The sequence below is a fragment of the Imbroritus primus genome (assembly GCF_964332355.1).
Taxonomy (GTDB): Bacteria; Pseudomonadota; Gammaproteobacteria; order Burkholderiales; family Burkholderiaceae; genus Imbroritus; species Imbroritus primus.
The window spans coordinates 2,274,784-2,331,974 of sequence record NZ_OZ201293.1 but is presented as its reverse complement, the minus strand read 5'-3'; the positions used below and the strand labels follow the sequence as shown (position 1 = coordinate 2,331,974).

The 57,191-nt window shown below is 65.3% G+C and carries 49 protein-coding genes (2 of these 49 only partly in view); 30 read left to right on the top strand and 19 right to left on the bottom strand.

Annotated features, from left to right (window positions below):
• From ACQ3C8_RS10635 to ACQ3C8_RS10610, 6 genes are all read left to right on the top strand, one after another.
• Nucleotides 1-301 carry the 3' portion of a FecCD family ABC transporter permease gene (locus ACQ3C8_RS10635; protein WP_428851549.1) on the top strand. The gene continues 695 nt to the left of window position 1, outside the view, so the window shows 301 of its 996 coding nt (coding positions 696-996); the start codon falls outside the window, past its left edge; its stop codon occupies nt 299-301.
• Nucleotides 298-1,119 (top strand): ABC transporter ATP-binding protein, encoded by an 822-nt coding sequence (locus tag ACQ3C8_RS10630; RefSeq protein ID WP_428851548.1) that lies wholly within the window; start codon nt 298-300, stop codon nt 1,117-1,119. The genes ACQ3C8_RS10635 and ACQ3C8_RS10630 overlap by 4 nt, the downstream gene beginning before the upstream one ends.
• Nucleotides 1,120-1,230: 111 nt before the next feature.
• A complete protein-coding gene (gene cobO, locus ACQ3C8_RS10625) occupies nt 1,231-1,848 on the top strand; it encodes a cob(I)yrinic acid a,c-diamide adenosyltransferase (RefSeq protein WP_428851547.1) in 618 nt (205 codons plus the stop codon).
• Entirely contained in the window at nt 1,845-3,005 is a 1,161-nt protein-coding gene (cobT, locus tag ACQ3C8_RS10620) for a nicotinate-nucleotide--dimethylbenzimidazole phosphoribosyltransferase (protein WP_428851546.1), read from the top strand. Before cobO ends, cobT begins: the two co-directional genes overlap by 4 nt.
• Nucleotides 3,002-3,784 carry an adenosylcobinamide-GDP ribazoletransferase gene (locus ACQ3C8_RS10615; RefSeq protein WP_428851545.1) on the top strand — a complete coding sequence of 261 codons (783 nt, stop codon included), beginning with the start codon at nt 3,002-3,004 and terminating at the stop codon, nt 3,782-3,784. Before cobT ends, ACQ3C8_RS10615 begins: the two co-directional genes overlap by 4 nt.
• Nucleotides 3,769-4,356: a histidine phosphatase family protein gene (locus ACQ3C8_RS10610; RefSeq protein WP_428851544.1), complete on the top strand. Its 588-nt coding sequence runs from the start codon at nt 3,769-3,771 to the stop codon at nt 4,354-4,356. The genes ACQ3C8_RS10615 and ACQ3C8_RS10610 overlap by 16 nt, the downstream gene beginning before the upstream one ends.
• A gap of 25 nt (nt 4,357-4,381) precedes the next feature.
• Here ACQ3C8_RS10610 and ACQ3C8_RS10605 read toward each other — a convergent pair whose 3' ends face one another.
• The 4 genes from ACQ3C8_RS10605 to cobU are packed head-to-tail and all read right to left on the bottom strand — an operon-like array spanning nt 4,382 to nt 8,050.
• Nucleotides 4,382-5,320 (bottom strand): cobalamin-binding protein, encoded by a 939-nt coding sequence (locus tag ACQ3C8_RS10605; protein ID WP_428851543.1) that lies wholly within the window; start codon nt 5,318-5,320, stop codon nt 4,382-4,384.
• A gap of 19 nt (nt 5,321-5,339) precedes the next feature.
• Complete coding sequence (cobD, locus tag ACQ3C8_RS10600; RefSeq protein WP_428851542.1) at nt 5,340-6,536, bottom strand: threonine-phosphate decarboxylase CobD; 1,197 nt, start codon at nt 6,534-6,536, stop codon at nt 5,340-5,342.
• Entirely contained in the window at nt 6,533-7,477 is a 945-nt protein-coding gene (gene cbiB, locus ACQ3C8_RS10595; protein WP_428853063.1) for an adenosylcobinamide-phosphate synthase CbiB, read from the bottom strand. The genes cobD and cbiB overlap by 4 nt, the downstream gene beginning before the upstream one ends.
• A 15-nt stretch (nt 7,478-7,492) precedes the next feature.
• A complete protein-coding gene (gene cobU / locus ACQ3C8_RS10590; RefSeq protein ID WP_428851541.1) occupies nt 7,493-8,050 on the bottom strand; it encodes a bifunctional adenosylcobinamide kinase/adenosylcobinamide-phosphate guanylyltransferase in 558 nt (185 codons plus the stop codon).
• Nucleotides 8,051-8,298: 248 nt separating this feature from the next.
• Here cobU and ACQ3C8_RS10585 point away from each other — a divergent pair, with 248 nt between their 5' ends.
• Nucleotides 8,299-9,819 (top strand): cobyric acid synthase, encoded by a 1,521-nt coding sequence (locus tag ACQ3C8_RS10585; protein ID WP_428851540.1) that lies wholly within the window; start codon nt 8,299-8,301, stop codon nt 9,817-9,819.
• A gap of 57 nt (nt 9,820-9,876) precedes the next feature.
• A complete protein-coding gene (locus ACQ3C8_RS10580) occupies nt 9,877-10,548 on the top strand; it encodes a ParA family protein (RefSeq protein WP_009523163.1) in 672 nt (223 codons plus the stop codon).
• Between the two features lie 31 nt (nt 10,549-10,579).
• Here the strand turns inward: ACQ3C8_RS10580 and panC are convergent, their stop codons facing one another.
• From panC to ACQ3C8_RS10565, 3 genes are all read right to left on the bottom strand, one after another.
• Nucleotides 10,580-11,419, bottom strand: a complete 840-nt coding sequence (gene panC / locus ACQ3C8_RS10575) for a pantoate--beta-alanine ligase (protein ID WP_009523162.1) — start codon at nt 11,417-11,419, stop codon at nt 10,580-10,582.
• A gap of 83 nt (nt 11,420-11,502) precedes the next feature.
• Nucleotides 11,503-12,381, bottom strand: coding sequence for a segregation and condensation protein A (locus ACQ3C8_RS10570; RefSeq protein WP_009523161.1), 879 nt, complete (start codon nt 12,379-12,381; stop codon nt 11,503-11,505).
• 24 nt (nt 12,382-12,405) lie between these two features.
• Nucleotides 12,406-12,591 (bottom strand): DUF3460 family protein, encoded by a 186-nt coding sequence (locus ACQ3C8_RS10565; RefSeq protein WP_009523160.1) that lies wholly within the window; start codon nt 12,589-12,591, stop codon nt 12,406-12,408.
• Nucleotides 12,592-12,769: 178 nt separating this feature from the next.
• On the opposite strand from ACQ3C8_RS10565, the gene ACQ3C8_RS10560 reads away from it, so the two are divergent.
• Genes ACQ3C8_RS10560 through bamE form a run of 3 tightly spaced genes read left to right on the top strand, consistent with a single transcriptional unit; the run spans nt 12,770 to nt 19,156 of the window.
• The gene (locus ACQ3C8_RS10560; RefSeq protein WP_428851539.1) at nt 12,770-14,554 is read left to right on the top strand and encodes an autotransporter assembly complex protein TamA; all 1,785 of its coding nucleotides are present in this window, start codon (nt 12,770-12,772) and stop codon (nt 14,552-14,554) included.
• Entirely contained in the window at nt 14,554-18,579 is a 4,026-nt protein-coding gene (locus tag ACQ3C8_RS10555) for a translocation/assembly module TamB domain-containing protein (RefSeq protein ID WP_428851538.1), read from the top strand. The genes ACQ3C8_RS10560 and ACQ3C8_RS10555 overlap by 1 nt, the downstream gene beginning before the upstream one ends.
• A gap of 28 nt (nt 18,580-18,607) precedes the next feature.
• The gene (gene bamE, locus ACQ3C8_RS10550) at nt 18,608-19,156 is read left to right on the top strand and encodes an outer membrane protein assembly factor BamE domain-containing protein (RefSeq protein ID WP_037030425.1); all 549 of its coding nucleotides are present in this window, start codon (nt 18,608-18,610) and stop codon (nt 19,154-19,156) included.
• Between the two features lie 308 nt (nt 19,157-19,464).
• Here the strand turns inward: bamE and metG are convergent, their stop codons facing one another.
• The 3 genes from metG to ACQ3C8_RS10535 form a co-directional block, all read right to left on the bottom strand.
• Nucleotides 19,465-21,570 carry a methionine--tRNA ligase gene (gene metG, locus ACQ3C8_RS10545; RefSeq protein ID WP_428851537.1) on the bottom strand — a complete coding sequence of 702 codons (2,106 nt, stop codon included), beginning with the start codon at nt 21,568-21,570 and terminating at the stop codon, nt 19,465-19,467.
• Nucleotides 21,571-22,267: 697 nt separating this feature from the next.
• Nucleotides 22,268-22,702: a hypothetical protein gene (locus ACQ3C8_RS10540; protein WP_428851536.1), complete on the bottom strand. Its 435-nt coding sequence runs from the start codon at nt 22,700-22,702 to the stop codon at nt 22,268-22,270.
• 199 nt (nt 22,703-22,901) lie between these two features.
• Nucleotides 22,902-23,534, bottom strand: coding sequence for an OmpA family protein (locus ACQ3C8_RS10535; protein ID WP_428851535.1), 633 nt, complete (start codon nt 23,532-23,534; stop codon nt 22,902-22,904).
• A 319-nt stretch (nt 23,535-23,853) separates the two neighbouring features.
• On the opposite strand from ACQ3C8_RS10535, the gene apbC reads away from it, so the two are divergent.
• The 12 genes from apbC to ACQ3C8_RS10475 all read left to right on the top strand — a co-directional run bounded on the left by apbC (nt 23,854) and on the right by ACQ3C8_RS10475 (nt 36,014).
• On the top strand, nt 23,854-24,942 hold the full coding sequence (gene apbC, locus ACQ3C8_RS10530) for an iron-sulfur cluster carrier protein ApbC (RefSeq protein WP_428851534.1): 1,089 nt from the start codon (nt 23,854-23,856) through the stop codon (nt 24,940-24,942).
• Nucleotides 24,943-24,986: 44 nt separating this feature from the next.
• On the top strand, nt 24,987-25,466 hold the full coding sequence (locus ACQ3C8_RS10525; RefSeq protein ID WP_050981095.1) for a DUF3305 domain-containing protein: 480 nt from the start codon (nt 24,987-24,989) through the stop codon (nt 25,464-25,466).
• A 1-nt stretch (nt 25,467) separates the two neighbouring features.
• Nucleotides 25,468-26,166, top strand: coding sequence for a DUF3306 domain-containing protein (locus ACQ3C8_RS10520; RefSeq protein WP_428851533.1), 699 nt, complete (start codon nt 25,468-25,470; stop codon nt 26,164-26,166).
• 149 nt (nt 26,167-26,315) lie between these two features.
• The gene (locus tag ACQ3C8_RS10515; RefSeq protein ID WP_428851532.1) at nt 26,316-28,436 is read left to right on the top strand and encodes a 4Fe-4S binding protein; all 2,121 of its coding nucleotides are present in this window, start codon (nt 26,316-26,318) and stop codon (nt 28,434-28,436) included.
• 38 nt (nt 28,437-28,474) lie between these two features.
• Nucleotides 28,475-29,110: a TorD/DmsD family molecular chaperone gene (locus tag ACQ3C8_RS10510; RefSeq protein WP_009523149.1), complete on the top strand. Its 636-nt coding sequence runs from the start codon at nt 28,475-28,477 to the stop codon at nt 29,108-29,110.
• Between the two features lie 145 nt (nt 29,111-29,255).
• Nucleotides 29,256-29,465: a hypothetical protein gene (locus ACQ3C8_RS10505; protein ID WP_009523148.1), complete on the top strand. Its 210-nt coding sequence runs from the start codon at nt 29,256-29,258 to the stop codon at nt 29,463-29,465.
• Between the two features lie 50 nt (nt 29,466-29,515).
• Nucleotides 29,516-32,527: a formate dehydrogenase subunit alpha gene (locus tag ACQ3C8_RS10500; RefSeq protein ID WP_009523147.1), complete on the top strand. Its 3,012-nt coding sequence runs from the start codon at nt 29,516-29,518 to the stop codon at nt 32,525-32,527.
• Between the two features lie 19 nt (nt 32,528-32,546).
• A complete protein-coding gene (fdh3B, locus tag ACQ3C8_RS10495) occupies nt 32,547-33,206 on the top strand; it encodes a formate dehydrogenase FDH3 subunit beta (protein ID WP_428851531.1) in 660 nt (219 codons plus the stop codon).
• Nucleotides 33,203-33,436 (top strand): hypothetical protein, encoded by a 234-nt coding sequence (locus ACQ3C8_RS10490; RefSeq protein ID WP_009523145.1) that lies wholly within the window; start codon nt 33,203-33,205, stop codon nt 33,434-33,436. The genes fdh3B and ACQ3C8_RS10490 overlap by 4 nt, the downstream gene beginning before the upstream one ends.
• A 46-nt stretch (nt 33,437-33,482) precedes the next feature.
• Nucleotides 33,483-34,649, top strand: a complete 1,167-nt coding sequence (locus tag ACQ3C8_RS10485) for a formate dehydrogenase subunit gamma (protein ID WP_428851530.1) — start codon at nt 33,483-33,485, stop codon at nt 34,647-34,649.
• A gap of 50 nt (nt 34,650-34,699) precedes the next feature.
• Nucleotides 34,700-35,092, top strand: coding sequence for a hypothetical protein (locus ACQ3C8_RS10480; protein WP_428851529.1), 393 nt, complete (start codon nt 34,700-34,702; stop codon nt 35,090-35,092).
• Nucleotides 35,093-35,174: 82 nt separating this feature from the next.
• On the top strand, nt 35,175-36,014 hold the full coding sequence (locus ACQ3C8_RS10475; RefSeq protein ID WP_428851528.1) for a formate dehydrogenase accessory sulfurtransferase FdhD: 840 nt from the start codon (nt 35,175-35,177) through the stop codon (nt 36,012-36,014).
• A gap of 18 nt (nt 36,015-36,032) precedes the next feature.
• Here the strand turns inward: ACQ3C8_RS10475 and ACQ3C8_RS10470 are convergent, their stop codons facing one another.
• Nucleotides 36,033-36,980, bottom strand: coding sequence for a hypothetical protein (locus tag ACQ3C8_RS10470; RefSeq protein ID WP_428851527.1), 948 nt, complete (start codon nt 36,978-36,980; stop codon nt 36,033-36,035).
• A gap of 474 nt (nt 36,981-37,454) precedes the next feature.
• Between ACQ3C8_RS10470 and dcd the strand changes: the two genes are divergently transcribed.
• From dcd to ACQ3C8_RS10455, 3 genes are all read left to right on the top strand, one after another.
• On the top strand, nt 37,455-38,021 hold the full coding sequence (gene dcd / locus ACQ3C8_RS10465; RefSeq protein ID WP_009523136.1) for a dCTP deaminase: 567 nt from the start codon (nt 37,455-37,457) through the stop codon (nt 38,019-38,021).
• 174 nt (nt 38,022-38,195) lie between these two features.
• The gene (locus ACQ3C8_RS10460; protein WP_009523135.1) at nt 38,196-40,457 is read left to right on the top strand and encodes an arginine/lysine/ornithine decarboxylase; all 2,262 of its coding nucleotides are present in this window, start codon (nt 38,196-38,198) and stop codon (nt 40,455-40,457) included.
• 394 nt (nt 40,458-40,851) lie between these two features.
• Nucleotides 40,852-41,676 carry a hypothetical protein gene (locus tag ACQ3C8_RS10455; protein WP_428851526.1) on the top strand — a complete coding sequence of 275 codons (825 nt, stop codon included), beginning with the start codon at nt 40,852-40,854 and terminating at the stop codon, nt 41,674-41,676.
• 268 nt (nt 41,677-41,944) lie between these two features.
• Here ACQ3C8_RS10455 and ACQ3C8_RS10450 read toward each other — a convergent pair whose 3' ends face one another.
• From ACQ3C8_RS10450 to ACQ3C8_RS10435, 4 genes are all read right to left on the bottom strand, one after another.
• Nucleotides 41,945-42,946 carry an MDR family oxidoreductase gene (locus tag ACQ3C8_RS10450; protein WP_009523133.1) on the bottom strand — a complete coding sequence of 334 codons (1,002 nt, stop codon included), beginning with the start codon at nt 42,944-42,946 and terminating at the stop codon, nt 41,945-41,947.
• 54 nt (nt 42,947-43,000) lie between these two features.
• Nucleotides 43,001-45,124: an acetate--CoA ligase family protein gene (locus ACQ3C8_RS10445; protein WP_428851525.1), complete on the bottom strand. Its 2,124-nt coding sequence runs from the start codon at nt 45,122-45,124 to the stop codon at nt 43,001-43,003.
• Nucleotides 45,114-45,908 carry an enoyl-CoA hydratase/isomerase family protein gene (locus ACQ3C8_RS10440; protein WP_009523131.1) on the bottom strand — a complete coding sequence of 265 codons (795 nt, stop codon included), beginning with the start codon at nt 45,906-45,908 and terminating at the stop codon, nt 45,114-45,116. The genes ACQ3C8_RS10445 and ACQ3C8_RS10440 overlap by 11 nt, the downstream gene beginning before the upstream one ends.
• A gap of 137 nt (nt 45,909-46,045) precedes the next feature.
• Nucleotides 46,046-47,014 (bottom strand): Bug family tripartite tricarboxylate transporter substrate binding protein, encoded by a 969-nt coding sequence (locus ACQ3C8_RS10435; RefSeq protein ID WP_428851524.1) that lies wholly within the window; start codon nt 47,012-47,014, stop codon nt 46,046-46,048.
• A 186-nt stretch (nt 47,015-47,200) separates the two neighbouring features.
• Here ACQ3C8_RS10435 and ACQ3C8_RS10430 point away from each other — a divergent pair, with 186 nt between their 5' ends.
• Entirely contained in the window at nt 47,201-47,857 is a 657-nt protein-coding gene (locus ACQ3C8_RS10430) for a TetR family transcriptional regulator C-terminal domain-containing protein (protein WP_428851523.1), read from the top strand.
• A gap of 93 nt (nt 47,858-47,950) precedes the next feature.
• Here ACQ3C8_RS10430 and argH read toward each other — a convergent pair whose 3' ends face one another.
• Nucleotides 47,951-49,363, bottom strand: coding sequence for an argininosuccinate lyase (gene argH / locus ACQ3C8_RS10425; protein WP_428851522.1), 1,413 nt, complete (start codon nt 49,361-49,363; stop codon nt 47,951-47,953).
• A gap of 200 nt (nt 49,364-49,563) precedes the next feature.
• A complete protein-coding gene (gene ppc, locus ACQ3C8_RS10420) occupies nt 49,564-52,401 on the bottom strand; it encodes a phosphoenolpyruvate carboxylase (RefSeq protein WP_428851521.1) in 2,838 nt (945 codons plus the stop codon).
• 55 nt (nt 52,402-52,456) lie between these two features.
• On the opposite strand from ppc, the gene hemC reads away from it, so the two are divergent.
• Genes hemC through ACQ3C8_RS10405 form a run of 3 tightly spaced genes read left to right on the top strand, consistent with a single transcriptional unit; the run spans nt 52,457 to nt 56,838 of the window.
• Nucleotides 52,457-53,482, top strand: coding sequence for a hydroxymethylbilane synthase (gene hemC, locus ACQ3C8_RS10415; protein WP_428851520.1), 1,026 nt, complete (start codon nt 52,457-52,459; stop codon nt 53,480-53,482).
• A gap of 10 nt (nt 53,483-53,492) precedes the next feature.
• Nucleotides 53,493-55,640 (top strand): fused uroporphyrinogen-III synthase HemD/membrane protein HemX, encoded by a 2,148-nt coding sequence (hemDX, locus tag ACQ3C8_RS10410; RefSeq protein ID WP_428851519.1) that lies wholly within the window; start codon nt 53,493-53,495, stop codon nt 55,638-55,640.
• A gap of 4 nt (nt 55,641-55,644) precedes the next feature.
• Nucleotides 55,645-56,838 (top strand): heme biosynthesis HemY N-terminal domain-containing protein, encoded by a 1,194-nt coding sequence (locus ACQ3C8_RS10405; RefSeq protein WP_428851518.1) that lies wholly within the window; start codon nt 55,645-55,647, stop codon nt 56,836-56,838.
• Nucleotides 56,839-56,938: 100 nt separating this feature from the next.
• Here ACQ3C8_RS10405 and ACQ3C8_RS10400 read toward each other — a convergent pair whose 3' ends face one another.
• Both ACQ3C8_RS10400 and ACQ3C8_RS10395 read right to left on the bottom strand, forming a co-directional pair.
• A complete protein-coding gene (locus ACQ3C8_RS10400) occupies nt 56,939-57,178 on the bottom strand; it encodes a hypothetical protein (RefSeq protein WP_009523123.1) in 240 nt (79 codons plus the stop codon).
• Nucleotides 57,171-57,191: the 3' portion of an aldehyde dehydrogenase family protein gene (locus tag ACQ3C8_RS10395; protein WP_428851517.1), read on the bottom strand. 1,410 nt of this gene lie beyond the right edge of the window; only the last 21 of its 1,431 coding nucleotides appear in the window; its start codon lies off the right edge, out of view; it ends in the stop codon at nt 57,171-57,173. Before ACQ3C8_RS10395 ends, ACQ3C8_RS10400 begins: the two co-directional genes overlap by 8 nt.

The window sequence follows — 57,191 nt, the reverse complement described above, 5'->3', positions numbered from 1 at the left end:
GCCCGTGGCCCGCCTGCGCCTGTCGCTGTACCTTGCCGCGTCGTGTGCCACTGCGGCTGCAGTGACTGCGGCCGGGTCGATCGGTTTCATCGGCCTGCTGGTACCGCATATGGTGCGGCTGGCGTGGGGCAACGACCAGCGCGTGGTATTGCCCGCCGCCGCATTGCTGGGCGGCTTGCTGCTGATGCTGGCCGACCTGCTGGCCCGCACCATCATCGCACCGGCACAACTGCCAGTCGGCGTGATCACCACCATGCTGGGCGTGCCGGCGTTCCTGTTCCTGTTGCTGAGGCGGCCATGAAACCACGGCAGGCCGCTTCGCTTCCGGTTTCTCCGTCCGCCACCTTGCGGCTCGATGCACTGCGGTTGGCCATCGGTGCACGTACGCTGCTCGCGCCGCTGACACTGGACATTGTGCCTGGCACGCTGTGGTGCGTGGTCGGTCCCAATGGCGCAGGCAAGTCGACCTTGCTGTCTACGCTCGCCGGCCTGCGCCCTGCACAGGGCGGACACGTGCGGCTGGTCGGCGAGGATGTGCATGCCATGGCGCCGGCAGCGCTGGCGCGTCAGCGGGCTTTCTTGCCGCAAACGCTGCACGATACGTTTTCGATGCCGGTGCGCGATGCTGTGCTGATCGGGCGTCATCCGCACCAGTCAGGCTGGGGGTGGGAGCAGGCAAAAGATGCCGCAATCGTCGATGCCGCGTTGGCGGCATTGGCGCTCGACAGCCTGGCATCACGCGACATCCGCACACTGTCGGGCGGCGAACGCCAGCGTGTCGCACTGGCTGCGACACTGGTCCAGCAGGCGCCACTCATGCTGCTCGACGAGCCGGTGGCGCATCTCGACCTGCATCACCAGATCGCCGTGCTCGACTTGTTGCGCAGGCAGGCGCGGGAGCATAGGAAGACCATCGTCCTGACGATCCATGATGTCAACCTGGCACGTGCGTATGGCAGCGACGCCCTGTTGCTGCCGGGCGATGGAACCGTGCTGCATGGGCCGGCGCAGGCGGTGCTGACGGCGGAACATTGTTCGCGCGCCTTGCGCACACCGATGATCACGGTCAGCGAAGGCGGCCACAGCGCGCTGGTGGCTGTACCGGGCAGATTGCCCTAGGCCGGGGCCGGTATCATGCGACGCAGATGGACGACGGAGCCAGCAGCGCGGATACGGTGCGGCTAGTCTTCACAGGAGTTGCGCCATTTTCAATCATTCACGGGAGTCTTCATGAGCACGCAGGACAGCGATGCATTGAACCAGCGCCATGCGGCGCGCATGCAGCGCAAGAAGGAGGTAGTCGATGCAAAGATTGCTGCCGCCACCGACGAGCGGGGTGTCATTGTCATCACTACCGGCAACGGCAAGGGCAAATCGAGTTCTGGCTTCGGCATGGTGATCCGCGCCATGGGGCACGGCATGCAGACTGGTGTTGTGCAATTCGTCAAAGGTGCGTTCGCGACGGGCGAAGAGCTGTTCTTGCGACAATTTGCCGCGCAATGCCGGTTCCATGTGATGGGCGAAGGCTATACGTGGGAGACCCAGGATCGCACGCGCGATATCGAGAAGGCTGCCGCAGCCTGGGATGTTGCCCGCACGCTGCTAAGCGATTCGGCCATCGGGCTGGTGCTGCTCGATGAACTGAACATCGCGCTCAAGTATCGTTATCTCGATGTTGCCCAGGTCGTCGCTGATCTGCAGGCCCGCCCGCCCATGCAGCATGTGGTCATCACCGGGCGTGGCGCACCGCAAGAGCTGATCGATGTCGCCGATACGGTCACCGACATGGCGGTCGTCAAGCATGCATTCCAGCAGGGCATCAAGGCGCAGCGCGGAGTCGAACTGTGAGTACCGTTGCCTGGCCGGCAGCGCCGGCATTCGATGACGCATTGGCCATGCGCCTGCAGCAGGCCATCGACTTCAAGACCAAGCCGCCGGGATCGCTCGGCCGTCTCGAGGCGCTGGCCCGGCAGATCGGCCTGATCCGCAATACCCTGACGCCCGATCTGGTCCGGCCCGCGATGCTGGTGTTTGCCGCCGACCATGGCATTGCCGATGCCGGTGTCAGCCGCTTCCCGGCCGAAGTGACGATGCAGATGGTGTACAACTTCCTGCGGGGCGGAGCCGCCATCAATGTGTTCGCCCGCCAGCACGGCATGCAGCTCGAGGTCATCAACAGCGGCGTGCGCGGCGTGCTCGATTGTGTGGATGAGCGGCTTGTGAATATTCCTGTAGCGGCCGGCACACGCAACTTTCTCGAAGCGCCGGCAATGACGCTTGCCCAGGCCGAGCAGGCCATTGCGGGCGGCATGGCGCGCGTGCGCCGTCACGCAGCGCTGGGTACCACCGTGGTCGGCTGCGGCGAGATGGGCATCGCCAATACATCATCGGCCGCCTGCCTGATGAGCCGCCTGTGCGACGTGCCGATCGACGCCTGTACCGGGCGCGGTACCGGTCTCGACGATGCCGGCGTACAGCACAAGCAGGCCATTCTCGCGCGCGCGCTGGCACGGGCGCCGCGGGCGCGGGAGCCGCTCGCTGTGCTGGCCGAGTTCGGCGGCTTCGAGATCGCCATGATGGTCGGCGCATACCTCGAAGCGGCAGCGCGGCGCATGGTGATTCTTGTCGACGGTTTCATCGCCTCCGCGGCGCTGCTGGTCGCTGAAGCACTGTCGCCGGGCGTGCTGCGCTATTGCGTGTTTTCGCATTGCTCGGATGAGCGCGGTCATCGCCGCATGCTGGCGCATTTCGGCGCGATGCCGCTACTGGCGCTCGATCTTCGGCTCGGCGAGGGATCGGGCGCCGCGCTGGCATGGCCGCTGGTGCAGTCGGCGGCCTGCATGCTGAACGAGATGGCGACGTTTGCCGATGCGGGCATCAGCACGGACCATAGCGAGCAAGGTGGCGAGCAAAGTGGCGAGCAAAGTGGCGAGCAAAGTGGCGAGCAAAGTGGCGAGCAGGGCGGCCATCACCAGAACAATGCCCGCAGTGGAGCACAACCATGAATACGGTGCGTAGCGGCATCCACTGGCTGTTCAGCGAACTGCGCTACGCACTCACGGCGCTTGCCTACTTCACGCGCATTCCGGTGCCGCGCTGGGTCGGCTACGAGGCGCATTATCTGAACGCGGCGGCGCGCTATTTTCCGCTGATTGGTTTGCTGGTCGGTGCCGTGGCGGCCGGCGCCTACTGGCTGGCGCTGCATCTGTGGACACCGTCCATTGCCGTGCTGCTGTCGATGGCGGCAACGTTGCTGCTCACGGGCGCCTTCCATGAGGATGGCCTGGCCGACAGCATGGATGCCTTCGGTGGCGGCTACACGCGCGAAGACACGCTGCGCATCATGCATGACTCGCGCATCGGCACATTTGGCACGGTGGCGCTGCTGGTCGTGCTTGCACTGAAATGGCAGGCGCTGGTGGCGTTGCCGCCGCCGCTGGCCGTCGTGGCGATGGTCGCGGCGCATGGCACGAGCCGGCTGTTTGCCATCGCTTACTTGCGCACCTTGCCGTATGTGCGGCCCGAGGGCAAGGCCAAGCCCGTCGCCAGTGAGCTGCATGGCGCGGCGCTGGCGATGGCCGTCGTATGTGGCGGCGCACCGCTGCTCGGCTTGCCATGGCCGCTGGCGCTGGCGATTCCGCTCGCGCTGCTGCCATTGTGGTTCTGGCTGGGCCGCTACTTCCGGCGCCGGCTGGGCGGGTATACCGGCGATTGCCTCGGCATGGCCCAGCAACTGGCTGAACTGGCGATCCTGCTCATGGCGGCTGCATGGATGTCGTTCTGATCCGCCACACCGAGCCGGTAATCGCACCGGGCCTATGCTACGGCAGTCTCGATGTGCCGGCGCGCGTGCCATGCGTTCCAGCACTGGCGCATCTGACGGAAACGCTGAAGGCGTTGCAGGCAGACGGGACGCTCGCCATGTCGCCCGCGCGCTGGTTCTCCAGCCCGGCGCAGCGCTGCGCGATGCTTGCCGGCCAGCTTGCCCCGCAGGGTGCAGCCCAAGTGTCGGCATTGCGCGAGATCGACTTCGGCCAGTGGGAAGGGCAGGCATGGGATGCGATCCCGCGCATGGAACTCGATGCCTGGGCTGCCGATGTCATGGGCTATCGGGGGCACGGCGGGGAGAGTGCTGCTGCCATGCATGCGCGTGTGGCGGCGTGGGCCGATGCATTGCCGCGCACGGACCTGCTGGCAATGGGTGTGGTGACGCACGCTGGCGTGATCCGGCAGCTCGCGGCACACTGGCTGCGCGAGCCACTCGAGACCATACTCGGCTGGCCACTTGCGTATGGCGCCGTCACCGTCTTCCGGCTCGATGCCGAGGGTGCAGCCTTGCGCGTCTGGAATCGTTGAGCGCGTCGATCGGAAGAATCTGATGCTAGCGTGTGCCAGCCGGACGGCGGCTGCGCGCCGTATCAAGCTGCTTGCACAGAATCTCCGTGGCATCGAGAATGCGCGGCCCCTGCCGGTTGATCAGGTCCCCGTCGATGGTGAACAGGTTGTTGCGCTGGACCGCCGTCATGCCGCTCCAGCGTTTCCAGTGCTGCAGATCGACAAGCGGCCGCGACGCTTGCGTGGCGCCCATGCTGGCCGTGACGATCGCTTCAGGATTGCCCGCGACGACGGCTTCCGTCGAGACCGTCGGCACCAGCAGCGCTTCTGCCGCGAACAGGTTGCGTCCACCGCAGGCTGCCATCACATCGCTCACCATGTGTTCGCCGTTGAGCGTCATCAGCGGTTGTTCCCAGACCTGATAGAACACCACCACCGGCGGCCGTCCCGCATAGGTCTGGCGTAGTGCGGTCAGGCGCTGGCGATAGGCTGTCGCCGCGCGGTGCGCACTGTCGGCTGTGCCAACCAGCATGCCGAGGCGCTCGAGCGTCAGCGGCAACTGGTCGAGCCGGCGCGGATCGCTGTAGAACACCGGAATGCCCAGCTTAGCGAGCACGGCGAGCTGGCCCTGCGCATTGCCGTGCCGCCACACCACGGCCAGATCGGGTTTCATGGCGGCGATGCGTTCGAGATCGAATGCCTTGTTGTCGCCCACGCGTGGAATGTCGCGTGCGGCGGGCGGGTAATCGCTGTAGGTCACGGTGCCGACGATACGATCGCCGCCGCCGGCAGCGAAGACCAGTTCCGTGGTGTGCGGCGACAGTGTCAGCACGCGCCGGGCTGGCTGGGCGAGCGTGACCGTGTGGCCGGCATCGTCGACCACGCTCACTGGCGCAGGCAGCGCGGGCGTGGCGGCGAACAGCAGGCTGGCGGCGAGAAGGACGGATAGTCGCGCGGACCGCGCAGAAAGACGCTTGAACATCATGAGAGCAGCACTGGAAGAATCATGTGGATGGCAGGGCATTGGGCCGCGCAGCAAGCGTGCCGAGCGCGGCGTCGAGACGCGCCCATGCTGCCTCGTTGCCGGGCAGGCCGATCCTGAGTCCGCCATCGAGTCCACGGTAGCGCTCCGCGCCGGAAGCGGCATTCAGATCTGTGCGCGAAGCCGGATCTCGCTCGGGTCCTGCCAACGCGGTATCGTCCTGCATGGCATGCGGTTCGATCGCCGGGAAGCAGCGCGTCCAGATGGCGTGCTGCGCGAGCGTGGTCTGCCACGCTGCGGCCATGGGTCCGGGGATCCAGCTGAATAGCGCGGTTTCCCTGGCGGGCAGGCCATGCTTGCGCAACAGTGTGCCGAGGCGTGTGCCGGCCTGCTGCAGGGCTGTTCGTGTAGCGCTTTGCCAGGCGATGTCAGCCATGGCCCGCGCCGCGATCCACCGTGCCGGCCCATTCACGGACCAGTGGCCGAGTGCCGTGTGCAACTGCGCGAGTACCGCCGGTGTGGCGAGCACGAAGCCGATACGCACGCCAGCCAGCCCAAAGAACTTGCCGGTCGAGCGCAGCACAATGCAGCCCGGCTGCGCGCTCAGTTCAGCGACGGATTGATCCGGCAAGCAGTCGATGAAGGCTTCGTCGACCAGCAGCGTGCCGCCGCGTGCCGCCAGGGCGCGATGCCAGATCCGTAGCTGCTCTGGTGCGATCAGCCGTCCATCCGGGTTGTTGGGATTGACCACCACGAGGTGGTCGAGCGCGTACGTGCCAGCAGCGGTGAGGGTATCGGCATGCGCGGTGAAGTCCGCAGGCGTCAGGGGAATGACCGTATGCCCGGCCCGGGCGAATGCCGGTGCGTATTCGCTGTACCCCAGCAGGGCGATACCGACACGGCCGCGCGGCAACAGATACGGCAGTGCGCGGATTGCGGCCTGCGAACCGGCGACCGGCAGGGCATGCGCGGCACCATAATAGCGCGCGGCGTGTTCGGCCAGTCCGTCATCGTCTTCTGGTAGGCGGTTCCAGATCGCCGCCGGAATGTCCGGCACAGGATAGCCGTGCGGATTGATACCGGTGGACAGGTCGAGCCAGGCCTCGTACGGAATGCCAAAACGTACGCTCGCTGCGTGCAGGTTGCCGCCGTGCGTGATGGATGCGCGCGGGGACAATGCCTCGGGTGGCGTGCGCGGCGGCATCTCGCGAGCGGTCATCGCGCCATGCCCTGCATGATCAGCGAGAGCGCCACGCACACGGCCAGCCACAGCCAGAGCGCATGACGCACCAGTGCCAGTGCGCGCGTGATGTCGTCTGCGTCAGGGGCGGCGACATCCTGCGGGCCGAGCGGCGGCCGCTGTTCGTCCATGCCGTGGTAACGCGCCGGACCGCCGAGCTTCACGTCCAGGCTGCCAGCGCCGCTGGCCATGACCGGCCCGGCATTTGGGCTGGACCACTGCGGCGCTTGCGTGCGCCAGCAGGCCAGGGCGCGGCGGGTGTTGCCGAGCAGCGCGTAGCTGCATGCGGTGAGGCGCGCCGGCAGCCAGTTCAGCGCATCATCGATGCGTGCGGCGACGCGGCCGAAATGCAGAAAGCGCGGCGTGCGGTAGCCCCACATCGCATCGAGCGTATTGGCGAGGCGAAACAGCACGACAGCGGGTGCGCCGCCGACGAGGAACCAGAATAGCGCGCCGAATACGGCATCGTTGCCGTTCTCGAGTGTCGATTCGACCGCAGCCTTGGCGAGTGCCGCAGCATCGGCATCGGCTGTATCGCGTGACACGATGCGGGCAGTCAGTTGGCGTGCTGCGGGCAGATCGCCGTCACGCAGCGCCGCGGCGATCGGCGCGACGTGCTGGGCGAGGCTGCGTGCGCCGAGCGCGAGATACAGCAGCAACACCTGCCATGCGGCGGCGAGCCACCATGCCTGCGCTGCCAGCCAGATGGTCAACAGCGCCGTGCCAATGACCGGAGGAAGGATGAGGAGGCCCCAGGCGAGCAGGCCGCGTGCGATTTTTCCGGCGGGCGTGGCGGGCCGGTTCAGCCGCTGTTCGAGCCAGCCGGCGAGGCGGCCGAAGCCGACAAGCGGATGCCAGCGGCCGGGTTCGCCGAATACGCGGTCGGCCAGCACGCCGGCGCAGGCCAGCAGCGTCATCATGGTCAGACCCACGGGCTAGCCCTTGACCGGGACCGGTATGCCGGCCGCCATCAGCCGCACGGTGTCGGCCTGTGCCGCCAATCGCTGGTTGAGGCGGCCCAGCTCGTCGACATAGAAGCGGGTCATTGCGCCCATCGGCACGATGCCGAGACCGATCTCGTTGCTGACGAGAATGATCTTGCCGGGTGCCGTCTGCAACGCACTCATGAGCGCCTCGATCTGTTCGCTGAAGATCGCGGGCGGCGTGATCAGGCCGGTGTCGGGGTAGGTGTGGTGTTCGCCGAACAGCAGGTTGTTGAGCCAAAGCGTGACGCAGTCGACCAGCACGCAACCCTGCTGCGTGGCATGGCCGTACAGGGCATCGCCCAGCATGACGGGCTCTTCCACGAGCTTCCAGCTTTCCGGGCGACGGGCGCGGTGCAGCGCGATGCGCAATGCCATTTCCTCGTCGCCGGCCTGGGCGGTGGCGATATATGTGACCGGACCGTCCGCATGTTCGGCGGCCAGCTGTTCTGCGTAATGGCTCTTGCCGGAGCGGGCGCCGCCCAGCACCAGGGTCAGTTGAGAAGGCATGCCTGCATTGTAGCGGGCCGGCCGGATGCGGGCTAGCGGCGATGTCGACCGTACGGCACGTAGTGATGGCCGGCATGGACGGTTGTCGGACCGGCGTCTTCCGGAGCGCTGCGCGACGGCAGGCAGGGCCGGTGCAATGCGATAATCCCGACATGAATCCCAGCCGTCCCGCCTCTTCTTCCGCGCTCATTCCCGAACCGGCCTCCGGCGCTCCCGCGTCGCCTGCCGCTCCCTCGTGCAGGCCGGCCATGCATCCAGTGCCATCCGGCCTGCGCGGTACGCTGATGGTCCAGGGTACGACCTCGGATGCGGGCAAGAGCACGCTGGTAGCGGGCCTGTGCCGCGTGCTGCATCGCCAGGGCGTGCGCGTCGTGCCGTTCAAGCCGCAGAACATGGCGCTCAACAGCGCGGTGACCGCCGACGGCGGCGAGATCGGCCGGGCGCAGGCCCTGCAGGCGCAGGCCGCCGGCCTCGCGCCGCACACCGACATGAATCCCGTGCTGCTCAAGCCGAACAGCGACACCGGCGCGCAGATCATTATCCACGGCAAGGTTCGCATGGATCTCGATGCGCGCGCCTACCATGCCTACAAGCCGACGGCCATGCAGGCCGTGCTGGAATCGCATGCGCGCCTGTCGCACGCCTACGAAGTCGTGATGGTCGAGGGTGCGGGTAGTCCGGCGGAAATCAATCTGCGCGATCGCGATATCGCCAACATGGGGTTTGCCGAGGCCGTGGACTGCCCGGTGGTGCTGGTGGCCGATATCGATCGCGGCGGCGTGTTCGCGCATCTGCTGGGCACGCTCGAATGCCTGAGCCAGAGCGAACGCGACCGTGTGACGGGCTTTGTCATCAACCGTTTCCGCGGCGATCCCGCACTGCTCGAGCCGGGCTTGCGCTGGCTCGAGGCGCGGACTGGCAAGCCAGTGTTTGGCGTGCTGCCGTACCTGCATGGCCTGCATCTCGATGCGGAGGATGCCGTCCAGACGCAGCAGGTCGGCGTGGGCGAGCAGGTCCGGCTGCGCGTGGCGGTGCCGGTTTATCCGCGCATCAGCAACCATACCGACCTCGACGTACTGCGTGCCCACCCGCAGGTCGAGGTCATGTTCGTCGGACCCGGCCAGCCGATTCCGGGGGCCGATCTGGTGGTGCTGCCGGGCAGCAAGAATGTGCAGGCGGACCTCGCATGGCTGCGTGCCCAGGGCTGGGATGCTGCCTTGCAGCGCCACCTGCGCTATGGCGGCAAGGTAGTGGGTATCTGCGGCGGCATGCAGATGCTGGGCCGCGCGCTGCATGATCCGTTGGGGCTCGAAGGGCCGGCTGGCTCCATGCCCGGCCTCGGCCTGCTGGATTTCGAGACGACGCTCGCGCGCGACAAGCAGTTGCGGCAGGTCACCGGGCAACTGACGGCGGGCGGGGCGCGCGTCGCCGGATATGAAATCCATCTCGGCGTCACCTGCGGGCCCGCGCTTGCACGGCCTGCCCTGCAACTCGACGACGGCCGTGCCGATGGCGCGTGTTCGGCCGACGGGCAGGTCCTGGCCAGCTACGTGCATGGCCTGTTCGATCATCCGGAGGCATGCCAGGCGCTACTGGCTTGGGCCGGGCTGGCGGCGGCCATGCCGCTCGACTACCAGGCCCTGCGCGAGGCGGCACTCGACCGGCTGGCCGATACGCTGGAGGCGCATCTCGACTGCCGTGCCGTGCTGGCGCCGCTGGCGCCGGCCGGGGCCAGCGCTCCCCCGATAGGGCGGGGGCATACGCGGTAGCGCACGTCACGGAATTGCGCCCATAATAGGTGCGTCCTTCAATACACAGGAGTTGACATGCCGGTGGTGGCGATTGCGAATCCCAAGGGTGGCGTGGGCAAGAGCACGGTGGCGACCAATCTGGCCGGGTACTTTGCCCGGCAAGGGCATGCCGTGATGCTTGGCGATACCGACAAGCAGCAATCCTCGCGTGCCTGGCTGGCCTTGCGGCCGCAGGCGGCGCCCTCGATCACGACATGGGACATCAACGCTGATCATATCGCCCGGCCGCCCAGAGGCACCACGCATGTCGTGCTGGATACGCCCGCCGGACTGCATGGCTGGCGTTTCAACGATGTGCTCAAGCTGGCCGATCACGTTATCGTACCGGTGCAGCCTTCCATGTTCGATATCCTGGCGACGCAGGATTTCCTGCGCAAGCTGGCTGACGAGAAAAAGATCCGGCATGGCGAGGTCAAACTCGGCATCGTCGGCATGCGCGTCGATGCGCGCACGCGGGCGGCGGACCAGCTGCAGCGTTTCATCGAGCAGTTGCAGCTGCCGGTGCTGACTTATCTGCGCGATACCCAGAACTATGTGCAACTGGCCGCGCACGGACTGACGCTGTGGGATATCGCGCCGTCGCGTGTGGCCAAGGACCTGTTGCAATGGGAGCCGGTGACGCGCTGGCTGGGCGGCGCTGCGGGCAGCACCGCGGGTGACAAGCATCCGGACGGCGCCACCTCCTGAGAAGACGACAGGCCTGAGGCCGGCCCCCCGATCAGATCTCGAGATTGTCGATCAGGCGGGTCTTGCCGAGACGTGCTGCGGACAGTACCACCAGCGGCGCATTGTCGGCGATATCGGCGGGGCCTGGCGGCAGCAGGTCGCTGCGCTTGCGCACTGCCACATAGTCAGGATCCCAGCCGCGCGCGCGCAGGTCGGCCAGTGCGCTGGCCTCGATCTCGGCGATGCGGCTGTTGTCTGCCAGCACCTCGCCACGCACGCTCTGCAGCAGCTTGTACAGCTGCGGCGCCTCGGCCCGGTCCTCGGGCGACAGGTACACATTGCGCGACGATAGCGCCAGGCCATCCTCGGCGCGCACTGTCTCGGCCGGCACGATGTCGACGGGCAGGGCAAACTGGCTCGTCATCTGGCGCACGATCATCAACTGCTGGTAGTCCTTCTTGCCAAACACCGCGACACGGGGCTGCACGCACGAGAACAGCTTCATCACCACCGTGCACACACCCTTGAAGAAACCGGGGCGGAATTCGCCTTCGAGGATGTCGCCGAGATCGTGCGGCGGCTCCACACGGTATTCCTGCGGCTGCGGGTACAGTTCGCGTTCCGATGGGGCGAACAGGACATACACGCCAGCCTTCTGGAGCTTCTCGATGTCTTCTTCCAGGGTGCGCGGGTACTTGTCGAAATCCTCGTTGGGGCCGAACTGCAGGCGGTTGACGAAGATCGACGCGACCACGGGGTCGCCATGCTGGCGCGCGAGGTGCATCAGGCTCAGGTGGCCTTCGTGCAGATTGCCCATGGTCGGGACGAACGCCACCCGGTTCTGTCCGCGCAGGTGGTCACGCAGCGCTTGGATGGAGGAAATGACTTTCATGGGGGCCTTTCGTTTCAGGTTGGACGGTGATGACGTGGGGGACAACCGTGCCGGGCAATGGCATGTGCCGGCATGCCGGCGAGTCAGCTCGGCAGATAAGAGAGACGTACGTAGATCGGGGCATAGGGCTCGGCCTGCGTGATCTCGATCAGCGATTCACGCGACAGTTCGAGCATGGCGACGAAATTGACCACGACGAGCGGCGCACCCTTGCCGGAGCGGATGGCATCCTCGAACAGTTCCGAGAATTCCATGAAGCGGCGGTTCTGCAGGCGGCGCAGGATCTGGCTCATATGCTCGCGTACCGACAGCTCCTCGCGGGCGATCTTGTGGTGCTGGTTGAGCTTGGCGCGCTTGAGTACGTCGGCCCATGCGGCCTGCAGGTCCGGCAGCTCGACTTCGGGAAAACGGGGCGCCAGGCTCTGTTCGATATACACCTGGGCGCGCAGGAAGTCGCGGCCCAGCTGCGGCAGCATGTCCAGCTTCTGTGCGGCGAGCTTCATCTGTTCGTACTCGAGCAGGCGGCGCACCAGCTCGGCGCGCGGATCCTCGGCCTCTTCGTCGCTGTCGGCCTTCTTCACCGGCAGCAACATGCGCGACTTGATCTCGATCAGCATCGCCGCCATCAGCAGGTATTCCCCGGCCAGCTCGAGGTTGCTCGCGCGGATCTGGTCCACGTAGGTCAGGTACTGCCGGGTCACCTGGGCCATGGGGATGTCGAGCACATTGAAATTCTGCTTGCGGATCAGGTACAGCAGCAGGTCGAGCGGCCCTTCGAAGGCCTCGAGGAACACTTCGAGTGCATCGGGCGGAATGTAGAGATCCTGCGGCAGCTTGAATAGCGGCTCGCCATACAGCCGGGCGAACGCCATGCCATCGATGGCCGCTGGCGTCGAATCGGCCTCGGGGGCCACGCTGGGCAGTTCGATCGGCAGCGGCAGCTTGTCCTGATCGGAAGTCATGGCCGGAAAAGGGGCGGCGGTGTGTCAGTTGTTCTGGTAGACGTAGGCTTTTTGCGGCACGCGCGACAGGCGTGCGCGTTCGCGCTCGTCGAGATCCAGCGGGGCCTTGTCCCAGAGGAGGGCGCGGCCGCTTTGTTGTTCTTCATCGAGCCCCGGGCGCTCGCTTTTCAGTTGCTCGATGAACGCGGTGATGTCGGACTTGTAGGTCATGGAATTCGATATGCCTGAAATCGGAAAGACCGGTCAAACCGGCAGATAACGGATTTTACCGTATCGGACGCCCGAGGCAGGCTTTTACACTCTTTTGTAGTCGCGACGCGGCACCAGTGCTGCAGGCTATGGTCAAATAGGGGTTTTCCACCACGGGCCGACGGGCTGAGACTGACGGATGACTGGACGGCGCTGTTTCAGCCGACGATTGCGCAAGCGCGCCCTGCTTCTGCTGGCGCTGCCGTCCCTGTGGGCCGCCGGACCCGCGGCCGCTTACCGCGTGGAAATCGAGGCGCCGCCCGAGCTGGCGGACATGTTGAAGACGCATCTCGATATTTCCCGCTACCGCGAGCGCGAGGATATTTCCGTCGATCAGTTCAATTACATGGTGGAAACCGTTGGCGACCAGGTGCGGCGCCTGGCATCGACGGAAGGCTATTTCGACCCAAAGACGACCGCGACCGTGGATGCGCCCCTGGCCGCCGAGGCGACCTCGGAGGATCTCGATGCGCGTACCGTGCGTGTCCGCGTCGAGGCGGGCGCTCGCACGCTGGTGACGTCAGTTGACGTGGATTTCACCGGCGCGATTGCCGACGAAGACCGCGAGCGTCTCGAAGCGCTGCGGCGCAACTGGGGCCTGCCTGCCGGCCAGCCATTCCGGCAGGAAACGTGGGCCAAGGCCAAGGACGATACGCTGTTCGCGCTGCAAAGCGAGAAATACTACGCGGCACGCCTGACCCGCTCGCAGGCGCGTATCGATCCGGAGGCGCAGGAGGCGGTACTCGATGCGCGCTACGACAGCGGGCCGGCCTACACGCTGGGCCCGCTCGAGATCACAGGGCTGCGGCGTTATCCGGCGCAGATCATCCACAACGTGAATCCGCTCAACGAAGGCGAGCCCTACAGTGTGAACCGCCTGCTCGAGCTGCAGCGCGCCATCCAGAACCAGCCGTATTTCTCCAACGTCATGGTGGATCTCGGCGACGAGCCGGATCCGGTGAACGCTCCCGTCAAGGTGCGGGTGCGCGAGTATCCGGCGCATCGAGTGAACGCCGGGGTGGGTTACGCCACCGACACGGGTGCCCAGGTCGAAGGGCGCTACTCGTATTTCAATCTCTTCAACCGTGCCTGGGTGTTCGACTCCCAGATGCGGATCGAGCAGCGGCGGCAGTATGCCTTCGCCGAGATTGCCATGCCGCCCGATGAAAAGACCTACCGGCACAGCGTCTACGGCAGCATCGACCGCACCGATCTCGAAGGGGTCGACCTGCGCAGCTGGCGCGTCGGCGTCAAGCGCGCGCGCACGCGGGAGCGCTTCGATACCGCGATCGCGCTCGATCTGTACTACGATGACCTGCGCCCCGAAACCGGCGCGCGCCAGCTCAGCAAGGCGCTCGTGCCGAGCTATTCGTGGACGCGCCGCAATGTCGACGATCCGCTCTTTCCCCGCCGCGGCAATATCATCAATGCGCAAGTCGGCGTGGCGGTGTCGCCATTGCTGACTGACCAGACCTTCGGCCGGGTCTACGGACGGATCCGCCAGTACTTCCCCGTGGGCAGCCGCGATCTGGTGATCGCACGTGGCGAGGTCGGCGCCATCCTCACCAGCGGCAGCAGCCGCAACGTGCCGGCCTCGCTGCGTTTCCGCGCGGGCGGCAATGATTCCGTACGCGGCTATGGCTACCAGAGCATTGGCCAGCGCGATGGCGCGAGCGTGCTGCCGACCAAGTTCCTGGTCACGGGCGGGCTGGAATACCAGTATTGGTTCCGGCGCGAATGGGGCGCCGCGGCTTTCTACGATGTCGGTACCGCCACCAACAACTGGCCGGACCGCAAGCTGTATCACGGCATCGGCTTTGGCGCGCGCTGGCGCAGCCCGGTCGGCCCGGTGAACGTCGATCTCGCCTATGGCGTGCAGGATCGCCGGATCCGGCCGCATATTTCCCTCGGTGTGGCGTTCTGATGCACGAGACCAATTCACCGCACCACTCCCCGGACAGCACGCCGCCTGCACCTGCCCCAGCACGAAAGGGATTGCGCCTGCGCTGGCGCGCCCTGGCACGCACGCTCGGCTGGCTCGTACTTGTGGCGCTGCTGCTGGTGCTGATGCTCTTCGGCTGGCTGTTCTATGCCGTGCAGTCCGAGCGTGGCACGCACCAGCTCTGGGCTACCCTCTCCTGGGCGTTGCGCGGCGCCATCAGTGGCGAGGTCGTGAGCGGTACGTTGCGTCATGGCATGACCTTGCGCAATGTCGTGTATACCAAGGACGGTCTGCGCATCAGCATCGACGAGGTGCAGGGGCAATGGCGCATTGGCTACAAGCCGCGCCGCCTGCATATCAGCACGCTGCGCGCCGGAACCGTGGAGGTCACGCTGCCGCCGCCGGCACCGTCCGCCAAGCCGGCCAGCCTGCCGGCATCGATCACCTTGCCGGCCATCGTTGATGTCGATGCCCTGGCGGTGGAGCGCATCCGTATCCGGCAAGGGTCCGGTGCAACCGCCAGTGTCACCGAGCTGTCCGCATTGCGCGGGGCGCTGCATAGCGATGGTGTCCGTCACCGGATTGCGGTGGATCATCTGTTGACGCCATTCGGCCAGACCACGCTGCATGGTCAGCTGGAGGGAACCCGGCCATTCGCGCTGCAGGCCGCTGCCACGCTCGACAGCACCTTGAAGGGCGAGCAGTACCAGATTGCTGCGCGGGCGAGCGGCTCGCTGCAAAAGCTGACGCTCGAGGCCGATGCCACGGGTGACCGGCTGAAGGGGCGCGCCGAGGTCGAGGCCACGCCGTTCGACGCCGTGCCGCTGGTGCGGGCGCAATTGAGCGCCGATCATGTCAATCCGCGTGTGTTCAGCCCCGGCGCGCCGGAAGCCGATCTTGCCGTGCGCGCCGACGTGCGCCCCGTGGAGGCGGGCGGCGCTGCCGGCGCGCCTCTGACCGTCGCCGGCCCTGTCAGCATCCGCAACGCCCAGGCGGGTCCGCTGGACCGGCAGCGTTTGCCGCTGCAATCGGCCGAGGCGCGTATCGAACTGAATCAGGAGCGGCAGACGGTCAGCGATCTGCTGGTACAACTGACCGGCAAGGGGCGCATTACCGGCCAGGGCGAGCTGGAGGACGGGCGCGGCGGTTTCGATCTGGATGTCCGCGATCTCGATCCGCGCGCCTTGCATGGCGCCATGCGGACGTACAGTCTCAACGGTCCGCTGTCGGTGCGGCTGGAACCGGGTAAGCAGAGCGTGGCGCTCGACCTGCGTGGCGGCAATCTGCGTGTGTTCGTCAGCGCCAACGCCGATGCGCAGCAGGTTGCGCTCGACACGGCACGTCTCGAGGTGGCGGATGGGCGCCTCCTGGTCGATGGCACGCTGGGCTTGCAAGGGCAGCAGGCCTTCGCCCTGAAGGGCCGCATCACCAATTTTGATCCGGCGGCGCTGACCACTGCTGCCAAGGGCCGCATCAATGGCGACCTGGAGGCGCGCGGCACGTTGGCCGAGGTGCTCGAGGCGGTCTTGACGTTCGGCGTACGCGACAGCGAATACGCGGCGCTGCCGCTGCTGGCCAATGGCAAGCTGCATGTCAAGGGCCGTCGCCTGTTGCCGAGCGAGATGCATCTCGACGTGGCCGGCAACCGCGCCGACGCGCGTGGCAGCTTCGGCGCGCGGGGCGACCGCCTGCGCGTGACCGTCGATGCGCCGCAACTGGCGCGCCTGCAGCTTGGCATGGCCGGCACGCTGACGGCTGACGCCGATGTGTCAGGCACCTTCGAGAAGCCGCAAGTGCTGGCCAACTATGCCGCCGAGTCGCTGGTGATCGGCCCGCACCGCCTCGCCTCGGCCAGCGGCCGCGCCGAAGTGCGCGATGGCTTGAACGGGCGCTTGCAGTTTGTGCTGAACGCGCATAACTATCTGGGTCCGTACATGGTGTTTCGCGACATCGCGGTGAACGTGAACGGTACTCAGGCACGGCATGTATTCGACCTGCAGGCCAACGGCGCATTGCGCGGCCGCCCCCTGAAGCTGGCGGCGCGGGGCAATGGCGGTATTACGCAGCAGGGCGGCACTGGCTGGTCCGGCACCATCGAGAAACTGGATGCGACGGGCACCCCGACCCTCACTCTCAAGGCACCAACCACGCTGGCCGTGGCGCCGGGCAAATTGACGCTCGGCCGGACGGCGATGACGTTCGAGCAAGCGGACATCCTGGTGGAGTCGCTGGCGTACCAGTCCGGCCAGTTCCGCTCTGTCGGCAATGTGCAGGCACTGCGCGTGGCACGGGTACTGGAACTGGTGCAGATGCTTACCGGCGAGCCGCCGCCAGCGCGTTCCGACCTGGTACTCGACGGCAACTGGAATCTCACGCTCGCCGACCGCGCCACCGGTTTTGCCGAGATTCGCCGGCGCAGCGGTGATCTGTCGGTCAATACGGGGCGGACCTATGTCAGCCTGGGGCTGTCGGCCCTCCAGCTACGCGCCGATGTGCGCGGCGATCGTCTCAATATTGCCGGCAATGTCGTGGCGAGCCGGATCGGGACGCTCACGGCCGATGCGTCGGCCGGGCTGGTTCGCGAGGGCGGCAACCTGACCTTTGGCCCGGCTTCCTCGCTTGGCGGACGTGTCACGCTGGATGTGCCCGAGCTCGAGCGCGTGGCCCTGCTGCTGGGTCCGCAACTGGCGTTCAAGGGGCGCATGCAGGCGGCGCTGACCCTGGCCGGTACGCTGGGGCAACCGAAGCTGAGCGGCACAGTGAATGGCGATGGTCTGGCGGTGACGGTTTACGACCAGGGCATCCGCCTGCAAGATGGCGTGGTGCGGGTGGTGCTGGACCAGAACGTGATGGATCTGCGCCAGGTCGAATTCCGCGGCGGGGAGGGCACGCTCAAGGCCACTGGCCGTGTGCAGCTCGACCAGGCCAATCCGAACCTCGCGGCATCGATCGTGGCCGACAAGCTGCAGCTCTTCGCCGACCCCGAGCGCACGCTGATCGTCAGTGGTGACGCCAAGATCGAAAACCGCAACGAGCAGATCGTCATCGACGGCAAGTTCACCGTCGATCGCGGGTTGTTCGACCTGCCCAAGGAAAGTGCGCCGGAGCTCGGCGACGACGTGGTGATCGTGCGGCGCGACGCGCGTGGTGCGCGCACGGGTGCCGCCACCAATACGCCGGCCAACGTCTCGAGCGCCGAGCGGCCGGCGGGACGATTCGCGCCGGTCATCAACCTGACGGTCGACATGGGCCGCGACTTCCGCTTCAAGGGCGCGGGTGCGGACCTGTTGCTGCGTGGCCAGCTGACGGTGCGCAGCGCGCCGCTGTCGCCGATGCGCGGTACCGGCACCATCCGCATCGTGGACGGTACCTACGAGGCGTTCGGCCGCAAGCTCGAGATCGACCGTGGCGTGCTGACCTTCCAGGGGCCGTTGAACAATCCGAACTTCAATATCCGCGCCATGCGCCGCAACCAGGAAGTGGAGGCTGGCGTCGAGGTGACGGGCACAGTGCGCCAGCCGCGCGTGCGCCTGGTGTCTGAGCCCAATGTCGCAGACGAGGAAAAGCTCTCCTGGCTGATGTTTGGCTATGGCACGGAAAGCGCGGGCACCGGGCAGCGGCAGGCGCTCGCCGGCGCGGCGCTGGGCGTGATCGGCAGCGCCGCCGGCAAGAACCTGGTACAGCGTTTCGGGCTCGATGAATTCTCGATCGGTTCGAGTGCCATGGGCCTCGCCGATCATCAGGTCGTCAGCCTCGGCAAGTCGATTTCCGAGAAAATCACGGTGGGCTACGAGCAGAGCCTGAGCAGCGCGGCGAGCGTGGTAAAGGTCACGTGGCAGATTTCCCGGCGCTGGTCGGCAGTGGCGCGCGGTGGAACGATCAACGGTCTGTCGTTACTGTACAACCGCCGCTTCGATTCACTATTCTCATCCGAGACCGAAGCGCGATCCAGGAGGAACCTGAATGCCGACGACCCCGATTCCCGCAGCAACGAGGCGGAACAGTGAGCGCCGCATGGCGCGTGCAGGAGTGACCATGGGCATCATTGCATCGTTGCTGGGCCTGTTCGGCTGCGACCAGCAAAAGGTAGACGAGGCCATGCGCAAGGCCGGCGAAGCGGCCAAGGGCGCGTGGGACGCCTCCAAGCCTGACAGCCTGCTGTTCAAGGACATTCGTATTGGTGAGTCGACCGAGGGCGATGTCCGCAATTCCGCAGGCAAGCCCGAGATCGTCTGGGAAGATGCCGATGGCGCCAAGCGTCTCGAATATCCGCGCAGCCCGCAGGGCGGCAAGACGTGGATGGTCGACATCGGCGCCGACGGCCGGGTGGCTTCCATCCAGCAGGTCCTGACGGCGGAGAACTTCGCGCGCGTGCGCCCCGGCATGACGAAGGACGAGATCCGCCGGCTGCTGGGCAAGCCGACGCAGGTGAATGCCTATCGCCTGAAGCAGGAAGAGGTGTGGGGCTGGCGCTGGTGGGAAAGCTCGACCGAAACGGCTTTCTTCAACGTGCACTTCAACAATGACGGCATCGTGACCACCACCTCGCGCAATGATGCGCCGGAGCGGGTCGGGGGCGGTTGAACTGTAGTCTGGGGGGGCGGGGTTGGTTCGGCCTCTGGTTGGTAGCGGTTGAAGCACTGTCCTTGCTGGTCGCGCACACGCCCGCAGGCTCCAGGTCCGGAGTTCAGGCTGGAGCCAACCGTTTGGCGCCGGTTGCGGGATCGCTGCGATGCGAACGGGATACGTCGTGGGAGCTCGATCGTCTGCGCGCCCGCGCGCTCGGATGCCTGCAGGGGTATGCGGTATAGGCTGCGCGCATCCCCGGATTGGACGGTCGCTCGGTGAGTTGACTGACCAGCGTAGCTGGCCGGTCGATCACGGCAAGGCGATCAGCCGATACGCATGCCCGGCACGGCGCCGCTGTGCGGCTCGAGCAGGTACAGGCCCGGCTGGGCCTTTTCATCAGCTGCGGAAGCGGCCAGCACCATGCCCTCGGACATGCCGAACTTCATCTTGCGCGGCGCGAGATTGGCCACCATCACGGTGAGCTTGCCGACGAGCTGTTCCGGCGTATAGGCCGACTGGATGCCGGAGAACACGTTGCGCGTTTGGCCCTCGCCCATATCGAGCGTCAGTTGCAGCAGCTTGGTCGAGCCTTCCACGCGCTGGCAGGCGACGATCTTTGCCACGCGCAGGTCGATCTTGGCGAAATCATCGATGGTGATGGTCTCGGCCACGGCTTCGATGCCGGGGGCTCCTGCCGGCGCGCTTGCCGATGCCTGCGTCTGCGGGGCTGCCTGCAGCGACTCGCGGTTGGCCGCAAGCAGTGTCTCGATCTGCTTTGCATCGATGCGCGTCATCAGGTGGCGATAGGCGTTGACCGGCCGGTCGGCCTGCAGCGGCATCGCAACCGATGCCCAGGTCAGCGGCGGGACGTTCAGGAACGTTTCGACCCCTTCAGCCATCGCCGGCATGATCGGCTTGAGGTAGATCGTCAGCAGTCGGAAGGCTTCCAGGGCGACGCTGCAGGCGGCATGCAGCGCTGCGCGCTGGTCGTCCTGCTTGGCGAGTTCCCACGGTTTTTCAGTGTCGACAAAGGCATTGACCGCATCGGTCAGCTCCATCACGGTACGCAGCGCCTTGCTGTACTCGCGCGCTTCGTACAGGGCTGCGACGGTTGGCGCGGCATCGCGCAACTGCGCGAGCAGTGGATGGCCAAGCGCCGCCGCATCGACCTTGCCATCGAAGCGCTTCACCAGGAAGCCTGCGGCGCGGCTGGCAATATTCACGTACTTGCCAACCAGATCACTGTTGACGCGTGCTACGAAGTCATCGAGGTTGAGGTCGATGTCCTCCATGCTGGCGTTGAGCTTGGCAGCGAAGTAGTAGCGCAGCCATTCCGGATTCAGTCCGCTGTCGATATAGCTTTGCGCGGTGATGAAGGTACCGCGCGACTTGCTCATCTTCGCGCCATCGACGGTGAGGAAACCATGGGCAAATACGTTGGTCGGGGTGCGGTAGCCGGAGAACTTCAGCATCGCGGGCCAGAACAGCGTGTGGAAATACAGGATGTCCTTGCCGATGAAGTGATACTGCTCGGCGGTGGAGTCCGGCTTGACCCAGGCGTCGAAATCGATGCCGCGCTGGTCGCACAGGTTGCGGAAGCTGGCGTAGTAACCGACCGGAGCATCGAGCCACACATAGAAATACTTGCCCGGCGCGCCCGGGATCTCGAAGCCGAAGTATGGCGCATCGCGCGAGATGTCCCAGTCGGCAAGTGTCGAGCCGCCGGCGCCGTCAGTATCACCTGCGCTGGCTGCGTCGTCGCCGAGCCATTCCTTCATCTTGTTGGCGGCTTCGGGCTGCGCCAGCCCGCGTACCCAGGCGCGCAGGAACTGCTCGCAGCGCGGGTCGGACAGGCGGAAGAAATAGTGCGTGGACGATTTACGAACCGGCGCCGCGCCCGAAACCACGGAGTAGGCGTTCTTCAGTTCGGTGGGCTGGTAGGTCGCGCCGCAGACTTCGCAGGAATCGCCGTACTGGTCCTTGGCGCCGCATTTCGGGCACTCGCCCTTGATGAACCGGTCTGGCAGGAACATTTCCTTGACCGGGTCGTAGAACTGCTCGACCTCGCGGGCGTCGATCAGACCGGCGTCTTTCAGTGCCAGGTAGATATCCTCGGACAGCTTGCGGTTTTCGTCCGAGTCGGTGCTGTAGTAGTTGTCGAACGAGACGAGGAAACTGTCGAAATCGCGCTTGTGTTCCTGCCACACCCGCTCGATCAGCTGGCGCGGCGTCAGGCCTTCTTTTTCGGCGCGCAGCATCACGGGCGTGCCATGCGTATCGTCCGCGCCGACGTAGTACACCTCGTGACCCATCATGCGCTGGAAGCGCACCCAGATATCGGTCTGGATGTACTCGACCATATGGCCCAGATGGATCTGGCCGTTGGCATAGGGTAGGGCGGACGTGACGAGGATGCGGCGCTGGGTCATGGGGTGGCGGTCAAGCGTAGGGGCTGCGGCAAGGCGCTGCGGCCAAAGGACCGATTCTACAAGATTGGCCATGGGCCGTCCAAAAGCCGGCGGGTTTGGTGGAGCGGATGCTGAGGCAGTAGATGAGGCCGCAGGCAGGCGCGACCTCATGCATGATTGAATGCCTGACGCGTTGTCCAGCAAATTTTCTCGGCGTAACCGAAAGGTCGCGGCGATACGAGCCTACGAAGCTGGCCCGCCAATGATGCGGGCGGGCGCGAGTGACTAGCGCAGGTGACTTACTTGGGCCGGTACGGGGAATAATGCGTCGTCGGCGGCGATGTCTGAACCGATGTATAGCGCTTCTCGGTCTGCGTGCCACTCGTCAGTGGGAGCTTCTGAAGCGCCTCGTGTGCACTCGGCACGAGTTGCTCACGTGTGCGCGCCGTGAATGGCGTGTTTTCGGGCGATTGCTTCGGCGTCGTGTTGGACGAGTAATCCACTCTGAAAGACGGGGAAGACGTGATGGATTTGACGGGCATGGTGGTGATCGGTCGAAGTGTCTAAAAATCATGGGCGCTTGCAATGGCGTCGCCTGCAAGCTCACGGTGCGATGACGGGGACAGTTCCTTCCACCTCGGGCCTCGGCAGCTGAACCGGTGGAAGAAGTACCGGCCCGGCTTGCATGAATGGGAACTGCGCAGTCAACAGCCCGGTTTTAGTGTTCCATTGCGCCGATGATGCCCTTCAGAATACGGTCTTTCTGCGTCAGGAGTGCCGTTTCCAGGCCGATGTCGCGGCTGTGCTGGTCGAGGTTGGCTTTGAGTGCGAGGAGATCTTCAGCCGACATGTTTTCCAGAGGTTTATCGCCCAAGCCGTCTTTCGTTTTCGGGATATGCGCAATGGCTTCTGCCGTAGCGGCCTCTTCGCGCTTCGCCTGTGCCTGCTTGGCGCTGGCCGAAGTGTCACCGGCATTGCCGGTGTCTTGCGCGGCGATGATGGCGGGGGCGGAAGCCATTTGAGAAGCGGCTTGAGAGCGGGCAAGGGTGGTCATGATCGGCAGGCGGCAGTTGCCGCAGCGGTTGAGGATGTATCCACTATGCAATTTGCGGGTCGACGGAACCTCATCATTGCTCAAAACACTGTAGAGCATTGTGTCGATGTGACCGGTCCGCTGCTTCTGGCATCCGGAAGGTGCGCGCCGCAGGCAGGCTGCGGGCAAAAAAAGCGCCGGCAGAACCGGCGCAGCTTTCCACAACGGAAAAGGAGGAGAAATCAGGTGCCACCCGGGAGGTCAGCCAAACACCGCGAGCCAGCAGTGTTCAGCAAGCGGCACCCATTTCTGTGACACCTTACCGCTGGATAGGTTTCAAATAAATTTCGACACGGCGATTTTGTGCCTTGCCGGCCTCAGTGGAATTGTCGGCGATCGGCTGGGTCTGGCCGCGACCCTCCGCCGTGAGGCGCGAGCGCGACACGCCGCGGTCCGACAGATAGGAGGCCACGCTCTGCGCGCGGCGTTGCGAGAGCGTCATGTTATAGCTCGGGTTGCCGGTGCTGTCGGTGTGGCCGACCACATTGGCGCTCAGGTCCGGCTGCTGGGCAATCGTTTGCGCCACATTGTCGAGAACGGTACGGAACGACGGTTTGATGGTGGCGCTGTCGGTGTCGAAGGACACGGAACTCGGAATCGCAACCTTCAGGGAGCCATCGGGCTGTTCGGAAATCTGGGTGCCGGTGCCGGCGGTGTTGCCAGCCAGGCGATTCTTGATGGCCCCCCAGTTGTAGCCGACGCCAGCGCCAGCAGCTGCGCCGAGCGCCGCGCCGATGGCCGTGCCCTTGGAGTTGCCGCCGATGAGGTTGCCGATGCCGGCACCGACTGCCGCGCCAACGCCCGTACCCACCGCGGTTTGCGTGCCTTGTTCCGTTGCACATCCAGCGGCCAGGGCTGTGACGATGGCGAGTGAAATCAGTTTGGCTTTCATGAAATCTCCAATAGAAGCTATTGTTGTAACAACGGCTGTCCCGGCTTGCGCCACGGTTCCGCCGATGGAACCGGTGCGGGCACGCATGGCGTATCGGGCACCGGCACGCATTCAGGTAGACCTCACAATAGTAGAGCACCCCACGCCACACAAGCGCAAGCCTGTGACATTTGTAAGTAACTGTAATGTCACATGAAGGGGCTTGGCCCCGAAAAGCGGAATATCGGGGACAATGCAGCTACAGGCGCGTGGGCGGCACTTTTGTTACAGTACGCCACAATGTGACCTTTGATCCCTACACAAGTTTTCGGAGACCGAATTGAGCCTTACAGTCGAACACATCAACGACGCCCTGCGGAACGTCATCGATCCCAACACGGGAAAGGACCTGGTGTCGTCGCGTTCGGTCAAGAATGTGCGCGTGGATGACGGTGAAGTGACGCTGGACGTGGTGCTCGGCTATCCTGCCAAGAGCCAGCTGGACGTGATCCGCAAGGCCGTGATTGCAGCGATCCGCCAACTGCCGGGTGTGAGCAATGTCAGCGCCAATGTCACCATGAATATCGTCTCGCACGCAGTGCAGCGTGGCGTTAAGCTGCTGCCGAACGTGAAGAACATCATCGCGGTTGCGTCCGGCAAGGGCGGCGTCGGCAAGTCCACCACTGCCGTCAACCTGGCCCTGGCCCTGGCCGCCGAGGGCGCCAGCGTGGGCGTGCTCGATGCGGACATCTACGGCCCCAGCCAGCCGATGATGCTCGGTATCACCGGACGCCCGCAGTCGGCCGACGGTACGACCATCGAGCCCATGGAAGGACACGGCGTGCAGGCCAGTTCCATCGGCTTCCTGATCGATGATGACAATCCCATGGTATGGCGCGGCCCGATGGTGACCGGCGCCCTGGAGCAACTGCTGCGCCAGACCAACTGGCGCGATCTGGATTACCTGATCGTCGACATGCCGCCGGGCACCGGCGACATCCAGCTGACGCTGTCGCAGAAAGTGCCGGTGACCGGCGCGGTGATCGTCACCACGCCGCAGGACATCGCGCTGCTCGACGCGCGCAAGGGCCTGAAGATGTTCGAGAAGGTCGGTATTCCGATCCTCGGCATCGTCGAAAACATGTCGACCTACGTCTGCCCGAGCTGCGGCCACACCGAACATATTTTCGGGCATGGCGGCGGCGAGAAGATGTGCGCGGACTACCACGTGGAATTCCTCGGCGCGCTGCCGCTCAACCTGTCGATCCGCGAACAGGCGGATGCTGGCCGCCCGACCGTGGTGGCCGAGCCCGACGGGCCGATCGCCGCGACCTACCGCGCCATCGCCCGCAAGATCGCCATCAAGGTGGCGGAGAAGGCCAAGGACATGAGCAGCAAGTTCCCGTCCATCGTGGTGCAAAACACCTGAGGCGTGTCGTGAGCCCGTCCGACGCTTCCACCCCGCTGCCCACCATGCAGGTGGCGGTCATCCTGCGCCGCGAGGCGCTGGACAACCGCTGGCAGCCCGAGCGCTGGGTGCTCGAGGCGGTCGTGCCGGACCTTGGCGAGTTCGGCACCGCGCCGCGCTGCCTGGACCGCAGCGACGCGGTGGAGCGCTGGCTCACGCCGGGCATGCCGGTCGCGCTGTTTCGGGATCAGGCGGAAGGCTACTACCTGAACGTTTCATCCGCACAGCCGTGCTGGTTCGTCATGTGGCGCATGGGTGAGGAGGGCTCGCCGGACGCCGGCCGGGCGGTTCCGCATACTGTCTCGCTCAGCTACAACGAAGCGGGCCGCTGGCTGGACGGGGGCGAGACAGTGGAGAACGTGCCGCTCGATTCCGCGACACTCGGCTGGCTGCAGACGTACGTAGCCGATAACTACCGGCCCGAACCTAAGCGGCGCGCGCGGCCGGAGTCGTTCAAGGCGCCGGACGCCCGTTCCCGGTACTGACATGTCGGACGAAGGCTTCCTCTCGCGCTGGGCCCGTCGCAAGGCGGCGGACCGCCAAGGTATCGCATTGCCGGAACCGGACGTGCGCCGCCCGGCTCCCGCTCCTCCCGTGCCGGCGCCTGTTGCGTCAGTCCCGGCAGCGGCTCCTGCGCCGCCTCATGGCGTGCCAGCGGAGACCGCCTCGCCTGCCACCGAACCGCCAGTGCCGACGCTCGACGATGTGGCCAAGCTGTGTCCGGCGGATGATTTTGCGCCGTTCGTCGCACGCGGTGTGCCGGCGGAGGTCAAGGCCGCCGCCATGAAGAAGCTGTTTGCGGACCCGCATTACAACATCATGGATGGTCTCGATATCTATATCGACGACTACACCAGGCCCGATCCGATCCCACTGGCGATGCTCAAGCAGCTCAACCAGTCGAAGGTGCTGCGCCTGTTCGAGTCGGATGACGAGTCGCAGCAGGAAGGCGCGGATGAGGCGGGGCACGTACAGGTCGAGGCGCAGGCCGGAGATGCCGATCCCGCGGCCGCCGTGCCTGCTGACAGTGCGGCCGGCGTGTCGGCCCGGCACGCGGGGATGGCGCCTGATGATGCGGCGACCGACCCGCAGAGGCGCTCGGCGCCTGAAACACGCGTAGAGGCGTCGACCCGGGATATCATCGGGATAAACAATTCGGAGCAAAAGCCGGACAGGCGCACCTGAGCGACGGCTTCAGAATGATGCGTGCAATGCGGCACGGCTTGGCCCGTGTGGCGTCATCATTCTGAAACCGTCCCCGGATGGCCATCGCCTGACATATCAGAATAACCCTCCGTCTGCCCCCAGGCGGAACCCCATGAAAGAAGGACCACATGACAACGCTGGTCTGCAATTGCAACGACACCATGCCGCTTGACGCGGCCGCGCTGTCGGAAGCGGTCGGCGAACCGCTGCGCATGCACCGACTGCTATGCCGCCGCGAGATGGGCGACTATCTGCAGGCGCTCGAAGGTACCGACGACGTGCTGGTGGCCTGCACGCAGGAACAACACCTGTTCGCGGCTGTGGCCGAACAGCAGCAGGCGGCCGGAACGCCCGTGCTGGCGCCAATCCGCTTTGTCAATATTCGCGAGACCGGCAGCTGGTCGCAGGGAGCGCGGCGCGATCCACGTACCCTGACCGCCAAGACTGCCGCCCTGCTGGCCGTGGCGGCGTTACCCGAGCCTGAACCGGTGGCGGTGGTCGACTATCGCTCGCAAGGACGAGTCCTCGTGCTGGGTCCGGCCGACCGTGTCCTGCCGTGGGCGACGCGTTTGCACGGCACCCTGCAGGTCACGGCGCTCGTGACCGGCGGCTCCGCACAGTCTGTCGACGACCAGACAGGCGCGGCGCGCGCCTTCGTGGTGTCCGCCGGTCAGGTAACCGCATTGCGGGGCTGGCTGGGCGCCTTTACGGCAACCTGGCAGACTGGTAATCCGATCGACCTGGATGTGTGTACGCGCTGCAATGCGTGCCTGGCAGCCTGTCCGGAAGGAGCCATTGATTTCTCGTATCAGGTGGATCTGAACGCCTGCCGTGGTCACCGCGCCTGCGTCAAGGCGTGCGGTGTAGCCGGCGCGATCGACTTTGCCCGTGAGCCGGCCGAGGTGACCGAAGCATTCGATCTCGTATTCGATCTCAACGATGCGCCCGCCTTCCCGATGCACCAACCGCCGCAGGGCTACCTCCATGCCGGCGGCGCGGCAGCACGACAAGATGAACTGGCGCTGCAGCTGACCCAGCTGGTCGGCGAATTCGAGAAGCCGCGTTTCTTCCAGTATCGCGAGTCCCTCTGTGCCCATGGGCGCAACGACATCACCGGCTGTTCCGCCTGCATCGATGTGTGCTCGACGCAGGCCATCAGCGGCAGCTGGAAGAACGGTCTCGGCACCGTGGAGGTCAACCCGAACCTGTGCATGGGCTGCGGAGCCTGCAGTACCGTCTGCCCTACGGGGGCCATGCGCTACAACTATCCCGATGCACCGTATACCGGCCGGCAACTGAAAACGCTGCTCGGCACCTACCGGCAGGCTGGCGGGCGCGATGCCGTCGTGCTGCTGCATGACCGTACTGGTGGCCAGCGCTTGATCGAACAGCTGGGTCGCCGCGCCATGATCGGGCGTGCGGCTGGCATACCGGTCAACGTATTGCCGCTGGCCGGGTTCCATCCAGCCTCCACTGGTCTTGATCTGTGGCTTACTGCCATCACCTACGGCGCCAACCGCGTGGCGGTGCTGCTGACGGACGACATCGCCCCTGAATACCGCGCGGCGCTGTCTACACAGATGGCGGTGGCGCAGCAGATCCTGGCTGGCATGGGCTATGCCGGCACGCATTTCTCGCTGGTCGAAGCCGGCGATGCCGCTGCACTCGACCGGGTGCTCAATGGCTGGCAGCCCAATGCGCTGACCTTGCCGCCGGCAAGCTTCAACCCTTCGACGCTCAAGCGCGAGACGCTGGAATTCGCGCTCGACCACCTGTGGCGGCACGCACCGCAGCCGGCCGAGGCTATTCCGCTTGCCGCCGGCGCGCCACTCGGCACGCTCGAGATCGACCGCACGCGCTGTACGCTCTGCATGGCCTGTGTAGGCGCTTGCCCGGCCCAGGCGCTGCGCGACAACGCCGAGCGTCCGGTGCTCGGTTTCATCGAACGCAGTTGCGTGCAGTGTGGATTGTGTGCTTCGACTTGTCCCGAAGACGCCATCACACTGGTGCCCCGTCTGGTACCGGGCGAGGTTGCGCGCCAGCAGCAGACGCTGAACGAAACGCGTCCCTTCCATTGCATCCGCTGTGCCAAACCGTTCGGCACGGCGCAGATGATCGAGGCGATGCTGGGCAAGCTGGCTGGCCATGCCGCGTTTGCCGGCAAGGCGGCGGACCGGCTCAAGATGTGCCCCGACTGCCGCGTGGTCGACATGATCGAGCGCAGCGACGATCCTTCCATCCTCCACTAGGACGCAGAGATGCGCATGATACGTACCAGGACTGCCGTATGACAGAGGCCCAGCCCCTTGCCTTCGTGGCGCCTGCCGCCCTGACCGATGCCGAAGAGGACACGGCGCGCGCCGATCTCTACGGCCTGCTGGCTGCATTGTTCTATCGCGCGCCGGACGCCGGCACGCTGCACCGCATTGCCACGGCACGCGCCGAGGGCGAGATAGCGGGCAGCGCCCTTGGCGATGCCTGGAACGCCATGGCCGAAGCGGCGGGCGGCGCCATGACCGAGGATGTGGATGACGAGTACACCGCGCTCTTCCTCGGTGTCGGCAAGCCCGACATCTTTCTCTATGGTTCCTACTACATCGCCGGCTTCCTGAACGAAAAGCCGCTGGTGTCGTTGCGTGACGACCTGGCGCGCTACGGACTGGAGCGCGACGAGGCCGTGAGCGAAACAGAGGACCATCTCGCCACGCTGTGCGAGGTTATGCGCTACCTGATCGCTGGCGATGACCCGACCATCTCCAACTTGCAGGAGCAGCGCGTGTTTTTTGGACGTCATCTGCAGCCCTGGGTCGATACGCTGTGCACGCAGATCGAAGCGCATCCGTCGGCGCGCTTCTACGCCCAGGTCAGCCGGTTCGCACGGGCATTCTTCTCCGTCGAGGCCGTGGCGCTCGACATGGCTTGAGCGGTTTCGCGGGGTCGTCCATTCCTTAGTGAATTACCCGAGAAAGGGGCAAGAAGGTGGCCTTTTCGGCACGAACGTCCTAATATAGGAAGAGCTTGACATAAAACCACAGCTATTCGGTGCATTACCGCCGAGGAGTTCCCACATGAAGAACGACCAGCCCAAGCTGGCGCGCCGCGGCTTTCTCGCCGGGGCCGGGGTCATCGCCGCTGCTGCCGGCGCCGCCACCCTGACGCGCCCGGCAACCGAAGTCGCGCTGAGCGCCACACCCGCGGTTTCCGATACCACCGGTGATGCCAATGGCTACCGGGTCTCGGAACACATCCGCAAGTACTACAAGACCACATTGATCTGACCCGGCATGGCCGTCCGATCCGACCATTGCTTTTCCTCCGAGGTGAGACCATGATTCTGACCCGCAAAGCCGCGACCCCGGGCGCGGCCGACGCCCGTTCCGCGGACGCCCGCCGCGCTACCTCCGCCGCCCTGACCGGCAGCCTGGCGCGCAGCCTGACCAGCGCGCTGCCCACCATGGACCGCCGCGGCTTCCTCAAGCGCTCCGGTATCGGCGTGGGGGCCGGACTGGCGGCATCGCAGCTGACGCTGCTGCGCAAGGCGGAGGCCGCCGGTCCCAAGGCCGACGGTACCGGCAAGGGCGATATCGTGGTGCGCCGCACGGTCTGCACGCACTGCTCGGTCGGTTGCGCTTCCGATGCCATCGTGCAGAACGGCGTGTGGGTCCGCCAGGAGCCAGTGTTTGATTCACCGATCAACCTCGGTGCGCACTGCGCCAAGGGTGCGGCGCTGCGCGAGCATGGCCATGGCGAGTACCGGCTGAAATATCCGATGAAGCTGGTCAACGGCAAGTACCAGCGCATCAGCTGGGATGTGGCGCTTGACGAGATCGTCGCGCACATGAAGGACATCAAGGCCAAGAGCGGCCCGGATTCGCTGTTCTTCGTCGGTTCGTCCAAGCACAACAACGAGCAGGCCTACCTCATGCGGAAGTGGGTGTCGTTCATCGGCACCAACAATACCGACCACCAGGCGCGGATTTGCCACTCCACCACCGTGGCGGGCGTGGCGAATACCTGGGGATATGGCGCCATGACCAACTCCTACAACGACATGCAGAATTCCAAGGCAGCGTTGTATATCGGGTCGAACGCCGCCGAGGCGCATCCGGTGTCGATGCTGCACCTGCTGCACGCCAAGGAGAACGGCTGCAAGGTGATCGTGGTCGACCCGCGCTTCACGCGCACCGCCGCCAAGGCGCACCAGTACATCCGCATGCGCTCGGGGGGCGACGTCGCCTTCCTGTTCGGCATGCTGTACCACATCTTCAAGAACGGCTGGGAAGACAAAAAGTACATCAATGACCGTGTCTACGGCATGGACAAGGTCAAGGAAGAAGTGATGGCCAACTGGACGCCGGACAAGGTCGAGGAAGTGACCGGCGTGCCCGAGGCCGAGGTCTACAAGGCCGCCGAGACCATGGCCATGAACCGCCCCAGCACGCTCGTGTGGTGCATGGGCCAGACCCAGCACTCGATCGGCAATGCCATGGTGCGCGCCTCGTGCATCGTGCAGCTGGCGCTCGGCAACATCGGGCGTTCGGGCGGGGGGGCGAATATTTTCCGCGGTCACGACAACGTGCAGGGCGCGACTGACGTCGGCCCCAATCCCGATTCGCTCCCTGGCTACTACGGCCTGGCGACCGGCTCCTGGAAGCATTTTGCCGCGGCTTGGAATGTCGACTACGAGTGGATCAAGAAGCAGTACGTCTCGCAGGAGATGATGGAAAAATCCGGTACGACTGTGTCGCGCTGGGTCGACGCCGTGCTCGAGAAGGACGAGATGATCGATCAGGACCACGCCGTCAAGGGCGTGTTCTTCTGGGGACATGCGCCGAACTCGCAGACGCGCGGTCTTGACATGAAGAAAGCGCTCGACAAGCTCGACCTGCTGGTGGTGATCGATCCGTATCCGTCAGCCACCGCCGCCATGGCGGCAATGCCCCCGGCAGAGGGCGACAAGGTCAATCCGAACCGTGCCGTCTACCTGCTGCCAGCCGCCACGCAATTTGAAACTAGTGGTTCGTGCACGGCCTCCAACCGTTCGCTGCAGTGGCGCGAGAAGGTCATCGAGCCGCTGTTCGAATCGATGCCCGACCACACCATCATGCAGGCTTTTGCCGACAAGCTTGGCTTTGGCAAGGAGCTGTCGAAGAACTACAAGATGATCGAGGTCAAGCGCGCGGGTCGAGTGTGGTCCGAGCCCGAGCCGGAATCGATCCTGCGCGAGATCAACACCTGCACCTGGACCATTGGCTACACCGGCCAGTCCCCGGAACGCCTCAAGGCCCACATGCGCAATATGCACATGTTCGACGTCAAGACCCTGCGCGCCAAGGGCGGCAAGGACGCGGCGACCGGCTACGACCTGACGGGCGATTACTTCGGCTTGCCATGGCCGTGCTACGGCACGCCGGAACTCAAGCATCCGGGGTCGCCCAACCTGTATGACACCAGCAAGCACGTGATGGATGGTGGCGGCAACTTCCGCGCCAACTTCGGCGTGGAGCGCGATGGCGTCAACCTGCTGGCCGAGGATGGTTCCCACTCGCTGGGTGCGGATATCCCGACCGGCTATCCGGAATTCGACCACGTACTGCTCAAGAAGCTGGGCTGGTGGGATGAACTGACCGATGCCGAGAAGACGGCCGCAGAAGGCAAGAACTGGAAGACCGACCGCTCCGGTGGCATCCAGCGCGTGGTTATGAAGAACCACGGCTGTCATCCGTTCGGTAACGCCAAGGCGCGCGCTGTCGTGTGGAACTTCCCTGACGGTATTCCCAAGCACCGCGAGCCGATCTACTCGCCGCGTCCCGACCTGGTGGCCAAGTACCCGACGCATGACGACAAGAAGACCTTCTGGCGCCTGCCCACGCTCTACAAGACGCTGCAGGACAAGAACGTCGCCGACGGTATTGCGCAGAAATTCCCGATCATCCTCACCTCCGGACGCCTGGTCGAATACGAAGGTGGCGGCGAGGAAACGCGTTCGAATCCGTGGCTGGCCGAGCTGCAGCAGGAGAACTTCGTCGAGATCAACCCGCGTGCGGCCGCCGATCGCGGCATCCGCAACGGCGAATACTGCTGGGTGAAAACGCCGACCGGCGCCCGCCTCAAGGTACGTGCCCTGGTGACCGAGCGCGTCGGGCCGGACCATGCCTTCGTGCCGTTCCATTTCTCGGGCTGGTGGCAGGGTACCGATCTCAAGCCGTACTACCCCGAGGGCGCCATGCCGATCGTGCGTGGCGAGGCGGTCAACACCGCCACCACCTACGGCTACGACTCGGTGACGATGATGCAGGAAACCAAGACCACGGTCTGCCAGATCGAACGGTTCGCGTGAACGGCACAGGAGCATTGACATGGCACGCATGAAATTTATCTGTGACGCGGAACGCTGCATCGAATGCAACAGCTGCGTCACGGCCTGCAAGAACGAGCACGAGGTGCCCTGGGGCGTGAACCGCCGGCGCGTCGTGACCATCAACGACGGCATGCAAGGGGCGGAGAAATCGATCTCCGTGGCCTGCATGCATTGCTCGGACGCCCCCTGCATGGCGGTGTGTCCGGTCGATTGCTTCTACCGCACCGAGGATGGTGTTGTACTGCACGACAAGGACGTGTGCATCGGCTGCGGTTACTGCTCCTATGCCTGCCCGTTTGGTGCGCCGCAGTTTCCCAGCACCGGCACCTTCGGCATGCGCGGCAAGATGGACAAATGCACGTTCTGCGCAGGTGGGCCGGAAGTCAACGGCTCGGCCGCCGAGTTCGAGAAGTATGGCCGCAACCGCATTGCCGAAGGCAAACTGCCGGCGTGCGCGGAAATGTGTTCCACCAAGGCGCTGCTCGGCGGCGATGGCGACGTGATTGCCGACATCCTGCGTAATCGCGTCATCAAGCGTGGTACCGGCGGCGATGTGTTCGGCTGGGGTACCGCCTATGGCCAGCCGGCCGGCAAGGGCCAAGGCCAGAACCAGGACGCGCAACCGGCTCCGGCCGCCAAGCAAGGACAACCGTCATGAGAACGCTCGCGCTGGCCACGGCCCTGACTCTCGCTACCCTGCTGGCTGCCTGCGGCGACAAGGCGCAGACCGCGAGCACGGCTTACAAGAAATCCGACGCGCCGGCCTATGAAGGCGTCAAGGACAGTCCGTACGTGGCGCCGGGCTGGCAGGCGGGCGATCGTGTCAGCTGGCAGCATCAGCTGAACGAGCGCGCCAAGTTCCAGAACGAGTATGTGCGCGTGCAATGACGGCAATGACTGACCGGATCCGGCACGCAGACACAAAGGAGGCCGCATGAGATCCTTCTGGACCAAATGGCTGGCGGCGGGCCTGATGGCACTGGCCGTGGGCGCGGTGCACGCGCAGGCTGCCAGCGACACCGCCAACCCTGCGCCCGGCGCGGTAACCAACCCGGCGATCAATCCGCCGCAACCGCTGGCGAATGTCGCCTCGCAGAATATCTTCGATGTGCCGCCGCGCGACCTGGCCGCCGAAGCCCGCAAGCAGAAGCAGCGTTCGGTGGTGCAGCCGGGCAATAACGCGCCGGTCTGGCGCGAGGTCAATTCCGACCAACGCCACTACAGCAGCTTGCCCGATCCCGAGGCGGGCGTGCTGATCCAGCGCACCGGCCAGAAATGGCGCATGTTCCGCAACGGCGTGATCACCGTGTACGGTGGCTGGCTGCTGGTCGGCGTGGCCGTGGCGATCCTCGGGTTCTTCCTGTGGCGCGGCATGATTCCGCTGAAGACGCCGCGTACCGGACGCATGATCGAACGCTTTACACCGATGGAGCGCATGGTCCACTGGACCATGGCGATCTCGTTCGTGGCACTGGCCGTGTCCGGCATCATCATGATGTTCGGCAAGTTCTTCCTGCTGCCGCTGCTCGGCCATACGCTGTTCGGCTGGCTGACCTACCTGCTCAAAAACATCCACAACATCGTTGGCCCGCTGTTCACGCTGTCGATCATCGTCGGCTTTGTGATGTTCGTGAAGGACAACCTGCCGCGCGCCGTGGACTGGCAGTGGGTACGCTCGTTCGGTGGCCTGGCCAGCGGACGCCATGTGCCGTCGCACCGTTTCAATGCGGGCGAGAAACTGTGGTTCTGGGGCGGCCTGGTGGTGTTTGGCATCATCGTCTCGATCTCCGGCTGGGTGCTCGACATGATCGTGCCGGGCATGGACTATTTCCGCGGCACCATGCAGGTGGCCAATATCGTGCACGCCATTGCCGCCACCATCATGATGGCCATGGCCTTCGGGCACATCTACATGGGCACCATCGGCATGGAGGGTGCCTACCGTGCCATGCGCGATGGCTGGGTCGACGAGGCGTGGGCAAAGGAGCATCACGAGCTGTGGTACGACGATATCAAGAGCGGCAAGATCCCAGTGCAGCGTTCGCGCGCCGGTACGGCCACACCACCGGTATCCGCGCCGCGGCCGAGCGGACGGGGCTGATGGCCCGGCGGCACGAGGTGCGCTGCGGCATGAACTGACAGGGGATACAGATGAACAGGATGATCGGGGTCATCGCCGCATTCGGACTTGCGGCACTGGGGGCGGGCTGGAGTGGCGTGGCGCTGGCCAAGCTTCCGCCGCTGAGCGAAGAAGCCAAGGCCAAGGCGGCCGAAGCCAAGGCCAAGGCAGGATGGTCCGACAAGGTCGCAGCCTACCAGCTGTGCCGCGCCCAGGATCGGGCAGCGGCTGCCTATACGGCCGCCATGAAGCAGCAAGGGAAGGAAGCCAAGCCGGGCGCCAGTGCTGCCCCATGTACCGATCCCGGCCCATACGTCGCCGCTGCCACGGCGGGCGGTCCGGCGACTGCTCCGATTGCCGCCTCCTCCGACGCGAAACCCGCCGCCGCGCCTGCCACGGTACAATCGGGAGTGAAGAAACCATAGTGCCACCGAGGCCGGCGTTTTCGCCGGCCAGTATCGGACCATGCGCACCCAGGTGCGCTTTTTTTTTGGATGGATTGCCTGCATGCCGCTTCGCCCTGAACTGACTCAGGCTGCCGTGCCCCTTATCGAAGAAGTCGAGGTCATGGACGAGCAGGGGCGTGTGCGTCCGGCCTATCTGCCGGGCGAGCGTCCGCTGACGGTGTATCTGGACAAGCGCGAACTGGTCACGCTGATGACGCTGGGCGGCGCACCAGAGGCACTGGTACTGGGTTACCTGCGCAATCAGCGGCTGGTGGAATCGATCGAGGACATCGCCGCCGTGCAGGTGGACTGGGAGACCGAGTCGGCCGCCGTGACGACCCGCGCCGGACGCCAGTTGCCAGACATCGAGGATCGGACCGCGAAGCGCATCGTCACCACCGGTTGCGGGCAAGGCACGATGTTCGGCTCGCTGATGGAGGAGATCGACGCCACGCGCCTGCCGGATGGCGCCCGGCTCGACCAGGCCACGCTCTACGGCATCATCGACACCATCCGCCTGCAGCAGTCGGTGTACAAGCAGGCCGGGTCCGTGCATGGCTGTGCGCTGTTTCGCGGAACCGAGCTGCTGATGTTCGTCGAGGATGTCGGCCGCCATAACGCCGTGGACGCCATCGCCGGCAAGATGTGGCTGGAAGGCATGAGCGGTGAGGACAAGGTGTTCTACACCACAGGTCGCCTGACCTCCGAAATGGTCATCAAGGGCGCGCAGATGGGGATTCCCTTCCTGCTGTCGCGCTCCGGTGTCACGCAAATGGGCTACCAGATGGCGCGTCGTGTGAACCTGACGCTATTTGCGCGCTGTACCGGGAAACACTTCCTGCTCTACACGGGGCGCGAGCGTTTTTTCTATGGCGAGCCCGCTGTCGCAGCAACGACCTAGCATTTGCTGGAGATCGGCTCAGACAGGCGCCGTGCTTGCCGGCGGCGTGTTGGACGCAGGGGAGTGATGCAGTTCCAGCAGGACCGCAGCCTCCGGCAAATGGAGCTTGGCCAAGCTATACGGCGTGATGGCTTCTCCGCCGATTTCCCCGGCCACGAGGACCGTATCGCCTTGAGCGCCGTGGCTGAGCAGGATCCTGAGCATCTTCACATCACCCAGAAAGATTGCCATTTGCAGCAGCGTGGCCCCGAGCAGGCCGCCCTGTCCGGTGGTGTCCTTACGCAATGAAATCCGACCGCTGCCGAGCAACATGTGCGCCACGTCGTGGCGTTGCCGTTTGACGACCTCAAGCAATGTGAAGGCGTTGACGCGCGCCCCCAGTCTGGTGATCAGGTTCCAGATGATCTCGGCGGTGATGGGGATATCGGACCGGCTGATGCAGATCACTGTATCGAGTAGCCGGTCACGCGTACTCTGGCTCAAGGCACGCAGCCACCGTGCGGGTACGCGGTCGCTCAGGATATTTGCCACTTTTTCCCAGAACTTGCCCGTGTCGTGGGCATGCACGGCGGCATCGTTCGATGTCCAGCGGATCGAGGTATTGAGCAGCGGCTGCGTGGGCAGTTCCCAGATGGCCTCGTCATCCGAGCCGCTCTCCATCTCCCCGGTGGACCAACTGCTATCGTCCATAAAGTCGTGACCGGTATCATCGGACGAGGTATCCGTGTCACTCGGCCACGGCGGGAGAATTCCTGAGAGGGGCGGTGCAACGAGCGAACTGGAAAGCGACATCTCGGTCGGTGAATCGTACATGCGTGGCAGATTGCGCCATTGCTGGTCCTCGATGTCCTGGTCGAAGTTGGTATAGGCCCGCAGGATCCGCGCACTGGAATGCGGGTGGTCGCGGAACTCCCGGCTCAGTGCGGTGAGCGCTCCGCACGCAGCAGGACCCAGGTGCTCGAACACGAGGTTGTACAGGTAGATGGTCTGGAGGCGGTCCGTGCGTGTTTTCGCAACGTACGCCGGCCGTGCTTTGGACGGCGAGGATCCCTCCGGGGCGCGCGGGATGGCGCTGGAAGGTGGACTCTGGGGCAGGCGGCCGGTTCGCATCGTCAACATGAGGGGATCAGACAAGGCGCGCATTCTAGGCAGGGGATGGACGTGGGTGGTGTACGAAATTTGCAACGTAGTGCAAAACGACCGGCTGCCCCCAAGCCTTTCCCATGCCTGTGCTATCGGCAACTGACAACGGCCAGCCCGGGCAGAATGCCGCCACCCGCCCGTGCTTTGACGTACAATCACGTTCCGTGCTGCCCGGTCGGCGCTCCAGCCCGCCTGGAGGGAAATCGCCGGCCCGGCCGTGGTCAAATGGAGTCGCGCTTGCGCTGCCCGCCCGGCGGTGCCAAGCCCGCCTCCATTTGTCCATCAGCAGGTTCACCCATGACCATCAAATCCGATAAGTGGATTCGCCGCATGGCCGAGCAGACCGGCATGATCGAGCCCTTCGAGCCCGGCCAGGTGCGCGAAGCCGAGGGCCGCAAGATCGTGTCGTATGGTACGTCCAGCTATGGCTACGATATCCGCTGCGCGCCGGAATTCAAGATCTTCACGAATATCAACAGCACCATCGTCGATCCAAAGAATTTCGACGAAAAGTCGTTTGTCGATTTCCAGGGTGATGTCTGTATCATCCCGCCGAATTCGTTCGCGCTGGCGCGCACGGTCGAGTATTTCCGCATCCCGCGCAACGTGCTGACCATCTGCCTGGGCAAGAGCACCTATGCGCGCTGCGGCATCATCGTCAACGTGACGCCGTTCGAGCCGGAGTGGGAAGGCTACGTGACCCTCGAATTCTCGAACACCACGCCGCTGCCCGCCAAGATCTACGCCGGCGAAGGCTGCGCCCAGGTGCTGTTCTTCGAAAGCGACGAGGTCTGCGAGACGTCGTACAAGGACCGCGGCGGCAAGTACCAGGGACAGCACGGCGTCACATTGCCGAAAACCTGACGTTTTATCATTGACCCCGGCGCCTTCCATGTTGGATGCGCGCCCGGCAGGAAACGCAACGTTCTGGCCGGTTGCATGGCCGCAGACCATACCGCAAGACGGTAAGCAGCAGGGCCGCAGAGCCATGTCACGACGCCAGAACCCATTTGCGCGCGTTTCTCAGAGGACATCCCCATGAAATTCCGCTTCCCCGTCATCATCATCGATGAAGACTTCCGCTCCGAGAACATTTCCGGCTCGGGCATCCGCGCACTGGCCGAGGCTATCGAGCACGAGGGCATGGAAGTCGTCGGCGTGACGAGCTACGGCGACCTGACGGCTTTCGCCCAGCAGTCGAGCCGCGCCTCGACCTTTATCGTGTCGATCGACGATGACGAGTTCGTCAGCGAAGAAGACAAGCCCGAGGCTGCCGCCATCGAAAAGCTGCGCGCCTTCGTCAGCGAAGTGCGTCGCCGCAACGCTGACCTGCCGATCTTCCTGTACGGCGAAACGCGTACCTCGCGCCATATCCCGAACGACATCCTGCGTGAACTGCACGGTTTCATCCACATGTTCGAGGACACGCCGGAATTCGTCGCGCGTCACATCATCCGCGAGGCGCGCGTCTATCTCGATACGCTCGCGCCGCCATTCTTCAAGGCGCTGATCGAGTACGCACAGGACAGTTCCTACTCGTGGCATTGCCCCGGCCATTCGGGCGGCGTGGCGTTCCTGAAGAGCCCCGTGGGGCAGGTGTTCCACCAGTTCTTCGGCGAGAACATGCTGCGCGCCGACGTCTGCAATGCCGTGGAAGAACTCGGGCAGCTGCTCGACCACACGGGTCCGATCGCCGCATCCGAGCGCAATGCTGCGCGTATCTTCAACTCGGATCACATGTATTTCGTGACCAATGGCACGTCCACGTCCAACAAGATGGTGTGGCATGCCAACGTTGCTCCTGGCGATATCGTGCTGGTGGACCGCAACTGCCACAAGTCGATCCTGCACGCCATCATGATGACCGGCGCGATTCCGGTGTTCCTGATGCCGACGCGCAACCACTACGGCATCATCGGTCCGATCCCGAAGAGCGAATTCGATCCGGAAACCATCCGCCGCAAGATCGCCGCGCATCCGTTCGCCAGCCAGGCGACCAACAAGAAGCCGCGCATCCTGACCATCACGCAGGGCACCTACGACGGCGTGCTGTACAACGCCGAGATGATCAAGGAAATGCTCGGCACGCACGTCGATACGCTGCACTTCGACGAAGCCTGGCTGCCGCATGCCGCCTTCCATACCTTCTACGATGACATGCATGCCATCGGCAGCTACGGCGTGCGCAGCAAGGACGCGTTGGTGTTCGTCACCCAATCCACCCACAAGCTGCTGGCCGGCCTGTCGCAGGCATCGCAGATCCTCGTGCAGGATTCAGAGACGCGCAAGCTTGATACCTACCGCTTCAATGAAGCGTACCTGATGCACACGTCCACCAGCCCGCAGTACTCGATCATCGCCTCATGCGATGTTGCTGCCGCCATGATGGAAGCGCCGGGCGGCACCGCGCTCGTCGAGGAAAGCATCATGGAGGCGCTCGACTTCCGCCGTGCCATGCGCAAGGTGCAGACCGAGTATGCCGGCGGCAAGCAGGATGACTGGTGGTTCACCGTCTGGGGGCCGGAAGACCTCGCGGACGAGGGCATGGGTGACCGCAAAGACTGGGTGCTGCAGGCCAACGAACGGTGGCACGGCTTTGGCGATCTGGCGGAAAACTTCAACCTGCTCGATCCGATCAAGGCCACGATCATCACGCCGGGGCTCGACGTGGACGGCGAGTTCAGCGACTCCGGCATTCCCGCCGCCATCGTCACGCGCTATCTTGCCGAGCACGGCATCATCATCGAGAAGACCGGGCTGTACTCGTTCTTCATCATGTTTACCATCGGCATCACCAAGGGCCGTTGGAATTCCCTGGTCACCGAGCTGCAGCAGTTCAAGGACGACTACGATGCCAACCAGCCGCTGTGGCGCGTGTTACCCGAGTTCGTCAGCAAGTTCCCGCAGTACGAGCGCATGGGCCTGCGCGACCTGTGCGACGCCATTCACAGTGTCTACAAGGCCAACGACGTGGCGCGCGTGACCACGGAGATGTACCTGTCGGACATGGAGCCGGCGATGAAGCCGTCGGATGCCTGGGCCAAGATGGCGCACCGCGAGATTGAACGTGTCGCCATCGACGATCTCGAGGGCCGTGTCACCGCCATCCTGCTTACGCCGTATCCGCCGGGCATTCCCCTGTTGATCCCGGGCGAGCGTTTCAACCGGACCATCATGCGCTACCTGCAGTTCGCGCGCGACTTCAACAAGCTGTTCCCGGGTTTCGAGACCGATATCCACGGCCTTGTCATGGAAGAGCGCAATGGCGAGCGGCATTACTTTGTCGATTGCGTGAAGTAAGCCCAGCCGGCAAGCCATTGCGCGCGCTGCGCGTGGCTTCTCTTGCCCGATGATCGTCGCAAACAGCACGCCTTGGCGTGCTGTTTGCGTTACTGGAGCGAACTTTTGCGCGGCAGCCGTTACTCATGAACCGGAGCCATCCCGGCAGGGGTGGCATGTTCTGGCTCCACTGGCCCTGTATCGCGGGGTGCCGCCACAGTCGCCGGCCTGCGTGCACGCCCGGCCGTTCCTGGTGGACACGCCCTTCGGGACTGCGGACGTCCACGTGCGGTCTTTGTGTCCCAACGAGCGTTCCACTGTCATGTCGATTTCCGGTCTGCCTTCCGCTTCGTCGCCTCTCGTCTCCGGCAGTGTCGTGCCGGACGCGTTGCCGATCCCGTCAACGGATACCGCCATGCCGCTGCTGCCGGTGGAGCAGACTGGCAAGCCGGCCTCCGCCGACTGGCTGTCGACCTACAAACCGACGTTCAACGACGCACAGGAACCCGCCAGCGAACCCGAGGAACCGGCCACCGATGGCGCGCAGGAGGCTGACGGCGGGCCGTCCGACACGGTTGAGTCCGATGCCGTAGCGGCCGTGGATGACGGGCAGGACGCACATGATGGCCAAGGCGGAGACGCCGACCCGCATGAGGGTGATGCGGACGGCGGCGGCCAGCAGGGCAGCAGCGATACGCAAGGCGACAGCGGCGGCGATCAGCAGGACGAGCGGGGCGGTGGTGAGCGGGGTCGCGAGCAGAGCAGTGAGGCGCACCGGGATCCGGCGTCACATACTTGTCAGCCCGCCGCGCAGCCGGCGCATCACGCTGGCGCGCCAGAGGGCAGGTACAGGCAAGCGGCGGCCAGACAGGCGGAAGGCCGGCCGGCCGGGCACGCCGATCGCACCGCGCTTTCGTCGGGTGATGGCAGTGGTGGTGTGACACCGGGCGGCAACCGCTTCCTGTCGCAGGGGCCGCAGATGGAGCGTTCCGGCACGCGGACGCCGACCGAATGGCTGACCGATCCGGCATCCGGAGCGCTGCGTGCTGCGGTGGTCGCTGCCGGCCAGCGCATTGTGGCGGAGCAGACGGTTTCCGGTCGCCGCGCGGGCGCCGCGCAGCGCATCCATGAGGCGGCGCAATCGGACCGGCTGACCCTGGCGCGGCGGGTACGCGAGGCCGAGGCGTTCATCCAGCAACGCGACGAGACAATGCCGGACGGATCGCAGGAAACCGACTGAGCAGGCCGCGCGGTCAACGGGTCTCGCACGCAGGTACTTCACTCTCACACCTGCATGATGATGCTGAACCGTAACGTTGCGCGGGCGCCGGGAACCTCTTGCCGGAAAGGCCGGGAGGCGTCTGGCGCGAAAGGAGAGCGCACGGGGGAGAGAGGCAAGGGGTGCTGCAAGGCACGCCACCAGCAAGCCCGAGCGGGCCCGCCGGCAGCGCGACACACGACGATTGACCAGGGCCCGGCTGCCCGCGCCCCGGCCTGGTTTGGCGGTTTCAGGCCTGCAGATTGATCAGCACGCGGCCGCGATTCTTGCCGGCGAGCATATCGGCTGCGAGGCGCGCGGCTTCCTCGAGCGGTACTTCCTGGGCAATCTCCTGCAGCAGCGCCGGCTTGAAGTCGCGCACGATCTGCTGCCACACCTGCTTGCGGCGCTCCACCGGGCACATCACCGAATCCACGCCTAGCAGGCGCACGCCGCGCAAGATAAAGGGCATTACCGTGGTCGGCAGATCCGAGCCGCCGGCCAGGCCGCACGAGGCAATCGCGCCGCCGTAGAACGTCTCGGCTAGCGCGCGCGCCAGCACCAGTGAGCCTACCGTGTCGATGGCGGCGGCCCATTTCTGTTTTTCCAGCGGCAGCGGCGGTGTGCTCCATTCCGGTCCGGCCAGCACTTCGGCCGCGCCGAGCTGGCGCAGGTAGTCACCATGCGTTTCCGCCTGATGTGGCGCCACCAGTGCGGCCACCTTGAAGCCGAGTTGCTTGAGGATCGACACGGCTACGCTGCCGACGCCGCCGGCGGCGCCGGTCACCAGCACTGTGCCGCTCTCCGGCTTGATGCCGGCTTCGGTCAGCGTCATCACGCACAGCATGGCGGTGAAGCCAGCCGTGCCGAGCGCCATCGCGGTGCGCGTGTCGAGGCCTTCGGGCAGCGGCACCAGCCATTCGGAACGCACGCGCTGGACCTGCGAGTAGCCTCCCCAGAACCGTTCGCCGACGCTCCAACCAGTCAGCACCACGCGGTCGCCCGCCTTGTAGTCCGGCGAATCGGACTGGAGCACCGTGCCCGCGAGGTCCACGCCAGGCACCATCGGGAAGCTGCGCACGATCTTGCCGGTACCGGTGATGGCGAGCGCATCCTTGTAATTGAGGCCGGAGTACTCGACCTGGACCAGGACATCGCCTTCGGGCAAAGCGTCCGTGCCCATGGTGACGATTTCATGAGTGGTGGCGCCGTCCTGCTGGTTCAGCACCATGGCTTTGAAAGATTGGGACATGTGAGTTTCCAGTAAAGGGTTCGGAAGATGCGAGGGCTCGTGGACGAATCTTCGTCAGGAACGGTCGGTGCTGGGCACGATCACGCAATCGAGTGCGGCGCATCCCTTGCCGTTCTCGAATACCGCGAGCGGATTGATCTCGACTTCCTTCACGCGGTCAGCAAAGTCCGCGATGAAGCGCGACAGGTTGCTGACCATCCGTGCCACGGCGGCCTTGTCGGCGGGCGGACTGCCACGGAAGCCGTCAAGAATGCGGGCAGCCTTGGTCGATTCCAGTGCGGCAAGGGCTTCGGTTTCGCTGATCGGCGCGATGCGGATCGCCACGTCCTTGTACAGCTCGACATGGATGCCGCCCGCACCGACCACGATCAGCGGGCCGAAGTCCGGATCGACACGTGCGCCGACCAGGATCTCCGCGACCGGGGCGGCCATCTTCTGCACCAGCAGGCCGAGCACGGCGCCGCCGCCCGCGGCGCGCGCACGCGTCAGCATGTCCTCCGCGGCGTCGCGCACGGCCTCGGGCGTGGCCAGCTTGAGGCGCACGAATCCGGCATCGGACTTGTGCACCATGTCCACCACCATGCACTTGAGCACGACCGGAAAGCCGATGGCGCCGGCCGCGTCCGCGGCTTCCTGCGCGGTCTGCACGAAGCGTTCTTCCGGACCCGTCACGCCGTAGCCGGTCAGCATGTCGCGGGCTTCATGCTCGGCGGGCATGCGGGTCTGGTACTGGTCGAGCGCTGCGTTGACTTCGGTCAGCACCTTGGCGGGCGTGGTCGGCAGCGGGGCGGGCGCAGGGTGGGTTGCCCAGCGGGAGTAGCGCGCCAGGGCCGACAGGGCCTCGCGCGTGCCACGCAGGTACGGCACGCCGACGCTTTGCGCCGCGCGCTTGAGTTCCGGATGCGGATCGTCCGACAGGTTCGACAGGGCAATCAGCGGTTTACCAGCCGCCTCCGCACCACGGGCCACGGCTTGCAGCAGCGTGGCATAGCGGCCGGCCTGCTGCGCGCCGAGGCCCGTCGGGGCATCCTGCAACAGTAGCAGGCTACCCACGTCGGGTTGCGAGCCCAGTGCCCTGGCGCAGCCTTCCGCCACATTGGCGTCATACAGGCCGGCCCAGGTGAGGTCGAGGGGGTTGGACAGATGCGCATACTCCGGCATCAGCCCGCCAATCGTCTCTTCCGCGGCCTTGCCGAGCGGCGGGAAGGCAACACCGGCATCGTCGATGGCGTCCAGCGCCAGCGCGATCTCGCCGCCGGACAGCGACATGGCGCCGACGCCCGTCGCCGTCGGCCTGCCGCGCAGTTGCGAGACCAGGGCCGCGGTTTCCAGCAGCTCGTCCAGCGTGAAGACCTGGATGGCACCGCTTGCGGCGAGCGCCGCATCGCATGCCTCGACGCTGCCGGCCACCGCACCGGTATGCGCCATCACCGCCGCCTGTCCGCGTTCCGAGCGGCCGCTTTTGAGCACGATCACCGGCTTGCCGACACTGCGGGCACGCTTGACCATTTCCATGAACTTGGCCGGCTTGCGGATCTGTTCGGCAAAGATGATGATGGTCTTGACCGCATCGTCTTCGATCAATGCCTCGAGGTAATCGGCAGTCGTCGTCACGGCTTCGTTGCCGGACGTGATCATGTGGCTCAGGCCGAGGCCGCGCGCGGAATTCAGCAGGGCGATGCCGATCGACCCGCTCTGTACCACGGCGGCGATATTGCCGCGCTCGACGCGGTCCGGCAGCGAGGTGCCGAACAGCGCGCTGCGCGCGGAAAAATTCAGCAGGCCCAGGCAGTTCGGGCCGCACACCGCCAGCTGATGCGCATTGGCCCGTTCGGCCAGCGCCTGCTGCAGCGCCGTGCCTTCATCGCCGGCATCGCTGAAGCCGCTCGACATGATGGCCAGCGCGCCGGCATTGCGGGCGATGGCCTGGTCGGCCACTTCCAGTACACGGTGCGCTGCCACGGCGACAAACACGGCATCGACGTCGCTGTCGATATCGTTGAGGCTGGCGTAGGTCTTGCGCCCGAACAGCTCGGGCTTGTTGGGGTTGACCAGGTGGACCTGGCCCTCGAAACCGACATGCTCAAGCGCTTTCCAGGCATTGAAGCCCGGCCCGACCGTGTCGGACGCGCCGACGATGGCAATGCTGCGCGGACGCAGCAAACGATCAGTTTTCATGCAGGCTCCTGTACTGCGGCTCGCGCTTCTCGCTGAAGGCACGCGGACCTTCGAGCGCATCGGGGTGCGCGAACATCATCTCGCACAGTTCGTTCTCGCACTCGACCATGGCATCCCAGCTCTCGCGCAGATTGCGAGCCACAGCCTGGCGCGTGGCGAGGATGGCAGTCGGCGAGGCCTTGGCGATGCGTGCGGCGATGGTGCGGGCTTCTTCCATCAATTGCTCGCGCGGTACCACCTTGGTGACCAGGCCAAGCTCATAGGCGCGTTGCGCATCGAAGTCGTAGCCGGTCAGCAGGATGTCGAGTGCATGATTACGGCCGACGAAGCGGGGCAGGCGCGTGAGGCCCATGCCCCAGCTCGGCAGCATGCCGAGGTGCGCGTCGGCGGCGCGGAATACGGTGTTGTCGGCGGCCAGGCGGATGTCGCAGACCCAGGCCAGCGCGGTGCCGCCACCGATGCAGTAGCCATGGATCGCGGAGATGACTGGCAGCTTGCAGGCTTCGATGCGGTTCAGCGTCTTGCGGCCCAGCGCGCGGAAGGCACGCGATGCTTCGGCGGAACCAAAATCCTTTTCCTCGCGCAGATCGCCGCCTGCGGAGAAGGCCTTGCTGCCGGCGCCGGTGAAGATGATGCAGCGTGCTTCCGGGTCACGTTCCGCGGCGTCGAAGGCATCGATCAGCGCATTGAGGACGCGCGACGATACGGCATTGACGGGCGGGTTGTTGATGGTGATCGTGACGATGGCATTGCTGCGTTCCAGTGTTACAAGTGCATCGGACATGCAAGTCTCCGCTGAGGTAAATCGTGTGACAGGTGTTGCCGTGTGTTGCTGGGTGTTGCCGGATGGCAGCAGGCAACGCTGCGCCATGATTCCGGCACCGGATCGGTTGCGGTGCCGGAATACAGTGGTCGTGTTGCTTATTGCACGGTGATGTTGGCCGCCTTGATCAGCGGGCCCCATTGCTCGGATTCGGTTTTCATGCGAGCGGCGGCCGCTTCGGCCGTACCGCCGTTGACCACGTAGCCGAGCTTGACCAGGCGGGCCTGGAGTTCGGGCTTGGTCAGCGCCTGGTTGACCGCCTTGTTCAGCGTATTGACAACGTTATCTGGCGTGCCGGCAGGTGCCAGGAGGAACATCCACGTGGCCAGCGTCGCCGGCGGCAGTCCGGCTTCGGCCAGTGTCGGCACGTTCGGGTAGGCCGGGTTGCGTTTCGGCGCGGCCACGGCCAGCAGACGTACGCGCTTGCTGTCGACCATGGCTTCCACCGCGCCGAGGTTTTCCATATTGAAATCGATCTCGCCGCTACCCAGCGCGGCGACCGACTGGCCACTGCCCTTGAACGGGATGTGCGTGGCATCGAAGCCCGCATTCTTCTTCAGCCATTCCGCGCTCAGGTGCAGCGTCGTGCCAGCGCCGGCCGAGCCGTAGTTGACCTTGCTGCTCTTCTTCGCCCAGGCGATGAATTCCTTGGTATCGCGGGCCGGCACCTTGTCATTGACTGCCAGGAAGATCGACTGGTCCGCCACGCTGACGATCGGACGCAGCTGCTTGGCGGCGTCATACGGCAGGTTGGTGAACATGAACGGATGGTTGATCAGCGAGGTGGTCCCCAGCAGCAGGGTGTAGCCGTCGGCGGGTGCCTGGATGACGTAGCGTGTGCCGATCTGTCCCGAGGCGCCGGCCTTGTTGTCGACGATCACACTGGACTTGAGGATCTCCGTCATCTCCTGGGCCACGAGGCGGCCCAGCATGTCGGTGCCGCCGCCTGCGGAGAACGGCACGATGATGGTGATCGGACGGCTGGGGTAGGTGTCCGCCGACGCGGCGACGGGCACGGCAAGCAGGGACGACAGGGCGGCGGCGACGCCGAATTTGAACAGGTTCACTTTGCAACTCTCCCGAATGAGTGGCCAGCGCAGGCACAAGCTGGTTTGGCCAGGCAGTTTGATAGGCACCACGAGACTACATTAAATGAACAGACCGGTCTAATATATAATTCGGCGAGACGAAACGCAAGAATTCTTTCTATGGTTAAGCACACCGAACGACCAGCTTTTCCCGAAGCAGCAAGCATGCCAGTGCGCCGGCGCGGCCGCCCGCCCAACCCCGGTCGGCGCGAGGACACGCGGGCCTTGCTGGTACGGTGCGGGACGGAACTGTGTACGGAGCGCGGCTTCCAGATCACCGGGATTGACGAGGTGCTGAAGCGCGCGGGGGTGCCGAAAGGGTCGTTCTATCACTTCTTCCGCAGCAAGCACGAGTTCGGCGAGGCGGTGATCGAGAACTACCGCCAGTACTACGAGAAACGGCTGGACCGCTTTCTCAAGGACACGTCGATGCCGCCGCTGGAGCGGCTCGATGCCTTCATCAACGAGGCGCAGTTGCGCTTTGCCCTGTCGAATTTCCGGCGCGGCTGCCTGGTCGGCAACCTCGGGCAGGAACTGGGCGGCATGAACGACAATTTCCGCGCGCAGCTGGCTGCGGTACTGAACGACTGGGAAGCGCGCGTGGCCGCCTGCCTGCAGGAAGCCATCGAACGCGGCGACTTGCCGGCATCGCACGATGCGGCGATGCTGGCTTCATTGTTCTGGAATGGCTGGCAGGGTGCCGTGTGGCGCGCCAAGTTGGAGCAGAGCGCGGCGCCGATCCGCTCATTTGGTGCATTCTTCTTCCGCAGCATCGGGCGCAAGGAGATGCCGGCGGAGTATGCGGAGCAGCCGGCTGCGTGAGCGGGGCAGGCATGCCGGCAGGGGCCTGCTTGCATGGAGTGAGGAGGACAGGACCGGCGCCGCGCAGGCGCCGGTATCAGACGGACAGCTGAATCAGCCGATCAGCTTGCGCGCGGCGGCAATCGCCTGACGCACCTGTTCGGGCGCAGTGCCGCCAATGTGATTGCGCGCTGCCACCGACCCTTCCAGCGTCAGCACGCTGTGCACGTCGTCGCCAATCAGCGCGGCCTTGTCGCCCAACCCACTGGTCGAACGTAGTTCATCCACACTCAGGTCGGCGAGATCGCAGCCCTTGTCGTCGCAGGCGCGCACCGCATGGGCCACGGCTTCGTGCGCGTCGCGGAACGGCAGGCCTTTCTTCACCAGGTAGTCGGCGAGGTCGGTGGCCGTGGCATAGCCTTGCAGCGCGGCGGCCCGCATGGCGTCCGGCTTGACCGAGATGCCGGGCACCATGTCCGCGAAGATGCGCAGCGTGTCGACCACGGTGTCCACCGTATCGAACAGCGGTTCCTTGTCTTCCTGGTTGTCCTTGTTGTAGGCCAGCGGCTGGCCTTTCATCAGCGTGAGCAGGCCCATCAGGTGGCCGTTGACGCGGCCGGTCTTGCCGCGCGCCAGCTCGGGCACGTCCGGGTTCTTCTTCTGCGGCATGATCGACGAGCCGGTGCAGAAGCGGTCGGCGATGTCGATGAAGCCGACGCGCGGGCTCATCCAGATCACCAGTTCTTCCGAGAAGCGCGACACGTGCGTCATCACCAGCGCGGCGGCGGCGCAGAATTCGATGGCGAAGTCGCGGTCCGAGACGGCGTCGAGCGAGTTCCGGCACACGCCGTCAAAGCCGAGCTGTTGCGCCACGAACTCGCGGTCGATCGGGTAGCTCGTGCCGGCCAGGGCGGCCGCGCCCAGCGGCAGGCGGTTGACGCGCTTGCGGCAGTCGGCCATGCGCTCGGCATCGCGCGTGAACATCTCCACATAGGCGAGCAGATGGTGGCCAAAGGTCACCGGCTGCGCCACCTGCAGATGCGTGAAGCCGGGCAGGATGGTATCGGCCTGCTGTTCGGCCAGATCGAGCAGTGCACCGCGCAGCGCGCCGAGCAGGGCGATGATCGAATCGATCTCGCTGCGCAGCCACAGGCGGATGTCGGTGGCCACCTGGTCATTGCGCGAGCGGCCCGTGTGCAGGCGCTTGCCGGCATCGCCGACGAGCGCCGTGAGGCGTGCTTCGATGTTGAGGTGCACGTCTTCCAGGTCGAGCTGCCATTCGAACTGTCCGGCTTCGATCTCGGCGCGGATCTGTGTCATGCCCTTCTCGATCGCGACTCGGTCGGCTTCGGCGATGATGCCCTGCTTGGCCAGCATGGCGGCGTGGGCGAGCGAACCCTGGATGTCGAACAGGGCGAGGCGCTTATCGAAGAACACGGAGGCGGTATAACGCTTCACGAGGTCCGACATCGGCTCGGAGAAGCGTGCCGACCAGGCCTCTCCTTTTTTGGCGAGCTGGGAAGTCATGGCAATGAGTCTGGAAGAATGCAGGGCGGCCGGGCAGTGCCTGGCCGGGAAGAGTGGAAGTATACCTTGAGCCCGCCGGCTCGGGAAAACTGGCGCCGGCGGGTGTGCGGCAGGCGCGGCGCAGGTAAGGGATGCGCCGCTTGGTCATGCGGCAAGCGATCCCGCGCGTGCAGGATCGCCAGTCGTGCTTAACCGCTGCTTTAACCGCTGTTACGCAGGCCCGCAGCGATCCCGTTGATCGACAGGTGGATGGCGCGCCGCACGCGATCGTCGCTGCTGTCGGGGCCGCCAGCGCGGAAGCGCTTGAGCAGTTCGACCTGCAGGTGATTCAGCGGATCGAGGTAGGCGAAGCGGTTCTGGATCGAACGCGCCAGCAGCGGGTTGTCCGCCAGCCGCTCGCTGCGGCCGGTGATCAGCGCCAGCATGTCCGACGTCAGTTGCCATTCCGCGCTCATGCGCGTGAAGACGCGCTTGCGCAGCGCCTTGTCCTCGCACAGCTCGGCGTAGCGCGAGGCCACGGCCAGGTCAGTCTTGGACAGCACCATGTCCATGTTCGACAGCAGGTTGGCAAAGAACGGCCATTGCTTGTACATGGTGCGCAGGGTGCGGACACGCGCCTGTTGCATCTTTTCGCCGCCAGCCTCCTTGAGCCACTGTTGCACGGCAGTGCCGAAGCCATACCAGCCCGGCAGCAGCAGGCGACATTGGCCCCACGAGAAGCCCCAGGGGATAGCCCGCAGGTCTTCGATGCGGCGCTTTTCTTTGTCGACCAGCTTGCGTGATGCAGGGCGCGAGCCGAGGTTGAGGTCGGCGATCTCGGTGATCGGCGTGGTGGCAAAGAAGTAATCCTTGAAGCCCGGCGTCTCGTAGACCAGGTTACGGTAGGCCGCAAACGCATGGTCGGAGAGCGCCTGCATCACCGTCTCGAACTTGCCGAGATCGTGCGGCGCATTGCGCGTCGGCAGCAGCGAGGCTTCGAGCGTGGCGGCGATCACCGTTTCCAGGTTGCGCCGGCCGATGTCGCGGTTGGCGAACTTGCTGGAAATGATTTCACCTTGCTCGGTCAGGCGCAGCTGGCCGTTAACCGTACCCGGCGGCTGCGACAGGATGGCCTGGTAGGTTGGGCCGCCGCCGCGTCCCACCGTGCCGCCGCGGCCGTGGAACATGCGCAGTTTGATCTTGCGCTGGGTGAAGCATTCCACCAGCGCCAGCTCGGCCTTGTACAGCTCCCAGTTCGAAGTGAGGAAGCCACCGTCCTTGTTGGAGTCCGAGTAGCCGAGCATGACTTCCTGCTCGCCGCCCTGGTGGCGGATGATGGCGTCGAAGCCCGGCAGGTCCAGCAGGCTCTGCATGATGACTGGCGCATTGCGCAAGTCTTCGATCGTCTCGAACAGCGGGATCACCATCAGGTCCATCGACGTATCGCGCTGGCCGGCGCCGAAGCAGCCATGCAGCATGCCGCCTTCCTTGAGTAGCAGCATGACCTCGACGAGGTCGGACAGGGTTTCGGTGTGCGAGATGATGTAGTTGCGCGCAAGCGCCGCGCCGTGGCGCTTGCGCGCTTCGCGCACGGTGCGCAGGATCGACAGTTCCGAAGTGGTCTGCGCGGAATAGGTGATGAATGGCGAGGTCAGCAGCCGTGGCTGGGCCAGTTCACGCAGCAGCAGGGCCAGCTTGTCGGCCTCCGGCAGCGCGGCGTAGTTGGCCTCGACGCCGGCCGTGGCCAGCAGTTCGCTGATGACGGCCTCATGGATGTCGGACGACTGGCGCAGGTCGAGCGAGGCCAGGTGGAAGCCGAAGACGTCGATGGCACGGGCCAGCGCAGCCACGCGCGTGTGTGCCAGCGCGGCGGCGTGATGGCGCTCGAGCGAGGCCATGATGACGCGGATGTCAGCAGCAAAGGCGGCGGCATCGGCATACGGCGGGGCTTCGCCAACCGGGTGGCGCGTCGCATCACGGCCCGTCAGGGCGCGGCAGGTGGCGGCGAGGCGCGCATACACGCCGGTCAGGGCGCGGCGGTACGGCTCGTCGCTACGGTGTTCCGAAGTATCTGGCGAGGCCGCTGCCATGGCCAGCAGTTCGTCGCTGGCATCGACCAGCAGCGTCGACATCGAGAGCTCCGCGCCCATCGCATGGACTTCTTCGAGGTAGTACGACAGCACGACGGTCGATTGCTGGCGCGAGGCATAGAGGAAGGTGTCGGCGGTGACGTTCGGGTTGCCGTCTCGATCGCCTCCGATCCATGAACCCATCTGGAAGAAGGGCGCCAGCGTCTTGGCCGGGGCATTCTTCTTGCGGCTGCGACCGGCCGGCAGCAGGGTATCCAGATCCTCGTCCAGGTCGAGATACAGGGCAGGGATTTCCTTCAGGAACGTGGCGTCGTAGTAGGACAGGGCGTTCTCGATCTCGTCGGCCACCGCCAGGCGGTTCTCGCGGATCATCCGCGTCTGCCACAGCGTGGTGACACAACCGCGCAGATGCAGCGTATTGCGCTCGCGCTCGCGCGCGGTCATCGGCTGTTCGCGCGCTGCCAGCAGGCGGGCGATCTCGCGCTCCGCATCGAGAATACTCTTGCGCTGCACTTCGGTCGGGTGGGCCGTGAGCACCGGCATGATGAGCGCGGAGCTGAGGAATTCGCGCACGTCGCCGCTGGTGAGGCCAGCCTCGCCCAGCGCCTGCAGCGCACGGGTCAGGCTGCCGGCCTGCGGCGGTGAGCCGGCCAGCGCATGGGCGCGGCGGCGGCGGTTATGGTGCTGGTCTTCGGCAATGTTGGCCAGGTGCGAAAAGTAGCTGAACGCGCGCACCACCGAAGTGGTCTGGTCGCGGTTGAGTTTCTTTAGCAACCGATCGAGTTCCGTGGCAGCCTTGCGATCGTCCTCCCGGCGGAAACGCACTGCGGTCTGGCGGATGGTCTCGACGGTTTCGAATGCCGCCTCCCCTTCCTGTTCCCGCAATACGTCGCCCAGCAATCTGCCCAGAAACCGGATGTCCTCGCGTAATGGCAAATCCTTGTCCGAGGAACCGGTGGAACGTTTCATTGAATCTGTCTCCCTGTTGTTTTCGTGCGCCTGTGCGGCGTCCAGTCTGGCCCGCATGCTACCATTCACGCATGCCTCCGGCCCCATTTTTCAGCTCAGTTCCTTGCATTCTTCTACCGTGACACCCGCCCCTGCGAAGCTCGTTATCGCCTCTCGAGAAAGCCGTCTTGCCCTGTGGCAGGCAGAACATGTCCGTGCTGCATTGCAACAATACTATCCCGCGTGCGATGTGTCCATACTCGGAATGACCACAAGAGGCGATCAGATCCTTGATCGTTCACTGTCCAAGGTCGGCGGCAAGGGCCTGTTCGTGAAGGAGCTGGAAGTCGCGCTGGAAGAGGGGCGCGCCGATCTCGCCGTGCACTCGCTCAAGGATGTGCCGATGGACCTGCCGGCAGGATTTGCGCTGGCCGGCATCATGGAGCGCGAGGACCCGCGCGATGCGTTCGTGTCGAACGACTATGCGAGCCTGGCCGATCTGCCGGCCGGCGCCGTGGTCGGTACCTCCAGCCTGCGCCGCGAGGCCTCGTTGCGCGCGCGCTATCCGCATCTGCAGGTGGCGCCGCTGCGCGGCAATCTCGATACCCGCCTGGGCAAGCTCGATCGCGGCGAGTACGCAGCCATCATCCTTGCTGCTGCCGGCCTGCGACGCCTCGGGCTCGGCGCGCGCATCCGCGCGCTGATCGACGTCAACGACTCCTTGCCGGCTGCCGGACAAGGCGCGCTCGGCATCGAGATCTGCAGCGCGCGCGACGACGTGCGTGCCTGCCTGGCACCGTTGCTGCACCAGCCCACCGCACTGGCGGTCAGCGCTGAACGTGCGGTGTCGCGCGTGCTCGGCGGCTCGTGCCAGGTGCCGCTGGCGGCGTACGGCGAGTGGCGCGATGGCGTGCTGAGCCTGCGCGCCTTTGTTTCGTCGACCGATGGCGTGCGCCGCCTGGAAGCATCGATGGAAGGCCCGGTGACCGATGCCGTGACGGCCGAACAGATGGGACGCGCCGTGGCAGCCGACCTGTTGCGCCAGGGTGCCGATGTCATCCTGGCCGAGTTGACATCTTCTTCCGCTCCCCCAGCGCCCTGAGCCGAACGCCATGCCAACGTCCCCGCGTCCGACCGTTGTCATCACCCGCCCGCGCGAGCAAAGCCATACCCTGGCGCAGGGTGTCCACACCCTCGGCCTGACGCCGCTGGTCTTTCCGCTACTGGAAATCCGGCCGGTGGCCGACAGCGCGCCGCTGGCCGCGGCCTTGTCGGACCTGTCGCGCTACGCGCTCGTGGTGTTCGTCAGCCCCAATGCTGTCACGCATGCCATGGCCTGCCTGACCCAGGTCGCCCAGCGCTCGCCTGGCGATGTCTGGCCGGCCGACGTGCCGCTCGCCGTCGTGGGGCCCGCCAGTGCGTTGACGCTCGCCGAGCACGGCATCGCGCCGCCCCGGCATCGTATCGTCCAGCCGGCCGGGAGCGCCGAGGAGGCGCGCTTCGATTCCGAGGGCCTGTTTGCCCGCCTGGACATGGCCAGCCTGCAGGGCAAGGAAGTCCTGATCGTGCGCGGCAATGGCGGCCGCGAATGGCTGGCCGACCAGTTGCGCGCCGGCGGCGCGACCGTGACCATCGTCGAAGCCTATCAGCGCCTCGCACCGCAACCGTCGGAGGCGGACTGGGCGGCTGTGCGCGCCGGACTGCAGGGCGAGGGCCCGGTCCGCGAGCGGCAGGCGTGGCTGCTGACCAGCTCCGAAGCCGTGCGCTACCTCGACACGCTGGCCCGCGAGACACTCGATGCCACCGATCTGGCGCGGCTGCACGAGGTCCAGTGCTTTGCGCCGCATGCCCGCATCATCGAGCAGGCGAGGGCGCTTGGCTTTACCCATCTGCAGTTGACCGGCGCGGGCGATACACGCCTGCTGGCCGCCGTGGCGGCATGGGCCGGCATCAACCAGGAAGAGGCTGCGGCGGCGCAGCGTATGCCGTCGTCCGCCTCTTCAGCCTCGTCAGCCTCAACATCGTCCTCGCCGCGTACGCCAGCCGCGCAGACGATGTCTGCCGCAGCCGGTATGAGCGGCAACGACATGCATGCCAATTCCGCCGCGTCTTCTACGGCGCGGTCCCCGGACTCAAGGGTTGAACACGTGACAGGGACGCCTTCGACTGCGACTTCTTTCCGGCCATCGATGATGCGCTGGTGGTTTGTGCTGGTCCTCATCGCCGTACTGGCGATCGGCGGGCTGTGGTGGATGCAAAAGCGTATCGACAGCCTGACCGGCGAGCTGGCGCGCCGCCAGCAGGCCAACGACACGCTCGTGCAGGAAGCGCGCGTGCTGTCGCGCGAGGCGCAGGCATCAGCCAAGACGCTGCAGGCCAAGGTGGGCGGCCTCGAAACGCAGATTACCGAAGCGCGTCAGCACCAGGTGGCGCTGGAACAGCTGTACCAGGATTTCACGCGCAACCGGGACGACTGGGAACTCGCAGAAGTCGAGCAACTGCTCAACAGTGCCTCGCAGCAACTGCAGCTCACCGGCAACCTGCAGGCTGCGCTAAGCGCCGCGCAGAGTGCCGACGCGCGCCTCGCCCGCGCCGACAAGCCGCGCTACAACGCGCTGCGCCGGGCGCTGGCGCGCGATATCGAACGCATGAAGGATGTCCCGTCCACCGATATCATTGGCGCCGCCATCAAACTTGACGAGGCCATCCTGCAGATCGATACGCTGCCCTTGCTGTCGGGCGAGACCACGCTTGAGCGCGAGCCACGTCCGACGCATGCCGCGAAGCCTGCCGCTCCCCTTGGTGGTAACCCTGCCGGCAACCAGGGTGCCAGCCCGACCGCTGCGCAGGAAGCCGAGGCTGCCGCCGGGTCATGGCGTGCTCATCTCGCGCCGGTCGGCGCATGGTTCGCCGCCGTGTGGGCGGATGTGCGCGACGACGTGCTCGGGCTGATCCAGGTGCGCCGCGTCGAGCATACCGAAGCGATGCTGCTGAGCGCCGACCAGGGCTGGTTCCTGCGCGAGAACCTCAAGCTGCGCCTGCTCAATGCCCGACTGGCGCTGCTGGCGCGCAACGATGCCTCGTTCCGCGGTGATCTGGAGATTGCCAACAAGCTGCTGGTGAAATATTTCGACAGCAAGTCGCGCCGGGTCGCGAGCGTGCAGTTGCTGCTCAAGCAGGCGCAGGCCTCGGCGGTCTCGGTGACGCTGCCGACGCTGGCGGAGAGCATGGATGCGCTGCGCGCGCTGAAGCGGGAGTAAGCCCATGCGCATCCTCTTCTGGCTGGCCATTGTCGTGTCCGCCGCCGTCGGCCTGGCGCTGTTCACGCAATTCAACCACAGCAATGTGGTGATCTTCTATCCGCCGCATCGCATCGAGCTGTCGCTCAACTTCGCGCTGTTGCTGCTGTTCCTGGCGTTCGTCGTCATCTACACGGTGCTGCGGACCATCAATCATCTGCTGGCCCTGCCGCAGCGTGCCGCGCAGTACCGCGAGCGCAAGCGCATGCTGCGTGCACAGGCCGCCATGCGCGAGTCGATGGAGATGCTGTTCGCCGGACGCTTCGGCCGCGCCGAGCGCCTGGCGCGCGAGGCACAGGCGTGGGAGCCGCAGGTCGAGACCGCGGCACTGGTGGCAGCGCGCGCGGCGCACCGCATGCAGGAGAGCGGGCGGCGCGATGCCTGGCTGGCGGAAATCGCCGCGCCCGAGCGCGAGCAGGCCCGGCTTGTCTCGAGCGCCGAGATGCTGGTCGACGATCTCGATGCCGATGCCGCGCTGGAGAAGATCTCGCAGCTGCAGGCTGCCGGCATGCGCCAGATCCATGTGCAGCGCATCGCCTTGCGTGCGCACCAGCACCTGAAGAACTGGCCCGAGGTACTGCGCCTTGCACGCTCGCTCGACAAGCGCAATGCCCTGCATCCGACGGTGGCTGCGCGGCTCAAGCGCACGGCATGCGAGGCCATGCTCGACGAGCGGCGGCACGATGCGGACCGGTTGCGGCAGTTGTGGCAGGAATTGAGTGCCGACGAACGCCGTTCAGCGCCGATCGCCGCGCTGGCCGCCGGACACTTTGCGGCGCTCGGCCAGCACGATGAGGCGCGCCGGATCGTGGAAGAGGCGCTCAAGGCCGAATGGGATGGCCGCCTGGTGCGCCGTTACGCGGAATGCGCGGTGCCCGGCAAGGCGCTGCCGCTGATCCAGCAGGCCGAGAAATGGCAGGTCGATCATCCGGTTGACGCCGACCTGTTCTACACCCTGGGCATCCTGTGCCTGGCGGAACAGCTCTGGGGCAAGGCGCAGGCCAGCCTGGAGCGCAGCCTCAAGTATGCAGACCCGGAACAGGCGGCGCGCCTGCGTGCGCAGGCCCACCTGGCGCTGGCCCGGCTCTTCGAGGAAACAGAGCGGCCGGACGAGGCCCAGCGCCACTATCGCGCGGCAGCCCAGTGCGCACTGGAGTGAACTGCGGCGCAGATCGGCTCATGCAGGACGGGCGGCTCTCAGGCCGCCCGTTTTCATTGGCGCCTCAGGTGCTTGCCCTTGGCGACTCGGCGCAGACGGTTCAGTTGAAGATGCCGCGTCCGCGCAGTGCGTTGATCACCAGCATCACGCCCAGCAGGAACGGCAGCACCACATAGATGCACCAGTGGACGCGGGATCCCAGCACGTCGCCGAAGAGATTCATCAGCGCCTTCAGGCGCGGCATGGCGGACGGATTGGTGGCGCGCTTGTGGTTGACGTGCCAGCCCATCCAGAAAAAGAAGATCGCCGCAGCGACCGACATGAAGTTGATATTACCCATGGTGTATCGAAAT

Bases quoted from the DNA above. Each gene is read 5' to 3' on its own strand.
- ACQ3C8_RS10630 (WP_428851548.1), top strand. From the start codon at position 298: ATGAAACCACGGCAGGCCGCTTCGCTTCCGGTTTCTCCGTCCGCCACC.
- cobO (WP_428851547.1), top strand. From the start codon at position 1,231: ATGAGCACGCAGGACAGCGATGCATTGAACCAGCGCCATGCGGCGCGC.
- ACQ3C8_RS10615 (WP_428851545.1), top strand. From the start codon at position 3,002: ATGAATACGGTGCGTAGCGGCATCCACTGGCTGTTCAGCGAACTGCGC.
- ACQ3C8_RS10610 (WP_428851544.1), top strand. From the start codon at position 3,769: ATGGATGTCGTTCTGATCCGCCACACCGAGCCGGTAATCGCACCGGGC.
- ACQ3C8_RS10605 (WP_428851543.1), bottom strand. From the start codon at position 5,320: ATGATGTTCAAGCGTCTTTCTGCGCGGTCCGCGCGACTATCCGTCCTT.
- cobD (WP_428851542.1), bottom strand. From the start codon at position 6,536: ATGACCGCTCGCGAGATGCCGCCGCGCACGCCACCCGAGGCATTGTCC.
- cbiB (WP_428853063.1), bottom strand. From the start codon at position 7,477: ATGATGACGCTGCTGGCCTGCGCCGGCGTGCTGGCCGACCGCGTATTC.
- cobU (WP_428851541.1), bottom strand. From the start codon at position 8,050: ATGCCTTCTCAACTGACCCTGGTGCTGGGCGGCGCCCGCTCCGGCAAG.
- ACQ3C8_RS10585 (WP_428851540.1), top strand. From the start codon at position 8,299: ATGCATCCAGTGCCATCCGGCCTGCGCGGTACGCTGATGGTCCAGGGT.
- ACQ3C8_RS10580 (WP_009523163.1), top strand. From the start codon at position 9,877: ATGCCGGTGGTGGCGATTGCGAATCCCAAGGGTGGCGTGGGCAAGAGC.
- panC (WP_009523162.1), bottom strand. From the start codon at position 11,419: ATGAAAGTCATTTCCTCCATCCAAGCGCTGCGTGACCACCTGCGCGGA.
- ACQ3C8_RS10570 (WP_009523161.1), bottom strand. From the start codon at position 12,381: ATGACTTCCGATCAGGACAAGCTGCCGCTGCCGATCGAACTGCCCAGC.
- ACQ3C8_RS10565 (WP_009523160.1), bottom strand. From the start codon at position 12,591: ATGACCTACAAGTCCGACATCACCGCGTTCATCGAGCAACTGAAAAGC.
- ACQ3C8_RS10560 (WP_428851539.1), top strand. From the start codon at position 12,770: ATGACTGGACGGCGCTGTTTCAGCCGACGATTGCGCAAGCGCGCCCTG.
- ACQ3C8_RS10555 (WP_428851538.1), top strand. From the start codon at position 14,554: ATGCACGAGACCAATTCACCGCACCACTCCCCGGACAGCACGCCGCCT.
- bamE (WP_037030425.1), top strand. From the start codon at position 18,608: ATGGGCATCATTGCATCGTTGCTGGGCCTGTTCGGCTGCGACCAGCAA.
- metG (WP_428851537.1), bottom strand. From the start codon at position 21,570: ATGACCCAGCGCCGCATCCTCGTCACGTCCGCCCTACCCTATGCCAAC.
- ACQ3C8_RS10540 (WP_428851536.1), bottom strand. From the start codon at position 22,702: ATGCTCTACAGTGTTTTGAGCAATGATGAGGTTCCGTCGACCCGCAAA.
- ACQ3C8_RS10535 (WP_428851535.1), bottom strand. From the start codon at position 23,534: ATGAAAGCCAAACTGATTTCACTCGCCATCGTCACAGCCCTGGCCGCT.
- ACQ3C8_RS10525 (WP_050981095.1), top strand. From the start codon at position 24,987: ATGCAGGTGGCGGTCATCCTGCGCCGCGAGGCGCTGGACAACCGCTGG.
- ACQ3C8_RS10520 (WP_428851533.1), top strand. From the start codon at position 25,468: ATGTCGGACGAAGGCTTCCTCTCGCGCTGGGCCCGTCGCAAGGCGGCG.
- ACQ3C8_RS10515 (WP_428851532.1), top strand. From the start codon at position 26,316: ATGACAACGCTGGTCTGCAATTGCAACGACACCATGCCGCTTGACGCG.
- ACQ3C8_RS10510 (WP_009523149.1), top strand. From the start codon at position 28,475: ATGACAGAGGCCCAGCCCCTTGCCTTCGTGGCGCCTGCCGCCCTGACC.
- ACQ3C8_RS10505 (WP_009523148.1), top strand. From the start codon at position 29,256: ATGAAGAACGACCAGCCCAAGCTGGCGCGCCGCGGCTTTCTCGCCGGG.
- ACQ3C8_RS10500 (WP_009523147.1), top strand. From the start codon at position 29,516: ATGATTCTGACCCGCAAAGCCGCGACCCCGGGCGCGGCCGACGCCCGT.
- fdh3B (WP_428851531.1), top strand. From the start codon at position 32,547: ATGGCACGCATGAAATTTATCTGTGACGCGGAACGCTGCATCGAATGC.
- ACQ3C8_RS10490 (WP_009523145.1), top strand. From the start codon at position 33,203: ATGAGAACGCTCGCGCTGGCCACGGCCCTGACTCTCGCTACCCTGCTG.
- ACQ3C8_RS10485 (WP_428851530.1), top strand. From the start codon at position 33,483: ATGAGATCCTTCTGGACCAAATGGCTGGCGGCGGGCCTGATGGCACTG.
- ACQ3C8_RS10480 (WP_428851529.1), top strand. From the start codon at position 34,700: ATGAACAGGATGATCGGGGTCATCGCCGCATTCGGACTTGCGGCACTG.
- ACQ3C8_RS10475 (WP_428851528.1), top strand. From the start codon at position 35,175: ATGCCGCTTCGCCCTGAACTGACTCAGGCTGCCGTGCCCCTTATCGAA.
- dcd (WP_009523136.1), top strand. From the start codon at position 37,455: ATGACCATCAAATCCGATAAGTGGATTCGCCGCATGGCCGAGCAGACC.
- ACQ3C8_RS10460 (WP_009523135.1), top strand. From the start codon at position 38,196: ATGAAATTCCGCTTCCCCGTCATCATCATCGATGAAGACTTCCGCTCC.
- ACQ3C8_RS10455 (WP_428851526.1), top strand. From the start codon at position 40,852: ATGCCGCTGCTGCCGGTGGAGCAGACTGGCAAGCCGGCCTCCGCCGAC.
- ACQ3C8_RS10450 (WP_009523133.1), bottom strand. From the start codon at position 42,946: ATGTCCCAATCTTTCAAAGCCATGGTGCTGAACCAGCAGGACGGCGCC.
- ACQ3C8_RS10445 (WP_428851525.1), bottom strand. From the start codon at position 45,124: ATGAAAACTGATCGTTTGCTGCGTCCGCGCAGCATTGCCATCGTCGGC.
- ACQ3C8_RS10440 (WP_009523131.1), bottom strand. From the start codon at position 45,908: ATGTCCGATGCACTTGTAACACTGGAACGCAGCAATGCCATCGTCACG.
- ACQ3C8_RS10430 (WP_428851523.1), top strand. From the start codon at position 47,201: ATGCCAGTGCGCCGGCGCGGCCGCCCGCCCAACCCCGGTCGGCGCGAG.
- argH (WP_428851522.1), bottom strand. From the start codon at position 49,363: ATGACTTCCCAGCTCGCCAAAAAAGGAGAGGCCTGGTCGGCACGCTTC.
- ppc (WP_428851521.1), bottom strand. From the start codon at position 52,401: ATGAAACGTTCCACCGGTTCCTCGGACAAGGATTTGCCATTACGCGAG.
- hemC (WP_428851520.1), top strand. From the start codon at position 52,457: ATGCTACCATTCACGCATGCCTCCGGCCCCATTTTTCAGCTCAGTTCC.
- hemDX (WP_428851519.1), top strand. From the start codon at position 53,493: ATGCCAACGTCCCCGCGTCCGACCGTTGTCATCACCCGCCCGCGCGAG.
- ACQ3C8_RS10405 (WP_428851518.1), top strand. From the start codon at position 55,645: ATGCGCATCCTCTTCTGGCTGGCCATTGTCGTGTCCGCCGCCGTCGGC.
- ACQ3C8_RS10400 (WP_009523123.1), bottom strand. From the start codon at position 57,178: ATGGGTAATATCAACTTCATGTCGGTCGCTGCGGCGATCTTCTTTTTC.